Origin of the sequence: Stenotrophomonas sp. YAU14D1_LEIMI4_1 (genome assembly GCF_003086815.1) — a bacterium.
GTDB lineage: Bacteria > Pseudomonadota > Gammaproteobacteria > Xanthomonadales > Xanthomonadaceae > Stenotrophomonas.
The window spans coordinates 3,271,933-3,328,149 of sequence record NZ_CP025997.1 but is presented as its reverse complement, the minus strand read 5'-3'; the positions used below and the strand labels follow the sequence as shown (position 1 = coordinate 3,328,149).

Annotated in this window: 49 protein-coding genes and 1 tRNA gene (2 of these 50 cut by a window edge); 26 read left to right on the top strand and 24 right to left on the bottom strand. The window is 66.0% G+C overall.

All coding sequences use genetic code 11. The annotated features are described in order from the left end of the window. Together C1932_RS15410 and C1932_RS15405 are read left to right on the top strand one after the other, a co-directional pair. Positions 1 to 1,175, top strand: partial view of an autotransporter domain-containing protein gene (locus C1932_RS15410; protein WP_108762752.1) — the 3' portion only. The gene continues 658 nt to the left of window position 1, outside the view; only the last 1,175 of its 1,833 coding nucleotides appear in the window; its start codon lies off the left edge, out of view; it ends in the stop codon at positions 1,173 to 1,175. Positions 1,176 to 1,330: 155 nt separating this feature from the next. After that, positions 1,331 to 1,404, top strand: a tRNA-Gly gene (locus C1932_RS15405). Between the two features lie 46 nt (positions 1,405 to 1,450). Here the strand turns inward: C1932_RS15405 and C1932_RS15400 are convergent. The 6 genes from C1932_RS15400 to C1932_RS19860 all read right to left on the bottom strand — a co-directional run bounded on the left by C1932_RS15400 (position 1,451) and on the right by C1932_RS19860 (position 6,333). Further along, the gene (locus C1932_RS15400; RefSeq protein WP_108762751.1) at positions 1,451 to 2,140 is read right to left on the bottom strand and encodes an ABC transporter ATP-binding protein; all 690 of its coding nucleotides are present in this window, start codon (positions 2,138 to 2,140) and stop codon (positions 1,451 to 1,453) included. Positions 2,141 to 2,166: 26 nt separating this feature from the next. Then, positions 2,167 to 2,979 carry an efflux RND transporter periplasmic adaptor subunit gene (locus C1932_RS15395; protein WP_159094553.1) on the bottom strand — a complete coding sequence of 271 codons (813 nt, stop codon included), beginning with the start codon at positions 2,977 to 2,979 and terminating at the stop codon, positions 2,167 to 2,169. 295 nt (positions 2,980 to 3,274) lie between these two features. Then, entirely contained in the window at positions 3,275 to 4,453 is a 1,179-nt protein-coding gene (locus C1932_RS15390) for an FtsX-like permease family protein (protein WP_108762749.1), read from the bottom strand. A 21-nt stretch (positions 4,454 to 4,474) separates the two neighbouring features. Continuing rightward, a complete protein-coding gene (locus tag C1932_RS15385) occupies positions 4,475 to 5,632 on the bottom strand; it encodes an FtsX-like permease family protein (protein WP_108762748.1) in 1,158 nt (385 codons plus the stop codon). A gap of 3 nt (positions 5,633 to 5,635) precedes the next feature. After that, entirely contained in the window at positions 5,636 to 6,115 is a 480-nt protein-coding gene (locus tag C1932_RS15380) for a hypothetical protein (protein ID WP_108762747.1), read from the bottom strand. A gap of 65 nt (positions 6,116 to 6,180) precedes the next feature. Next, a complete protein-coding gene (locus C1932_RS19860) occupies positions 6,181 to 6,333 on the bottom strand; it encodes a hypothetical protein (protein ID WP_159094552.1) in 153 nt (50 codons plus the stop codon). Between the two features lie 350 nt (positions 6,334 to 6,683). Between C1932_RS19860 and rimK the strand changes: the two genes are divergently transcribed. The 6 genes from rimK to C1932_RS15350 all read left to right on the top strand — a co-directional run bounded on the left by rimK (position 6,684) and on the right by C1932_RS15350 (position 11,742). Continuing rightward, complete coding sequence (gene rimK / locus C1932_RS15375) at positions 6,684 to 7,562, top strand: 30S ribosomal protein S6--L-glutamate ligase (RefSeq protein WP_108750907.1); 879 nt, start codon at positions 6,684 to 6,686, stop codon at positions 7,560 to 7,562. A 256-nt stretch (positions 7,563 to 7,818) separates the two neighbouring features. Further along, a complete protein-coding gene (locus C1932_RS15370) occupies positions 7,819 to 8,295 on the top strand; it encodes a hypothetical protein (protein WP_108762746.1) in 477 nt (158 codons plus the stop codon). A gap of 88 nt (positions 8,296 to 8,383) precedes the next feature. Then, positions 8,384 to 8,851 carry a hypothetical protein gene (locus C1932_RS15365; RefSeq protein WP_108762745.1) on the top strand — a complete coding sequence of 156 codons (468 nt, stop codon included), beginning with the start codon at positions 8,384 to 8,386 and terminating at the stop codon, positions 8,849 to 8,851. A gap of 8 nt (positions 8,852 to 8,859) precedes the next feature. Continuing rightward, positions 8,860 to 9,537, top strand: coding sequence for a response regulator transcription factor (locus tag C1932_RS15360; RefSeq protein WP_005410804.1), 678 nt, complete (start codon positions 8,860 to 8,862; stop codon positions 9,535 to 9,537). Then, on the top strand, positions 9,500 to 10,870 hold the full coding sequence (locus tag C1932_RS15355) for a HAMP domain-containing sensor histidine kinase (protein WP_108750905.1): 1,371 nt from the start codon (positions 9,500 to 9,502) through the stop codon (positions 10,868 to 10,870). The genes C1932_RS15360 and C1932_RS15355 overlap by 38 nt, the downstream gene beginning before the upstream one ends. Before the next feature lie 485 nt (positions 10,871 to 11,355). Next, positions 11,356 to 11,742, top strand: coding sequence for a hypothetical protein (locus C1932_RS15350; protein WP_108753968.1), 387 nt, complete (start codon positions 11,356 to 11,358; stop codon positions 11,740 to 11,742). A gap of 317 nt (positions 11,743 to 12,059) precedes the next feature. Here C1932_RS15350 and coaE read toward each other — a convergent pair whose 3' ends face one another. From coaE to C1932_RS15335, 3 genes are read right to left on the bottom strand one after another with little or no spacing between them, the layout of a single operon-like run. Then, the gene (gene coaE / locus C1932_RS15345) at positions 12,060 to 12,668 is read right to left on the bottom strand and encodes a dephospho-CoA kinase (RefSeq protein ID WP_108762744.1); all 609 of its coding nucleotides are present in this window, start codon (positions 12,666 to 12,668) and stop codon (positions 12,060 to 12,062) included. A 10-nt stretch (positions 12,669 to 12,678) separates the two neighbouring features. After that, entirely contained in the window at positions 12,679 to 13,542 is an 864-nt protein-coding gene (locus C1932_RS15340) for an A24 family peptidase (RefSeq protein ID WP_108753966.1), read from the bottom strand. Positions 13,543 to 13,550: 8 nt separating this feature from the next. Further along, on the bottom strand, positions 13,551 to 14,810 hold the full coding sequence (locus C1932_RS15335; RefSeq protein WP_108762743.1) for a type II secretion system F family protein: 1,260 nt from the start codon (positions 14,808 to 14,810) through the stop codon (positions 13,551 to 13,553). 353 nt (positions 14,811 to 15,163) lie between these two features. Between C1932_RS15335 and C1932_RS15330 the strand changes: the two genes are divergently transcribed. The 3 genes from C1932_RS15330 (at position 15,164) to pilB (ending at position 17,977) form a co-directional block, all read left to right on the top strand. Then, the gene (locus C1932_RS15330) at positions 15,164 to 15,604 is read left to right on the top strand and encodes a pilin (protein ID WP_108762742.1); all 441 of its coding nucleotides are present in this window, start codon (positions 15,164 to 15,166) and stop codon (positions 15,602 to 15,604) included. A gap of 103 nt (positions 15,605 to 15,707) precedes the next feature. Continuing rightward, positions 15,708 to 16,157 (top strand): pilin, encoded by a 450-nt coding sequence (locus C1932_RS15325; protein WP_199911970.1) that lies wholly within the window; start codon positions 15,708 to 15,710, stop codon positions 16,155 to 16,157. A gap of 92 nt (positions 16,158 to 16,249) precedes the next feature. Next, on the top strand, positions 16,250 to 17,977 hold the full coding sequence (gene pilB, locus C1932_RS15320; protein WP_108762740.1) for a type IV-A pilus assembly ATPase PilB: 1,728 nt from the start codon (positions 16,250 to 16,252) through the stop codon (positions 17,975 to 17,977). A gap of 114 nt (positions 17,978 to 18,091) precedes the next feature. Here pilB and C1932_RS15315 read toward each other — a convergent pair whose 3' ends face one another. Both C1932_RS15315 and C1932_RS15310 read right to left on the bottom strand, forming a co-directional pair. Next, positions 18,092 to 19,474 (bottom strand): sigma-54 dependent transcriptional regulator, encoded by a 1,383-nt coding sequence (locus tag C1932_RS15315; protein ID WP_108753962.1) that lies wholly within the window; start codon positions 19,472 to 19,474, stop codon positions 18,092 to 18,094. Positions 19,475 to 19,527: 53 nt separating this feature from the next. Next, entirely contained in the window at positions 19,528 to 21,141 is a 1,614-nt protein-coding gene (locus C1932_RS15310; RefSeq protein ID WP_108762739.1) for an ATP-binding protein, read from the bottom strand. Between the two features lie 351 nt (positions 21,142 to 21,492). Between C1932_RS15310 and sucC the strand changes: the two genes are divergently transcribed. The 3 genes from sucC (at position 21,493) to C1932_RS15295 (ending at position 25,404) form a co-directional block, all read left to right on the top strand. Then, positions 21,493 to 22,662 carry an ADP-forming succinate--CoA ligase subunit beta gene (sucC, locus tag C1932_RS15305; RefSeq protein WP_108750894.1) on the top strand — a complete coding sequence of 390 codons (1,170 nt, stop codon included), beginning with the start codon at positions 21,493 to 21,495 and terminating at the stop codon, positions 22,660 to 22,662. Positions 22,663 to 22,683: 21 nt separating this feature from the next. Next, positions 22,684 to 23,559 carry a succinate--CoA ligase subunit alpha gene (gene sucD / locus C1932_RS15300; RefSeq protein ID WP_108762738.1) on the top strand — a complete coding sequence of 292 codons (876 nt, stop codon included), beginning with the start codon at positions 22,684 to 22,686 and terminating at the stop codon, positions 23,557 to 23,559. Between the two features lie 210 nt (positions 23,560 to 23,769). Beyond that, a complete protein-coding gene (locus C1932_RS15295) occupies positions 23,770 to 25,404 on the top strand; it encodes an NAD+ synthase (protein WP_108762737.1) in 1,635 nt (544 codons plus the stop codon). Positions 25,405 to 25,588: 184 nt separating this feature from the next. Here C1932_RS15295 and C1932_RS15290 read toward each other — a convergent pair whose 3' ends face one another. Further along, positions 25,589 to 26,476 (bottom strand): outer membrane protein assembly factor BamD, encoded by an 888-nt coding sequence (locus tag C1932_RS15290; RefSeq protein WP_108753959.1) that lies wholly within the window; start codon positions 26,474 to 26,476, stop codon positions 25,589 to 25,591. Between the two features lie 112 nt (positions 26,477 to 26,588). Here C1932_RS15290 and rluD point away from each other — a divergent pair, with 112 nt between their 5' ends. Genes rluD through C1932_RS15275 form a run of 3 tightly spaced genes read left to right on the top strand, consistent with a single transcriptional unit; the run spans position 26,589 to position 28,803 of the window. Beyond that, complete coding sequence (gene rluD / locus C1932_RS15285; RefSeq protein WP_108762736.1) at positions 26,589 to 27,578, top strand: 23S rRNA pseudouridine(1911/1915/1917) synthase RluD; 990 nt, start codon at positions 26,589 to 26,591, stop codon at positions 27,576 to 27,578. Continuing rightward, on the top strand, positions 27,578 to 28,345 hold the full coding sequence (gene pgeF, locus C1932_RS15280; RefSeq protein WP_108762735.1) for a peptidoglycan editing factor PgeF: 768 nt from the start codon (positions 27,578 to 27,580) through the stop codon (positions 28,343 to 28,345). The genes rluD and pgeF overlap by 1 nt, the downstream gene beginning before the upstream one ends. A gap of 17 nt (positions 28,346 to 28,362) precedes the next feature. Further along, positions 28,363 to 28,803 carry a thiol-disulfide oxidoreductase DCC family protein gene (locus tag C1932_RS15275; RefSeq protein ID WP_108762734.1) on the top strand — a complete coding sequence of 147 codons (441 nt, stop codon included), beginning with the start codon at positions 28,363 to 28,365 and terminating at the stop codon, positions 28,801 to 28,803. A 78-nt stretch (positions 28,804 to 28,881) separates the two neighbouring features. Here C1932_RS15275 and otsA read toward each other — a convergent pair whose 3' ends face one another. The 4 genes from otsA to C1932_RS15255 all read right to left on the bottom strand — a co-directional run bounded on the left by otsA (position 28,882) and on the right by C1932_RS15255 (position 35,649). Beyond that, complete coding sequence (gene otsA, locus C1932_RS15270) at positions 28,882 to 30,246, bottom strand: alpha,alpha-trehalose-phosphate synthase (UDP-forming) (RefSeq protein ID WP_108762733.1); 1,365 nt, start codon at positions 30,244 to 30,246, stop codon at positions 28,882 to 28,884. Continuing rightward, positions 30,243 to 32,024: a glycoside hydrolase family 15 protein gene (locus C1932_RS15265; RefSeq protein WP_108756999.1), complete on the bottom strand. Its 1,782-nt coding sequence runs from the start codon at positions 32,022 to 32,024 to the stop codon at positions 30,243 to 30,245. Before C1932_RS15265 ends, otsA begins: the two co-directional genes overlap by 4 nt. A 39-nt stretch (positions 32,025 to 32,063) precedes the next feature. Continuing rightward, on the bottom strand, positions 32,064 to 32,822 hold the full coding sequence (gene otsB / locus C1932_RS15260) for a trehalose-phosphatase (protein ID WP_108762732.1): 759 nt from the start codon (positions 32,820 to 32,822) through the stop codon (positions 32,064 to 32,066). Positions 32,823 to 33,216: 394 nt separating this feature from the next. After that, the gene (locus tag C1932_RS15255) at positions 33,217 to 35,649 is read right to left on the bottom strand and encodes a TonB-dependent receptor (protein WP_108762731.1); all 2,433 of its coding nucleotides are present in this window, start codon (positions 35,647 to 35,649) and stop codon (positions 33,217 to 33,219) included. A 240-nt stretch (positions 35,650 to 35,889) separates the two neighbouring features. Between C1932_RS15255 and C1932_RS15250 the strand changes: the two genes are divergently transcribed. The 4 genes from C1932_RS15250 (at position 35,890) to C1932_RS15235 (ending at position 41,357) form a co-directional block, all read left to right on the top strand. Next, positions 35,890 to 36,366: a DUF3574 domain-containing protein gene (locus C1932_RS15250; RefSeq protein ID WP_199911969.1), complete on the top strand. Its 477-nt coding sequence runs from the start codon at positions 35,890 to 35,892 to the stop codon at positions 36,364 to 36,366. Between the two features lie 36 nt (positions 36,367 to 36,402). Further along, positions 36,403 to 37,260: a hypothetical protein gene (locus tag C1932_RS15245; RefSeq protein WP_108763467.1), complete on the top strand. Its 858-nt coding sequence runs from the start codon at positions 36,403 to 36,405 to the stop codon at positions 37,258 to 37,260. 110 nt (positions 37,261 to 37,370) lie between these two features. Further along, on the top strand, positions 37,371 to 39,089 hold the full coding sequence (locus tag C1932_RS15240) for a thiamine pyrophosphate-dependent enzyme (RefSeq protein ID WP_108762730.1): 1,719 nt from the start codon (positions 37,371 to 37,373) through the stop codon (positions 39,087 to 39,089). A gap of 660 nt (positions 39,090 to 39,749) precedes the next feature. Continuing rightward, positions 39,750 to 41,357 (top strand): hypothetical protein, encoded by a 1,608-nt coding sequence (locus C1932_RS15235; protein ID WP_108762729.1) that lies wholly within the window; start codon positions 39,750 to 39,752, stop codon positions 41,355 to 41,357. A gap of 26 nt (positions 41,358 to 41,383) precedes the next feature. Here the strand turns inward: C1932_RS15235 and C1932_RS15230 are convergent, their stop codons facing one another. Continuing rightward, the gene (locus C1932_RS15230; RefSeq protein ID WP_108762728.1) at positions 41,384 to 42,094 is read right to left on the bottom strand and encodes a glutathione S-transferase; all 711 of its coding nucleotides are present in this window, start codon (positions 42,092 to 42,094) and stop codon (positions 41,384 to 41,386) included. Between the two features lie 164 nt (positions 42,095 to 42,258). On the opposite strand from C1932_RS15230, the gene C1932_RS15225 reads away from it, so the two are divergent. Continuing rightward, entirely contained in the window at positions 42,259 to 43,086 is an 828-nt protein-coding gene (locus C1932_RS15225; RefSeq protein WP_108762727.1) for a DUF3014 domain-containing protein, read from the top strand. Between the two features lie 66 nt (positions 43,087 to 43,152). After that, the gene (locus C1932_RS15220) at positions 43,153 to 44,472 is read left to right on the top strand and encodes a retroviral-like aspartic protease family protein (protein WP_108762726.1); all 1,320 of its coding nucleotides are present in this window, start codon (positions 43,153 to 43,155) and stop codon (positions 44,470 to 44,472) included. An 11-nt stretch (positions 44,473 to 44,483) separates the two neighbouring features. Here C1932_RS15220 and C1932_RS15215 read toward each other — a convergent pair whose 3' ends face one another. Genes C1932_RS15215 through C1932_RS15200 form a run of 4 tightly spaced genes read right to left on the bottom strand, consistent with a single transcriptional unit; the run spans position 44,484 to position 49,926 of the window. Then, positions 44,484 to 45,602 carry a cytochrome c peroxidase gene (locus tag C1932_RS15215; RefSeq protein ID WP_199911968.1) on the bottom strand — a complete coding sequence of 373 codons (1,119 nt, stop codon included), beginning with the start codon at positions 45,600 to 45,602 and terminating at the stop codon, positions 44,484 to 44,486. A gap of 44 nt (positions 45,603 to 45,646) precedes the next feature. Next, complete coding sequence (locus C1932_RS15210) at positions 45,647 to 48,412, bottom strand: TonB-dependent receptor plug domain-containing protein (RefSeq protein WP_108762724.1); 2,766 nt, start codon at positions 48,410 to 48,412, stop codon at positions 45,647 to 45,649. A 58-nt stretch (positions 48,413 to 48,470) separates the two neighbouring features. After that, complete coding sequence (locus C1932_RS15205; RefSeq protein WP_108762723.1) at positions 48,471 to 49,442, bottom strand: FecR domain-containing protein; 972 nt, start codon at positions 49,440 to 49,442, stop codon at positions 48,471 to 48,473. Continuing rightward, positions 49,432 to 49,926, bottom strand: coding sequence for a sigma-70 family RNA polymerase sigma factor (locus C1932_RS15200; RefSeq protein WP_108763466.1), 495 nt, complete (start codon positions 49,924 to 49,926; stop codon positions 49,432 to 49,434). Before C1932_RS15200 ends, C1932_RS15205 begins: the two co-directional genes overlap by 11 nt. A gap of 250 nt (positions 49,927 to 50,176) precedes the next feature. Here C1932_RS15200 and clpB point away from each other — a divergent pair, with 250 nt between their 5' ends. Beyond that, on the top strand, positions 50,177 to 52,762 hold the full coding sequence (gene clpB, locus C1932_RS15195) for an ATP-dependent chaperone ClpB (RefSeq protein ID WP_108762722.1): 2,586 nt from the start codon (positions 50,177 to 50,179) through the stop codon (positions 52,760 to 52,762). Between the two features lie 21 nt (positions 52,763 to 52,783). On the opposite strand, the gene C1932_RS15190 is transcribed toward clpB, so the two are convergent. From C1932_RS15190 to C1932_RS15180, 3 genes are read right to left on the bottom strand one after another with little or no spacing between them, the layout of a single operon-like run. After that, a complete protein-coding gene (locus tag C1932_RS15190) occupies positions 52,784 to 53,359 on the bottom strand; it encodes a hypothetical protein (RefSeq protein WP_108762721.1) in 576 nt (191 codons plus the stop codon). A gap of 18 nt (positions 53,360 to 53,377) precedes the next feature. Beyond that, positions 53,378 to 54,616 carry a hemolysin gene (locus tag C1932_RS15185; RefSeq protein WP_159094551.1) on the bottom strand — a complete coding sequence of 413 codons (1,239 nt, stop codon included), beginning with the start codon at positions 54,614 to 54,616 and terminating at the stop codon, positions 53,378 to 53,380. Then, the gene (locus C1932_RS15180; protein ID WP_108762719.1) at positions 54,613 to 55,272 is read right to left on the bottom strand and encodes a hypothetical protein; all 660 of its coding nucleotides are present in this window, start codon (positions 55,270 to 55,272) and stop codon (positions 54,613 to 54,615) included. The genes C1932_RS15185 and C1932_RS15180 overlap by 4 nt, the downstream gene beginning before the upstream one ends. A gap of 252 nt (positions 55,273 to 55,524) precedes the next feature. On the opposite strand from C1932_RS15180, the gene C1932_RS15175 reads away from it, so the two are divergent. After that, positions 55,525 to 56,085 (top strand): hypothetical protein, encoded by a 561-nt coding sequence (locus C1932_RS15175; RefSeq protein ID WP_234412166.1) that lies wholly within the window; start codon positions 55,525 to 55,527, stop codon positions 56,083 to 56,085. A gap of 90 nt (positions 56,086 to 56,175) precedes the next feature. Continuing rightward, positions 56,176 to 56,217: the beginning of an aminotransferase class V-fold PLP-dependent enzyme gene (locus tag C1932_RS15170; RefSeq protein ID WP_108762718.1), read on the top strand. It continues 1,245 nt past the right edge of the window; 42 of the gene's 1,287 nt are visible here — the first part of the coding sequence; the start codon lies at positions 56,176 to 56,178; its stop codon lies off the right edge, out of view.

Here is a 56,217-nt window from a genome sequence, read left to right as displayed (position 1 = left end):
GCGGCCTGAAGCAGGCCGGCATCGACTTCATCCCGCTGGATACCTATACCCTGCTGCGCGAAATCATCGCCACCCCGGGCATGTACGGCTTCAGCAACGTCACCGGCCGCGCCTGCACCGTGCCGTCGTCGCTGACCTGCAGCCCGCTGGCCTATGTTCGCCCGGACGCGGCCAGCACCTACCTGTTCGCCGATGACGTGCACCCGACCACGGCGGCGCACCAGATGCTGGGCCAGTACGCCATCTCCATCCTGGAAGCCCCGCGCCTGCAGCAGGTGCTGAGCCATTCGGCGCAGACCATCGGCCGTTCGCGTGCCGACCAGGTCAGCCTGCATCAGAGTGGTCGTCCGGCCGATGGCCTGTCGTGGTGGGGCGGCCTGCGTGGCGACATGCAGCGCTACGACCACGCCGACGTGTACGACGGCATGGCCCCGGCCGGCCTGGCCGGTATCGATTGGGCGCGTGACGGCATGGTGGTAGGCGGCTTCGCCGGCTTTGGCCGCATGGACGCCGACTTCGGTAACAACCGTGGCGACTTCACCCAGAAGGACACCACTGCCGGTCTGTTCGCCGGCTGGTACGGCGAGCGCGTGTGGGTGAACGGCCAGGTCAGCTACACCTGGTTGTCCTACGACGTGAACCGCAAGGTGCAGCTGGGCCCGGCCACCCGCGAACACGGCGGCTCGCCGGACGGCAGCAACCTGACCGCGGCGCTGAACGCCGGCTACGAGTTCGGCACCGAAGGCGGCTTCCGCCATGGCCCGATCGCTTCGGTCATCTGGCAGAAGGTGAAGATCGACGGTTACACCGAAAGCGCCACCGCCAACACCCTGGCCACCGGCCTGGGCTACGGCCAGCAGGATGTCGATTCCACCGTGGGCCGTATCGGCTGGCAGGCCCGCTTCGACGGCGGTGCCGTCAAGCCGTACGCGCAGCTGACCTACGACCACGAGTTCGAAGACACCAAGCAGGCCAGCGCCTGGGTGCAGAGCCTGCCGGACGTGGGCATGTACCGTGTGCCGGGCATGAACTTCGACAAGAACTATGCCACCGCCATCCTGGGCGCGCGCATGGAACTGTTCGGCCTGCAGAGCAACGTGGGCATCAGCGCCACCACGCTGCAGAAGCGTGCAATGGACGCCACGCTGTTCGCCAGCTTCAGCGGCAGCTTCTGATGCAACGCGGGGTCAGAGCCCTTTCCTGGCGGAAAGGGATCTGACCCCATTGCGCCGGGGTCGGATCCGTTTCCGCCCGGAAACGGCTCTGACCCCATCGCGGCGGCCACCATTGCGCAAGACAGGCCGCTGCGCATAAGATTCCCCCCTGCAATGCGGGCGTAGCTCAATGGTAGAGCTGTAGCTTCCCAAGCTACTGACGTGGGTTCGATTCCCATCGCCCGCTCCAGCATTCCAAACCCCGGTAACGGTCAGCCCGTTGCCGGGGTTTTTTTTCAGGGCTGGGCTGAAGATGCCATCAGCTCGCCTTTCTCCAGATGCAACACGCGCGAGGCATACTCGGCAGCCTTGGGGTCGTGGGTGACCATCACCAGCGTCTTGCCGTATTCATGATTCAGCTGCTGCAGCAGCTCCATGATCTCTACGGCTGACTGCCGGTCAAGATCACCGGTAGGCTCATCGCAGATCAGAAAGTTGGGGTCGGTCACAATCGCCCGCGCGATGGCCACACGCTGCTGCTGGCCCCCTGACAATTCTGATGGGTGATGGCGCGCACGGTCGGCAAGCCCGACCAGCTCCAGCGCAATCGCGGCGCGGCGACGCCGTTCCGCACCGGGAAGTGGAGTGAGCCGAAGCGGCAGCTCCACATTCTGCAAGGCGGTCAAGGTAGGCATCAGATTGTAGAACTGGAAAACGAAACCAACGCTGCGACTGCGCCACGCCGCCAACTGGCTGCTGCCCAGTTGGTCAACGCGCGTGCCATCAACAAGAATGCTTCCTGCGCTGGGTTCATCTATGCCGCTCATCAGGTTCAACAGCGTGGTCTTGCCTGATCCAGAGGGGCCCATCAGGGCCACGAACTCACCGGCGCCTACCACCAGGTCAATGGCCTGCAGTACCTGGATGTGTTGATCGCCACGCTGGTAGGACTTGCTGACGCCGGAAAGCGAAATGGTGCAGGACATGTTGGCTCCAGTGGCCTTGGGGGAAGTCACGAGGACGAGGGCGTGGCAGTGGCGGGAGGCGAGCGCAGTGCCCTGCCTTGGAAACTGACACGGGCGGCCATATCGGGCAGGATGCGCGGGTCGCGGGTGTCCAGGCCGATCCGGGCGCGCACGGTTGCCTTGCCCCGGTCAGCCGTGGGGATGATGGCGATGACGTTCCCCGCCAGGTCCAGTTCGGGGTAGGCGTTCAGCCGGATGAGGGCTGGCATTCCAGCTGCGATCCGGCTGATGTAGGCCTCGCCGACATCCACTTCGATTTCCAGCGAGTGCATGTCCACGATGGTTGCGATGCCCGTGCGGGTGAAGCCGCTGGCTGCGCTGGGCGAAATGATCTCGCCCACCTGTGCAGCCTTGGAGGTGACAACGCCAGCGAAGGGCGCGCGGATGACGGTCTGCTCCAGTAATACCTGCGCCGCCTCGACCTGTGCTTTGCTGGCCTCGGCCGTGCTCCGCTGGGCGGCAAGTTGCGCACGCAGGCTTGCCACCTTGGCCAGTGCCTGTTCGGCATCCTGATGGGCCAGCAGCTTGCGGTCTGCAAGCTCGGTGGCGCGTTGGGCATCGCGTCGAGCCTGATCGAGCTGCGTCTGGTACTGCTGCACGAGCTTCGTGGCCGCGGCGTACTGGCGTGCTGCTATGTCCCGCGATGCACGGGCGGACCGTCCATCCAATCGGGCCAGTATCTGGCCGGTCTCGACCTCCTCTCCCTCTTCGAAGAGTACTTCGGTCACCATGCCGATGGTCTGTGCCGACACGGTGGCGGTACGACGCGCCACGACATAGCCGCTGGCGTCCAGGCCCATGGAGGGCGGATCTGCGGCAGGGAGGGAAAGGGGCGTAGTGACCGCGGCGCGGTTGCGATCGAAGGAGGTTGAAGGGGGGCTGCCGTGTCTTGCCAGTACCCACGCACCGATGCCGAGCGCCAGTAGAACGAGCACAGTCCAGACTTGCCATCGCACCGACGGCCGTATGCCAGAGATGGGCCCAACGGCCCCGGCGGCCGTGCCGCGTCGGAGCTGGTGGAGCAGATCGCTGCGAGAAGGGGGCGTTTTCGGAGTCATGGGGTATGCCTTCAGCCAGCCTGTTGAAGTGTTCGGGTCAGTTCTTCAGTGCCTGCGCCAAGCCACGGCTGAGGGTGCGACGCAGCGGCAGTACGGAACCCAGCAGGGCGAGAAGCAGGGCATACGCCAGCACCGCGGAAATCACGCTGGAATCGACGACGAACGTTGCGTATACGGCTTGGCTTGCGCCCGATGTGCCAAAGTGGGTCCCGTCCAGGAGGGCATGGACCAGCGCAGCGGCCATCAGGGACGTCAGCACTCCGACGATTGCCACCTCGGTCAGGACGGCCAGCCAGATGGATGCTGGGCTGAAGCCCAGCGCCCACAGCGTGGCCAGCTGGCGGCGACGCTTGTCCAGGACCATGTCCAGCGCTGTTGTAATGGCAAGTGCGGCTCCTGCGCCCAGCAACAGGGATACACCCAGCGCAGCTGCAGTGACCAGGCGAGTCAGAAACCCCATCTGCTGCTGGTAGTAGTCCACCTGTCCTACGAACCGGACCCCTTCCAGCCGAGGATCAGCTTGGCCCGCTGCGATCAGCTCGCCCAGCTGATCGGGGCCAGTCAACTTGATCCATGCGGAGGAAACGCCGGACGGCCGATTCGATGCTGCCTGCAGCGCTGACTGTTCTACCCAGATCTCCGATTCCCATAAGTTCCCACCGGCCTCGAGCAGACCCACCCGTCGCCACGTCGCCCCCAGCAGCTCGGTGGTGGCCTGGTTCAGCGCTGGATACTGTCCCGCCAGCGTGGCGCTCCCCAGCCACTGCCGTTGACCAGGTTCAAAACCTCCGGTTGCATGAATCGGCGCATTGTCGAGGAGCACCCAGGTATTGCGATCAATCCCGCGAAGCTGCACGGTCCCTGGTGGGCCATCGGTGCGGGGCAGCCGGGCGGTGGCAAGGAACTGGAGCGCCACGTTCGGCCGGCCATCGGCATCACGCGCAACCTGTGGAAGCTGTGAGAGCTGGGCCACTTGCTCCTGTGACAGGCTGCTGCTGGATTCGTCCGTGGCGTTGGCGGCCATCGCGAGTGCGATGTCGGACTGCCCCGTCTGGCGCGTGATGCGGTCAATGCCCGCCGGAATGGACAGCATGACTGTCAATGTTGATGCGGCTATGGCGAATCCGGTGAAGATCATCAGCGCATCGTGGGGGCGGCTGCGATGCATCGATAGCAGAATGAAGAGCAGTTGACGGACGTGTCCGGTCGTACGCATGAACGGTTTCTCCGGGTGGCGTCACGGCTGCAGGTGATCGATTGGCCGCAGGCGTGCAATGCGGTAGGCGGGCAGGGCCAGCGCAGCCACGGCCAGTAGCCCCAGTGCTGCGGGTAGCCACAGCAGCGCCCAGTTGGGAACCCGCAGTTGGCCGATTAGCCACTCGACCTGCGGATTCACTGCCGACATGACGGCGATGCCACCCATCAGACCCAGCAACACTCCCAGTACAAGCTGGGTCCCGAGTTCGGCGCTCAGTGCTGCGAACTGCAGCCGGCGACCGAAGCCCAGTGCCAGCAACCCCGCCATGCTGGCGCGCCGCACCGCGACCAGATGGGCCAGGACCGTGACGAACACCAACAGAGCGCAGGCGGCCATGGCAAGCATGACGATGCCAAGCAGGTCCTGGACCTGACCGAATCGACCCAGCGCACTTTGGACAGCCGTACTGGGTTCAGCAAGCAACGGTGGGTCGCTGCTGGCGAACCTGTGGTTGATGGCATCGGCCAGGCTTTCGATGGTGGCAGCGTCTCGTGCCGTTACTGTGCCGCGCATGACCCGATTCTGCTGCACCGGGGGAAGCAGTCTGTTGATGTAGTCATAGTGCGCATAGGCAATGCGATTGCCCAGTTGTGCTTGGGTCAGTGGCAGCACATCGATAATCGTCACTGGCATCACGATGCCTGAGAGGAGCTCTGCGGGTTGCAGGCTCATTCCGGCCTTCAGGTTGCAGCGCTCGGCAAGTTCTGCGCCGATAAGTATTCCCTGTTCGGTGCCGCGCCAGCGTTCGATCATCTCCCCCGGCACCCCGCTGGAGCGGAGCCTGGCAACGGTGCCGGAGCCGCCAATGGCGTTGAGTGGTATGACGCTGCGGCCTGCGCCGCAGGGGAGTGCGGTGACACTGAGGTAGGTGATACCGGCGACCCCGCTATGCCGTTCCAGTTCGTGCATGTAGCGAAGCGGATAGGCGTCAGCCTGCGCCCGCGCGTTGGAGATGGCCAAGCCTGCATTGATGCCACCCCCCGCCCGTGATACCAGGAATGGATCGGTCAAGGCAGACAGAACGACCCACGCGAGCACAGTGACCGCCAGTGTCGCTACCAGATACAACCCCCTGAGCTGCTGTTCGCGCAGGCGCACCACAGCCAGGAAGAATGAAGCGCTGAGTGCGTTGGCCATGACTCAGCGGTTGAAGGCGAGGTCAATGGCCCTGACGGCGCCGGGCTGACTGGCTTGAAGCGACTCCATTGCCGCGTGGAATGGCTGGCACGGCTGGGCACAGGTTTCGCTCCTCATCAGCAGCAGGGTCCACGCGCCCTCTGGCACTGCTCCCGTGTCCACACCCAGGGTTTTCAGCAGGCCGGTCACCTGAGTGAGCCGCATGGTCGATAGTGGCGCTGCCTGCGGCGCTGCCAGGATGGCCTTGGCCGCGTCAAGGTCGTCGGCATTGTCGATCCGGGCGACCAGATGGCCTGCTGGCGAGTAAACCCAGATGGCCGGCAGTTGTACGTTTGGAACCGGTTCGTTGGCAGCCGCAAGATAGGCCTGGAAGAACGCACGTACATCCGCTTTCCCTGCCGTCGCGTTCTCAGAGCCGTAGGAGGCGAAGGGCAGGCCGCACATCAAGGCGAGACCAGCCGCCACCCCCATGGAGATCTTCATGGTGTTCCTTGCTTTCAATGGAGCGCGATGGCCCGGGCGCGCAGATCGCGCCCGGGTGATGAGAATCAGAGAACGACAATCACGCAGAGATTGGCGTCGCAGATGACGATGACATCGGTCGCGGGTGCGTTTTCAGCTGCGAGAGCGTTGCTGGAACCGAACACAGAAGCAGCAAGCAGTGCAGTGGCAAACATCGAAGTGCGGATCGTCGTGAACATGCAAAACTCCATTTCAGTAGATGAGTGTCGGCCTTCCATGCCCTCGGCGCCTTGGGCCAGTGCAATGTAGGAATGCGATCGATACGACTGCAAGGCGTCGGCCCGCTTTTCGTAAAATTCTCAGACATCGGCGGGACATCACGACATTTGACGGCCGAAGATGCCCCTCTGCGCGTCGCCGCTGGCCTGTCCGTGCGGGTGGACTCCGATGGGCGTGCCTTGCCAGGCAGGCACCAGCGTCAGGTTCTGCCCTCGGAAGGGAGAGCGGCTGTGAACGCAACCCACACCAGCATCATCCCGCCGCCACACGCCCGCGCTATGCTGCGCGCCTGCCGCCCGATGCCCCCGCGATGAAGCTCGCCATCCTGTCCCGCAACAGTTCCCTGTATTCCACCCGTCGGCTGGTCGAGGCCGCGCGCGCGCGCGGGCACACCGTGCGCGTGCTGGACCCGCTGCGCTGCTACATGCGCATTGCCGCCGATGGCTTTTCGATGCATTACAAGGGCCGGCCGATGACCGGCGTGGATGCGGTCATTCCGCGCATCGGCGCCTCCATCACCCGCTACGGCACCGCCGTGCTGCGCCAGTTCGAGCTGATGGGCGCGCGCACGCCCAACCCGTCAGACGCCATCCTGCGCTCGCGCGACAAACTGCGCGCGCACCAGTTGCTGGCGGCCAAGGGCATCGACATGCCGGTCACCGTGTTCGGCGACAACCCCGACGACACTGTGGACCTGCTGTCCATGCTGGGCCCGGCCCCGCATGTGGTGAAGCTCAACGAAGGCACCCAGGGGCGGGGCGTGATCCTGACCGAAAAGGCCAGCGCCTCGCGCGGCATCGTCGAGGCCCTGCGTGGCCTGTATGCCAACTTCCTCATGCAGGAATTCATTGGCGAGGCCAAGGGTGCCGACCTGCGCTGCTTCGTGGTGGGCGACCAGGTGGTAGCGTCCATGCAGCGCCAGGCCGCCGAAGGCGACTTCCGTTCCAACCTGCACGCCGGCGGCACCGCCCAGCCGGCCAAGGCCAGCCGCGCCGAGCAGCAGGTGGCCGTGCGCTCGGCCAAGGCGCTGGGCCTGTCGGTCTGCGGGGTGGACCTGATCCGCTCCCAGCGCGGGCCGCTGGTGCTGGAAGTGAACTCGACCCCGGGCCTGGAGGGCATCGAGGCGGCCTGCGGGGTGGACGTGGCCGAGCGCATCATTGTGCATGTGGAAAAGCTGAAAAAGCCTTGACTATCAATTGCTTGTAATATTGTTCAGGGAGCGGCCGGGGGTTTAACACGGCTTTAATCGGTCGGGGCGTAGGCTTCATCGAACCGCAGCTCTGCCTCTCAGCAGGATCGGTAATCGGGATACAACTTCAGGCCCAGGCGGTTTTCCGTCTGGGCCTTTTTTATGCGGCGGCCTGCACCAGCGGCCATCGCTTGTCCACGGCGGGGTTGGCTCGTACAGTGGGGCCTTCGTTCCAGGAAGGATCGGGAGGCTGGCGATGTACCGTATTTCGATGGTCGCACTGCTGCTGGGCCTGAGTGTGGCCGCACAGGCCCGACAGGAAAGCAGCGCCGTACAGATGGACCGCCAGGCCCCCGTGGCCGAGCAGGTGCGCCGGGTCGAAAAGGCCTTGGATAATGGCGATTACAGCGAGATTTCTGCCGACGATCGCGCCCAGGTGCGGCAGGCACTGGCGCGCATTACCCAGCGCATGGGCGACCACACCACCCTGCAGGAGCTGCCGCCGGCGGTCCAGAACGAGGTGTTCAACGACCAGGAGCGGGTGAATACCCTGCTGACTCGGGCCCACGCAGACAGTCGGATGATCTGCCAGCACACCCGCACCACCGGCAGCAACATGCCCAAGAGCCGGTGCCTGACCGTGGCCGAGCGCCGCCGCATGGAGGAAAAGGGCAAGGCACTGCTGAATGACCAGCGCTCATACAGCAACTTGAACCCGAACGACCGTCGTTGAAGGCGCTTAAAGCGTTGCCAATGGCACTTGAAGGGCTTGAGCGCATGCGCATACAGTCAGCGTTCACTTCAACAAGGACGGGTATCCCATGAAGCATCCATTGATGGTTGCGCTGCTGGTTTCTGGCTTGGCACTTGGGTTTTCAGCCTATGCCAAGGAGGCCGTACTGCAGGCCGGCCAGCCGCTGCTGCCGCAGCTGGACAAGATCGACAAAGACTTGAATGACGGCGAGACCTATTCCGAACTCAGCGCCCAGGACCGCGGTCGCGTGCGCGAAACGCTGGTGCGCCTGCGCAGGGTGGGCGAGGAGTACCGCGACGGTGCTTCCATGCCTGAATCGGTCCGAACCCAAGTCTTCAACGACCAGGAGACTGTGAACGTAGTTTTGACACAGGCTCGTGAAGATAGTCGTCTAATATGCCGACGTGAAAAGACCACCGGCTCCAACCGCGCGACCACGCAATGCCTGACGGCAGCCCAGCGCGAACGCATGCGTGACGACGCCGACCGCAACCTGACGCGTGCGCAGCGTGGCGGCCCGACCAAGAACAACTAGAGGTGACAGTGAGAATCCTGGTAATCGAAGACAACAGCGACATTGCAGCCAATCTGGGTGACTACCTGGAGGACCGGGGCCATACGGTGGATTTCGCCGCCGACGGCGTGACCGGCCTGCATCTGGCTGTGGTGCACGAGTTCGACGCGATTGTCCTGGATCTCAACCTGCCCGGCATGGATGGCATCGAGGTCTGCCGCAAGCTTCGCAATGAAGCGCGCAAGCAGACCCCGGTGCTCATGCTCACCGCCCGCGATTCGCTGGACAACAAGCTGGCCGGCTTCGATTCGGGTGCCGACGACTACCTGATCAAGCCGTTCGCGCTGCAGGAAGTGGAAGTGCGCTTGAACGCGCTGTCGCGCCGCGGCAAGGGCGTGCAGACCCGCGTGCTGGAAACCGGCGATCTGGAATACAACCTGGACACGTTGGAAGTACGCCGCCAGGGCAAGCTGCTGCAGCTCAACCCCACCGCCCTGAAGATCCTGCAGGCACTGATGGAAGCGGCCCCGGCCGTGGTGACCCGCCAGGAACTGGAAACCCGTGTGTGGGGCGAAGAGCTGCCCGATTCCGATTCGCTGCGCGTGCACATCCACGGCCTGCGTGCGGTGGTGGACAAGCCGTTTGAAGTGCCGCTGATCCAGACCCGCCATGGCATCGGATACCGCATCGCCACACCGGAAGCCTGATTCGGTGGCGGCGAAAGGGGAGCGCCGGCGCACGCCTTATCGGCGGCGCCTGCGCAGCCGCATCATCGTGTCATTCGTGTTGTTGGGCTTCTGCCTGACAACCCTGTTCGCGTTCGCCACCAACTGGGCCCGCATCCGCGTGGAAAACCAGCTGGTGGAAGACGTGATGAACCGCAACATCAACGAGTACGCGCGTCGCTTCTACGAACACCCCGGGCGCAACCCGGAAGTGCCGGTGCAGCAGATCAAGGCGTACGCGTACTCGCGCGACAAGTTCGACCGGGTGCGCGAGAACCAGCCGGACTGGGCCGCGCTGCCCAACGGCAACTACAACCTGAGCGGCACCGACGAGCAGGGCCAGCCGTACGCCTACAAGCTGGCGGTGCGCAAGGCCGACGACGCCTGGTTCTTCCTCGCCTATGACATGACCGACAGCGTGCGCGGCGGGCAGCAGCTCAGCCGCGCGCTGGTGCTGTCGGTGCTGGTGTTCAGCCTGCTGTCGCTGGTGCTGGGCTGGTGGTCGGCCTCGAAGGTGATGAAGCCGGTATCTGACCTGGCCGCACGCCTGCGCGCCTATCGCGGCGGCAGCAGCGACCCCGAACCGCTGGCCCCGCGCTTCCCCGACGACGAAGTGGGACAGTTGGCGCAGGCGCTGGACGACTATTCATCGCGGCTGACCGAAGTGGTGCAGCGCGACCGCGAATTCAATGCCGACGTGAGCCACGAGCTGCGCACGCCGCTGGCCGTGATTCGCGGCGCCACCGAACTGCTGCTGACCCGCCCGGGCCTGGACGACAAGGTGCTGCAGCGCCTGCAGCGCATCCAGCGTGCTGAACAGCAGTGCAGCGATCTGATTGGCGCCTTGCTGCTGCTGTCGCGCAACGAGCGCGGGCAGGGCACCAGCAACGTGGCCCGCGTGGCCGAGCAGCTGCTGGATGCACACCGCGCACAGCTGGGCGGCAAGCCGCTGGAGCTGGTGCTGGAAGGCGAGCGCGATCTGGTGATCGACGCGCCCGAGGCCGCGCTGTCGGTGGCGCTGGGCAACCTGATCGGCAATGCGGTGAAGTATTCGCAGGATGGCGACGTGCGCGTGCACGTGGGCGGCAATGCGGTGTCGGTGACTGACAGCGGACCCGGCCTGAGCGAGGAAGATGCCGCCAAGCTGTTCCAGCGCGGTTATCGCGGCACGCATGCTGGCCATTCGCAGGGCGGTGGTATTGGCCTGTCGATCGTCAGCCGCCTGTGTGATCTGTACGGCTGGCAGGTGAGCGTGCGGCCGGGCGGCCAGCGCGGCGTGATCGCCACGCTGACGTTCTCGCCGAAGCCGCTGTAATCGGGCACACGGAAACCCGGTAGGCGCCGACCTTGGTCGGCGCTGGTGCTGCGCGCGATGTGTCGTGACTGGCGTGTGGGTGGGGGATGTTGCGCCGTTTCGCGCAGTCTTTGCTGCGTGGTGATGTGATCGGTATCGCGCAGCGGCTGTGCGTGGCGGCACGAATGGGCTGCGGGGTAGGGGCGGTGGCGCTTTTGCCTCGTGATTGACGAAGCAAGCGATGGCCTGATGGCCTGGCCGGGGCAGGTGCCTTGGCCGGGATTGGCGTCCCGAACAAACCCGACAATTCAACAGCTCCTGATGTCCCTCGTGCATCGTGGAATATGCACTGCGCTGCCGCTACGGCGGGCGGTGCGTGGGGATTCGTCAGAGTCCGCTGGAGTCTTTTTCCTGCTGTTGAGTTGTTGGGCCTCCGGTACGCCAACCCGCACCGTCCGCCACCTTGCATCCGCGGGTGGCCCCGCCGTCTGCGGAGGAGCATCGCCATGTCACAGCGCACCGCCTATCCCAACCTGCATCGCCTGGTTGGCGATTCCATCGACCAGCTTCCGGCCGAGATTGCCGAACGCATTGAAGACGTCCTCTCTGAACCCACCGACCTGCTGCCGAACCTGCTGGCCCGCATGGATGGCCGCGACACCGCCGAAGGCCAGCCGCAGAAGGCCACCGGCCTGACGCCGGCCCAGGCCGTCACCCTGGCCAGCCTGAGCCGCACCCTGGCCGGCCTGAACGCCCTGATCCAGATGCTGCACGCCGCCGAAGCCGCCCGCGTGCAAGGCAGCGCCGGCCAACAGCTGCCGCCCGACGTGGTGGAAGGTCTGCTGCTGGCCGCCCGCGAACTGGCCCAGTACGCCCGCCGCCAACTCGGCTGAAGGGCAGGGCACCCGACGGGGTCGGATCCCTTTCCGCAGGAAAGGGCTTTGACCCCAGCTCAGTCAGCCGCCCAGGGTCGGATCCCTTTCCAGAGGAAAGGGCTCTGCCCCGATCAGGCGCGCGGAAAGGCAGTTCAGTCGAGCAAGCTCGACTCTACGTGGGTTCAGCGCGCTAGCTGCAGGTTACGCCCGCAGCCAGCAGGGCTGAAGGGCGGGGCACCCGACGGGGTCGAATCCCTTTCCGCAGGAAAGGGCTCTGACCCCGATCAGGCGCGCGGAAAGGCAGTTCAGTCGAGCAAGCTCGACGCTACGCGGGTTCAGCGCGCTAGCTGCAGGTACTGCTCATGCAGCGCTTCCACCTGCGCCTGCAGCGCATCCGGGTGCCCATCATTGACCACCACGTCATCGGCCAGCGCCAGCCGCTGTGCGCGGCTGGCCTGGGCGGCAATCATCTGGTCGGCCAGCGCGGCATCGATGCCGTCGCGCTGCATCAGCCGGGCATGCTGCACGGCTTCGGGGGCGTCCACCAGCAGTACGCGGTCCAGCCACGGGTAGGCGGTGCGCCCGCCCACTTCGGTCAGCAGGGGAATGGCGGCGATTGCATAGCGGCTGGGGGCCTGTTCGCACTGCTGCTGCATCAGCAGGCGGATGGCCGGATGGGTGATGGCTTCCAGTGCCGTGCGTTCGGCCGGGTCGGCGAAGATGTGGGCGCGCAACCGCGCCCGGTCCAGGGTGCCGTCGGCCAGCAGCATGTCGGCGCCGAAGCGTTCGGCAATGCGGGCCAAGGCGGGTGCGCCGGGGGCGACCACGGCGCGGGCGGCCAGATCGGCGTCGGCCACCACGATCCCCAGCGCCTCGAAGCGCCGGGTCACTTCGCTCTTGCCGGCGGCAATGCCGCCGGTCAGGCCCACCACGTAGCGGCTCATGGCGGTGCCGTCAGCGCAGCCCGCTCATCACCAGGTACTGGTTCAGCAGCGGCTCGCCCCACATGAAGAACAGCCAGCCGGCCAGCGCCAGGTAGGGGCCGAACGGGATGGGGGTGGCCTTGTCACGGCCCCGGCTGTACAGCCAGATCGAGCCGATGATGGCACCCAGCACCGAGGACATCAGGATGATGGGCAGCACGCCCTTCATGCCGCACCAGGCGCCCAGCGCCGCCAACAGCTTGAAATCGCCGTGGCCCATGCCTTCCTTGCCGGTCAGCTGCTTGAACAGCCACCAGACTGACCACAGCGACAGGTAGCCCAGCAGCGCGCCCAGCAGGGCGGGCTTGGCGGGCATGTACAGGTTGTCGATGCTGCCTATCAGGCCCAGCCACATCAACGGCAGGGTCAACTGGTCCGGTAGCAGCTGGGTGCGCAGGTCGATGCCCGACAGGGCAATCAGGAAGCAGGTCAGCACGATGGCGCCAAAGCCCTGCCAGCCGAAGCCGAACTGCCACACGCAGGCCAGCACCATCACCGCGGTCAGCGCTTCCACCAGCGGGTACTGGATGGAAATGGGGGCCTTGCAGTGGCGGCACTTGCCGCCCTGTATCAGCCAGCTGAACAGGGGGATGTTTTCGTACCAGGACAGCTTGTGCTTGCAGTGCGGGCAGTGCGAGGGCTCCACCACGATGCCCGGCGGGGCCGGCTCGTAGTAGTCCGGTTCTTCCAGAACCTCGCGCGCATCGCGCTTCCACTGCCATTCCAGCCGCTTGGGCAGGCGCAGGATGACGACGTTCAGGAAACTGCCCAGCAGCAGCCCCAGACCGGCCGCGGCGGGGTAGCCGAGGCCGGGATGCTGGTCGAGAAATGCCATTGTTACCTTTAGCCGATGACGGCGCCGAGTTTGAAGATGGGCAGGTACATGCCGATGACCATGCCGCCCACCACGACGCCGATGAAGACCATGATCATCGGTTCCAGCAGGCTGCTAAGCGCGTCTACGGCATTGTTGACTTCCTGCTCATAATACTCTGCAACCTTGAACAGCATGGCGTCCAGTGCGCCAGCCTCTTCGCCGATGCCGGTCATCTGGATGACCATGTGCGGGAACAGGTTGGTCTGTTTCATCGCCATGTTGACCGGATAGCCGACCGACACGTCGTCACGCATGCGCAGCACAGCTTCTTCGTAGACCTTATTGCCGGTGGCGCCGGCGACGATGCCCAGCGCTTCCACCAACGGTACGCCAGCCTTGAAGGTGACGGCCGTAGTGCGAGCGAAACGGGCAATCGAACTGTTGTTCATGATCTGCCCAATGACCGGCACCTTCAGGATCAGGCGGTCCATGGTGTGCTGCATCTTTGGGGAGCGGTTGTAAGACATGACTGCTCCAACCACGGATCCAACAATCACGATCAACATCAGCCACCACCACGACAGCATGAAGCGCGACGCAGCGACAATCATCTTGGTGAATGCGGGCAGGTCCGCGCCAAATCCCTTGAACACTTCTTCGAACTGCGGAACGACAAACATCAGCAGGATGGCTGAGACAACCAGCGCTACCACCACCACCATAGCCGGGTAGAACAGTGCCTTCTTGATCTTGCCCTTCAGCGCCTCGATGTTCTCTTTGTAATTGGCGATGGTGTCCAGGACGGTTTCCAGCACGCCAGCGCCTTCGCCAGCGCGTACCAGATTTCGATACAGCTCGTCGAACTGGACTGGATGCCTGCTGATGGCTTCGTGAAGTGAAGAACCGCCCTCGATATCGGTCCGGATCCCGTCAACCATCTTCTTCATGCGGGGGTTCTTGTGCCCGCTGCCGATGATGTCCAAGGCAGAAACGATGGGCACGCCCGACTTCATCATCGTCGCCATCTGCCGGCTGAAGAACGCAATGTCGGCCGATGACACGCGCTTGCCTGCCGCCCCGAACAGTGGCTTTGGCTTGAGCTTGACCTGGCCAGGATTGATCCCCTGCCGACGTAGTTCTGCGCGCAGCAGATTGGCGTTCTTCGCCATCTGCTCGCCCTTCATCTTTACTCCACGCTTGTCGGTCCCCTGCCAGACAAACGGTTGCAACTCCATGGTGCTACGCGCCACGGGTTCTTTCTTGATCGCACTGCGACTGACAGACATGTTGGCTCCCCAAGGCCCGCCATCCCCAGGCGGGCATTCATGCCGCTGATGTTAGCCGGTTCAAGGCCGTCTGGGCAGGTCGGACAGGGGGTAATGTGGCGATCCGTGGCAGCGGCCGACCAAAGGTGACGCACCACGTCACATTGCCGCCTCCGTCGCAGAATTCTCAATGGGGGGTTCCCATCGGCGAAATAGCTGCCATCATTGGCTCGGGGAAATTCAGGGGGAGGCGTGCCGGGGTTGGCACGCAACCTGCGATGATTCACCCGCGGGGCTCAGGACACGCTCACCCGGCCATCGGCTGGACCGATCCTGTGCACTGACTCAACCACAACTATCTTGGGGATGTACACATGAAGAACCAGAAGGGCTTCACCCTTATTGAACTGATGATCGTCGTCGCGATCATTGCCATCCTGGCCGCAATCGCTCTGCCGGCGTATCAGGACTACGTGGTCAAGTCGCGCGTCTCGGAAGCCATGGTGCTGGCCGATGGCCTGAAGGCCGTGGTCGCAGACAACGCGGCGCAAGGTGAGAATGACCTGGGCAAGGGCGCCACCTTGACTTCTGCCGCAGACAACTCCCCGAACGTGACTTCGACGGCGATCACCGCCGGCACGGGTGCCATTGTTGTGACCACCACCTCGAAGGCTGGTAACGGCACCGTTACCCTGACCCCGAACGCTGGCGGTGCTGCAATCGTGGCCGGCACCCCGCCGGAAGGTACCATTGTCTGGGTCTGCACCTCGACTCTGAAGCAGAAGTACCTGCCGAGCAGCTGCACGGGCACCTAATCGCACGCCAGTCGTACGATACGGAAGAAGCCCTCGCATCAACGAGGGCTTTTTTCGTTGAGTCGTTGGGGCGCAATGTAAAGCATCGGATAGGGGGTGTCTGGTGAAATCTGCAAAGAATTCTGGTTTTACGCTGATCGAACTGATGATCGTAATTGCGATCATCGCGATTCTCGCGGCGCTGGCAGTTCCGGCTTATCAAGCGTACGTGGTACGTGCGCGTATATCGGAAGCGTTGGTCTTGGCCAGCGGCCTTCGAGCAACCGTGGTCACCAATGCATCGACGAATGCGTCAGATCTCGGTCGTGGAGCGTCTCTAACGAGCGTTGCCGATAACTCGCCGAACGTCACGTCTTCGGCCGTTGATGCGGTTTCAGGGGCGGTCACGATTCGGACGACTTCCAAGGCGGGAAATGGGACCATTCTGCTGACCCCATTTGGTGCTGGCGGGCAACCCCTCGTTGCTGGACAGTCTCCTGAGGGGAACATCGTATGGCAATGCACTTCGGACATCCCTCAGCGGTATCTGCCGTCGGGTTGTACGAATAGGTAGTGCGCCCGGTCGTGTAGGATGCAGCCTATGCTCTGATTTTCGTGCGCACTGATAGTGGGAGCATTGCAACCAATTCTGGGGTCTGGATAAGTATGAACGCAGTCACCACCGCCAACCTCGTCGGCATCACCGGTCTGGCCCGTCGCCTTGTGCAGGACGGCGCCTTGGACGAAGCCGGCGCCCGCGATGCCATGGCCAAGGCGACGGCTGCAAAGCAGCCGCTGCCGACCTGGTTCGCGCAGAACAAGGTGGTAGGAGCCGCCCAGCTGGCAGCGGCCAACTCGGTTGAGTTCGGCATGCCGCTTTTCGACGTGTCCACGTTCGACAGCAGCCAGAACGCGATGAGCCTGGTCAGCGAAGAGCTGCTACGCAAACACAACGTGCTGCCCCTGTTCAAGCGCGGCGGCAAGCTGTTCGTCGGCACCAGTAACCCGACCCATTCGCTGGATGAGATCAAGTTCCACACCAACCTGGTGGTGGAGCCGATCCTGGTCGATGAGGACCAGATTCGCCGCACGCTGGAGCAGTGGCATTCCAGCCACGACACCCTGGGTGACACGCTGGGCGGCGACGACGATGCGTTGGCCAACCTGGACGTCTCCGGTGGCGACGACGACATGTCGTCCAGCGAAAGCGGCGTAGACGCCAAGGGCGACGACACCCCGGTGGTGAAGTTCGTCAACAAGGTGCTGGTCGATGCAATCCGCAAGGGCGCGTCGGACATCCACTTCGAACCCTACGAAGACGACTACCGCGTGCGCCTGCGCATCGATGGTCTGCTGAAGATGGTGGCGCGCGCGCCGGTGAAGTTGAACCAGCGCATTGCCGCACGCCTGAAGGTGATGGCGCAGCTGGATATCGCCGAAAAGCGCGTACCGCAGGATGGTCGCATCAAGCTGAACCTGTCCAAGAGCAAGCAGATCGACTTCCGCGTCAGCACCCTGCCGACCCTGTTCGGCGAAAAGGTGGTGCTGCGTATCCTGGACGGCAGCGCGGCCAAGCTGGGTATCGACAAGCTGGGTTACGAGCCGGACCAGCAGAAGCTGTTCCTGGAAGCCATCCACAAGCCCTACGGCATGGTGCTGGTGACCGGCCCGACCGGTTCGGGCAAGACGGTTTCGCTGTATACCGCGCTGGGCATCCTGAACGATGAAACGCGCAATATTTCCACTGCCGAAGACCCGGTGGAAATCCGTCTGCCCGGCGTGAACCAGGTGCAGCAGAACAACAAGCGCGGCATGACCTTTGCGGCGGCGCTGCGCTCGTTCCTGCGACAGGATCCGGACATCATCATGGTGGGTGAAATCCGCGATCTGGAAACGGCGGAAATCGCGATCAAGGCGGCGCAGACCGGTCACATGGTGCTGTCCACGCTGCATACCAACGATGCGCCGCAGACCATCGCGCGTCTGATGAACATGGGCATTGCGCCGTACAACATCACCAGCTCGGTCACCCTGGTGATCGCGCAGCGTCTGGCGCGCCGGCTGTGTAACAACTGCAAGCGCCCGGCTGATCTGCCAGCGCATGCACTGCTGGCTGAAGGCTTCACCCAGGCACAGTTGGATGCGGGCATCCAGCTGCACGAAGCGGTGGGCTGCGATGAATGCACCGAGGGCTACAAGGGCCGTACCGGCCTGTACCAGGTGATGCCGATGACCGACGAGATTTCCACCATCGTGCTGGCCGGCGGCAACGCACTGCAGATTGCCGAAGCCGCGCAGGCGATCGGCGTGAATGATCTGCGCCAGTCGGCGCTGAAGAAGGTGGCGGCGGGTGTGACCAGCCTGGCCGAGATCAACCGCGTTACCAAGGATTGATGCGGTTGGCCCGGTAGATCCACGCCATGCGTGGATAACGCTGGCCCCATGGGGTCCCGATGGGGTCAGAGCCCTTTCCTGCGGAAAGGGATCCGACCCCGGGTCTTCCGGCCCTTATTCCATGCCCAGCTTTTTCAGCTTGTAGCGCAGCGCGCGGAAGGTAATGCCCAGCTGCGCGGCGGTGCGGGTCTTGTTCCAGCGGTTCTCTTCCAGCGCACGCTGGATGGCGCTGCGTTCCAGCTGCTCGATGTACGAGGGCAGGGCGGCATTGCCGGGCTGCAGGTCGGCCACGGCTTCGGCCACTACGGCCGGTTGGCCGCCCGCGGCCGTGCGCGGGGCGTGCTGCGGCAGGCGCAGGTCGTCGGCGCCAATGCGGTCTTCTTCGGCCAGCGCCAGGGCGCGTTCCAGGATGTTTTCCAGTTCGCGCACGTTGCCGGGGAAGCCGTACTGGGCCAGTGCGTCCAGCGCTGACGGTGCGAGCAGCGGGGTGCCACGGCCGTGGCTGCGGGCCAGCCGGGCCAGGATGGACCCGGCCAGGTCGGGCAGGTCCTGGCGGCGCTCGCGCAGCGGCGGCACCTTCAGTTCGATCACGTTGATGCGGTAATACAGGTCGTGGCGGAAGCGGCCGTCTTCGACCAGCTCGGCCAGGTCCTTGTGGGTGGCCGACAGGATGCGCACGTCCACCGGTTCTTCGTTGGACGCGCCCACCGCGCGCACCGATTTTTCCTGGATCGCGCGCAGCAGCTTCACCTGCATCTGCAGCGGCAGTTCGGCCACTTCATCCAGGAACAGGGTGCCGCCATGGGCGGCCTGGAACAGGCCCGGCTTGTCGGCGTGGGCGCCGCTGAAGCTGCCCTTGCGGTGGCCGAAGAACTCGCTTTCCATCAGCTCGCTGGGAATGGCGCCGCAGTTCACCGGCACGAACGGGCCGGCCGCGCGGGCGCCCTGGGCGTGGATGGTGCGGGCCACCAGTTCCTTGCCCACGCCCGATTCGCCCAGGATGTAGACCGGGGCCTGGCTGCGGGCCACTTTGCCAATGGTGGTGCGCAGCACGTCCATGGCCGGCGAACTGCCCAGCAGGCGCGCGGCCTGTTCGGCGGCGGGGCCGGTGGCGGGGCGCTCGGCGTTGTTCAGTTCGAGTGCGTGCTTCACCAGCCCGCGCAGCACCGAAATATCCACCGGCTTGCTGACGAAATCGAAGGCGCCGGCCTTCAGCGCTTCCACCGCCAGGTCCATGCTGCCGAAGGCGGTGATCATCGCCACCGGGGTGCGCGGGTAGTGGTGGGCGATTTCGCTGACCAGTTCAATGCCGTTGCCATCGGGCAGGCGCATGTCGGTAATGCACAGATCGTAGGGATTGCTGGCCAGCAGCTCGCGCGCTTCGGCAAGGTTGGCGGCGGTGCTGATGCGCAGGCCCATGCGGCCAAGGGTCAGCACCAGCAGTTCGCGGATGTCGCGTTCATCGTCGACGATGAGAGCGCTGCGGGTTTCGTTCATGGGCGGAAAGATAGCCGAGGGGGGCGGAAGCGACAAATACTTGACGCGCTGGATCAGGTCGGAAGCAGGGTGTGCGGGCCCGGCAGGACCAGGCGGAAGCACGAGCCGCCGGCCGGCACCGGGATGTAATCCAGGCGTGCCTGGTTGGCGCGGCACAGCTCACGGGCGATATACAGGCCCAGGCCGGTGCCGTGCTCGGACGTGGTGAAGAACGGGCGGAACAACTGCGCGGCCACCGCTTCGGGAATGCCGGGGCCGCGGTCCATCACGTCGATCACCGCGTTGCGCTCGTGCAGGGCCACGCGCAGGCGCACGCGCGCCGGCTGCTGGCCCACGCGGCCATACTTCAGCGCGTTGTGTACCAGCACGGTCAGCACCTGGTACAGGTGGCGGGTGTCCACCTGCGCCGGCACCGAGGTGTCGGTGATGATCGGTTCGATGCTGTCCGTTTCCAGCGTCTGGCCCTGCTTGTACTCCAGCACGAAGCGGCGCACGAAGGCGGCCAGATCGACGTTTTCCGGGGTGGCGCGTTCGCGCCGGGCCAGGCCCAGCACGCTTTCCACGATACTGTTGGTGCGCTGGCACTGCTGGTGGATGATCTGCAGCAGGCGGCGGTCGCTTTCGTTGAAGCCGGTGCCTTCTTCCAACAGCTGCACCGCGTAGTTGATGGCGGCCAGCGGGTTCCGGATCTCATGGGCCAGGCTGGCCGAGAAGCGACCCATGGCCGACAGCGTGAGCGATTCGGCGCGGCGCGAGACCACGCTGGAATCGTCCAGGAACACCAGGGCCAGATCGCTGCCGGCCAGCAGGCGGGCGAAGCGTGGCTGCACTTCCGGCTGGTCGGGGGTGAGCTGCAGCGGCAGTTCATCCTGGGTCCAGCCGTTGCGCCAGCGGTTGAGGCGGCGTGCCAGTTCCGGGGCGATGCTGGCCAGGTCCAGGCGGCCGGTTTCGCCCACGCCATCGTTGTCGCCCAGCAGCAGCGATGCCGCTTCGTTGGCCAGGGTGATGCGGTTTTCGCCATCGACCACCAGCACGCCGGTGCGCATGCGGCGGATGATCAGTTCGTTGATCTGGAACAGGTTGGCCACTTCGTCGCCGCGCTGGTTGGCCAGCTGCTGGTTGCGGCGCGCGCGGTTGCCCACCTGGTAGCTGATGAAGGCCAGCGCCAGGTAGCTGGTGGCGAACATGGCCAGTTCGGCCAGGGTACGGGTGGGGTCGCCGCCTTCCAGCACCTTCCACAGGTATTCGGCGGCGGTGGCCACGCTGGCGGCCAGCGCCAGACACAGACCCCAGCTGAGCGGCAGCAGGGTGGCGGCGGCGGCGACGTTGAACAGCAGCGACATCGAAATGCCGGCGCTGGCGCCGGGCAGGGCGTGCGCAAGCAGGCTGGCGGCGACGATGTCCAGCAGCACGCCGCCGACCACGGTGGGACGCAGCCAGCGCTCGCTGCGGCCGATCAGCAGCCACAGCAGCGACAGGCCCAGGTAGGTGCCGCCCACGGCATAGGCCAGGCGCGGGTGGTGGGCTTCGCCGACCATGGCCGACAACGGGCTGTAGAGCAGGGCGGCGATGACCGACGCGATCAGCACCCGGTACAGGGCGAAGAAGTACAGCTCACGCCGCGGTATCGATTCGATGCGGTCGATCAATGAAGCACTGGGTGACACGCCGGAACTCCCCTTCTGGCTGCCTGGAACTGGGTTTGACGGCGGTGGCCTGCAGCGTAGCCGATGTTCCCCCGATCATCGGAACCGCTTTGGCACGGCCGCCCCAAGTATAGGCCTGTGGAAGCGATTTCCTGCGCAATCGGGCCCGGGCGGGCGCGTGGCCGGGCCGGCCCCGCGCCCGCAACTGCCTGAATGACGGCGGAAAACTGCCCGGGTCTGGCCATTTGTCCATACTTCTTTGCGCCCCGGCGCCGGCTCGGCCACAATAGTGGGCCCGCCGCGGTCCATGCCGGCGCCCCGCCGGGGCCCCTGAGGAATTGCGTGCGGTCGTTCCTATTCCCACGGTGACGCATGAATTTCCACGAATACCAGTCAAAACAACTGCTTGCCGAATACGGCATCCCGGTCCCGGCCGGCAAGGTCGCTGCGACCCCGGACGAGGCGGTTGCCGCTGCCAACGCTCTGGGCCAGGGCCCCTGGATGGTCAAGGCGCAGATCCACGCTGGCGGCCGCGGTAAGGCTGGCGGCGTCAAGTTCTGCAAGACCACCGACGATGTGAAGGCCGCTGCCGCCAAGATGCTCGGCACCAAGATGGCCACCTACCAGACCGCTGGCGTTGAACTGCCGGTCAACCTGGTGCTGGTGACCACCGCCGGCGAGATCGTCAAGGAACTGTACCTGTCGGTGCTGGTTGACCGTGGCACCAAGACCATCACCTACATCGCTTCTTCGGAAGGCGGCGTGGAGATCGAGCAGGTTGCCGCTGAAACCCCGGAACTGATCCACTCGCTGAACGTCGACTTCGTCGAAGGCGTGCAGGGTTACCACGGCCGCGATTTCGGCTTCAAGCTGGGCCTGACCGCCAAGCAGGCCGGCCAGTTCGCCAGCATCATGGTGAACCTGTACCGCCTGTTCAACGAAAAGGATCTGGCCCTGGTTGAAATCAACCCGCTGGCCATCCTGGACGACGGCAACCTGTATGCGCTGGACGGCAAGTTCGACAGCGACGACAACGCCGCGTTCCGCCAGAAGGCCTTGGTCGCCATGCGCGACAAGACCCAGGAAGATCCGACCGAAGTGATCGCTTCGGAACTGGACATCAACTACGTCACCATGGACGGCAACATCGGCTGCATGGTGAACGGCGCCGGCCTGGCCATGGCCACCATGGACGTCATCAAGCTCAACGGCGGCGAGCCGGCGAACTTCCTGGACGTGGGCGGCGGTGCCAACAAGCAGCGCGTCATTGAAGCCTTCAAGCTGATCCTGTCCTCGGACAAGGTCGAAGGCATCTTCGTCAACATCTTCGGCGGCATCGTCCGCTGCGACATGATTGCCGAAGGCATCATCGCCGCCGTGAAGGAAGTGGGCGTCAAGGTTCCGGTCGTGGTGCGCCTGGAAGGCACCAACGTGGAAGAAGGCAAGCAGCTGCTGCGTGACAGCGGCATGGCCATCATCCCGGCTGACAACATCAACGATGGCGCCAAGAAGATCGTTGAAGCTGTCAAGAACGCCGCCTGATACCGACACCAAGGAATTACCATGTCTGTTTTGATCAACAAGAACACCAAGGTGATCGTGCAGGGCTTCACCGGCCAGCAGGGCACCTTCCACGCCACTCAGATGATCGAGTACGGCACCCAGGTTGTGGGCGGCGTGACCCCGGGCAAGGGTGGCACCACCCATATCGACCTGCCGGTCTTCAACACCGTTGCCGACGCCGTGCTGAGCACCGGCGCCAACGCGTCGGTCATCTACGTGCCGCCGCCGTACGCAGCTGACGCGATCCTGGAAGCCGCTGCTGCCGGCATCAAGGTCATCGTCTGCATTACTGAAGGCATTCCGGTGCTGGACATGCTGCGCGTGAAGAACGTGCTGACCCGTTCGCATCCGGACACCGTGCTGATCGGGCCGAACTGCCCGGGCGTCATCACCCCGGGTGAGTGCAAGATCGGCATCATGCCGGGCCACATCCACCAGCCGGGCAAGATCGGCATCGTGTCGCGTTCGGGCACCCTGACCTATGAAGCGGTCAAGCAGACCACCGAAGTCGGTCTGGGCCAGTCCACCTGCATCGGCATCGGTGGTGACCCGATCAACGGCCTGAACTTCGTCGACTGCCTGAAGCTGTTCAACGAAGACCCGCAGACCGAAGGCATCATCATGGTCGGCGAAATCGGCGGTGACGCTGAAGAAGCCGGCGCCGAGTACATCAAGAACCACGTGAAGAAGCCGGTTGTCGGTTTCATCGCCGGTGCGTCGGCTCCGGCCGGCAAGCGCATGGGCCACGCCGGTGCGATCGCTTCGGGCGGCAAGGGCACGGCCGAAGGCAAGTTCGCCGCCATGGAAGCTGCCGGTGTCGTCACCGTCCGCTCGCCGGGCGACCTGGGCGCCGCCATCGCCAAGCTGGTGAAATAAGATCGTCGCCGGCCTCTGGCCGGCACGATTTTGTAGAGTCGAGCCATGCTCGACTTGCTTGATACAAAGGCCGCCTCCGGGCGGCCTTTGTGCGTCTGGCGATAGACCGGTCAGCCCCATCCACGCATGGCGTGGATCTACTGGGGATGGCCCGGCGCGGGCATGGCCCGGCGTTACAATGGGCGCATTGCAACCACAGGCTGGACCCCCATGGCTTCGATCCGTATCGCGATGGCGCAGTTCGATTTCCCGGTCGGCGATGTTGCCGGCAATACCGAACGCATCATCGAGATGATCGGCCAGGCGCGCGATGAGTACGGCGCCGAGCTGGTGATGTTCCCCGAGCTGGCCGTCAGCGGCTACCCGCCGGAAGACCTGCTGCTGCGCCCGGGCTTCCTGTACGAATGCGAGCAGGCCATGGCCCGCATCGCCGCCGCCTGCCGTGGCATCACCGCCGTGGTGGGCTGGCCGCAGGCCGCCGGCGCGGTGGTCTACAACGCCGCCAGCGTGCTGCGCGATGGCCTGGTGGAACAGACCTACCGCAAGCGCGAGCTGCCCAACTACGCCGTATTCGACGAGCGCCGCTACTTCGATGTCGACCCCGATGGCGGCAGCTGCGTGTTCGAAGTGAACGGCATTGCGGTGGGCCTGCTGATCTGCGAAGACCTGTGGTTTGCCGAGCCGATGGCCGACACCGTGCAGGCCGGCGCGCAGCTGGTGGTAGTGCCCAACGCGTCGCCTTACGAGCGCGGCAAGCATGCCCAGCGCGACGCCGTGCTGGCCGCGCGCACCCGCGAGAGCGGGGCGGCCATTGCCTACCTGAACGTGGTGGGCGGCCAGGACGCCCTGGTGTTCGACGGTGCGTCGGTGGTGGCCGATGGCGATGGCACGGTGCACCCGGCCGCGGCGGCCTTCATGGACCAGTGGCTGGTGGTGGACTACGACGGCGCCAGCCGCCGCTTCCTGCCGCATGTGTGGATGGACGATGGCGACGAGAGCATGGACGCGCTGGCCTGGCGCGCGGTGACCCGCGGTATCCAGGATTACTGCCGCAAGAACGGCTTCAAGAAGGTGTGGCTGGGCCTGTCCGGCGGCATCGATTCGGCGCTGGTGCTGGCCCTGGCCGTGGATGCGCTGGGCGCGGACAACGTGACCGCCGTGCGCCTGCCCTCGCGCTACACCGCCGGCATGTCCAACGATCTGGCGGCCGAGCAGTGCCAGGCGCTGGGCGTGAAGCTGGAAGCGGTCTCGATCGAGCCGGCCTTCAAGGGCCTGATGGAATCGCTGGCGCCGATGTTCGAAGGCACCACGCCGGATGTGACCGAAGAGAACCTGCAGTCGCGCAGCCGCGGCGTGATCCTGATGGCGCTGGCCAACAAGTTCGGCGGCCTGCTGCTGACCACCGGCAACAAGAGCGAATACGCGGTGGGCTACGCCACGATCTATGGCGACATGTGCGGGGGCTATGCGCCGCTGAAGGACCTGTACAAGACCGAGGTGTTCGGGCTGTCGAAGTGGCGCAACACCGTGGGCGGCGCGCCGGTCATTCCGCCGGCGGTGATCAGCCGCCCGCCGTCGGCCGAGCTGCGCGAGAACCAGCTGGACCAGGATTCGCTGCCGGCCTACGACGTGCTGGACGGCATCCTGTACCGCTACGTGGACCAAGAGCAGTCGCGCGCGGAGATCGTGGCGGCCGGTTACGACGCGGCCGTGGTGGACCGGGTGCTGCGCCTGGTGCGCATCAGCGAGTGGAAGCGCCACCAGGCCGCGCCGGGGCCGAAGGTGTCGCGCCGGGCATTTGGCCGCGAGCGCCGGTACCCGATCAGCAACGGGTTCAAGGGGTAAGGGCGGCCCGCGCCACCCCCTCCCCGGTAGGTTCGGACCTTGGTCCGCACGGTGTTCGACGAGGCTCTCCGGTAGATCCACGCCATGCGTGGATGGGGCATTCCCGGCGTCCATATGCCAAGCGCCGTCGAACATGGCTCGACGCGACAAAAGGAAAGGGCCCCTTGCGGGGCCCTTTGCGCTCTTATTTCTTTTCCAGCCGTGCGTTGCGCTGGCCGGTGCTGGCGGACTTCTCGCCGGCGAACGGGTTCAGCTTGCGGATCATCCACGGGTACTTGGGCCACTTGCCTTCCAGCCACGGGTGGGTGGGCTGGTTCAGGGTCAGCACGCGGCGGGCATCGTCGGCCAGCGTCTTGTTGCCCAGGTGGGTGTAGGCTTCGCCCAGCACGGCCACGGCGTCGTACTGGTACGCGCTCTGCGGGTAGGTTTCCAGCAGGTAGTTGGCGCGGCCGGCGGCGGAAACATAGGCTTCGCGGCGCAGGTAGTACAGGGCGTTGTCCAGCTCGTGCTGGGCGAACACGTCACGCAGCACGATCATGCGCTGGCGCGCATCGGCGGCGTAGCGGCTGTTCGGGTAACGGTCCACCACGATGTTGAAGTCGGCATAGGCCTGGTGCGGGGTGGACAGATCGCGGCGGCTGGGGTCCAGCGACCATACGCGTCGCAGAAAAACCGTATTGCGATTGGAGTTGGCCAGACCGCGCAGGTAGTACAGGTAGGCGATGTTGCGGTGGGTCGGGTAGGTGCGGATGAAGCGGTCGATGCTGGACACCGCGTCATCGTGCTTGCCGGCCTTGTACTGGGCGTAGGCGGTCTCGATCATCGCCTGTTCGGTGTACGGGCCGTACGGGTACTGGGCCACCAGACGGCGGAAGCTGGCTTCGGCGCCGCTCCAGTTGCCGCCCTTCATGAGCGCGTGGCTCTTGTCGTACAGCTGTTCGACAGGCGTGCCTTCATCGGGGCGATCCCCCTTCTTGGCACCGCGGTGGCAACCGGTGGCGGCGATGACCAGCACCAGCAGCAGGGCGGTGAGGCGGACGGGCGCGGAGAGCATGGCGGAGCGTCGGATCATGGGGTCAAGGCGGGACGCGTCTGGAATACGAAGGGTCGATGATAGCCTAGTGTCCTGTCCTGCGACTGAAACCGGCCGTCCGGACCCCAAAATTTCAAAGATCCCCCTTGCCATGTCTGAACAAACTTCCGAATCGGCCCGCCAGGCCATCGTTCCCGATACCGCCGCCGGCCGGCGTTTCGACGCCGTTGTGGCCGAACTGTTCCCCGAATATTCCCGCTCGCGCCTGACCGAGTGGATCAAATCCGGCGATGTGCTGCTGGACGGCGCCCAGGCCCGCCCGCGCGACCCGCTGCGCGGCGGCGAGCTGGTGAGCCTGGCCGTGGTGCTGGACACCCAGACCGACGCCCAGCCCGAAGACATCCCGCTGGACGTGCTGTTCGAGGATGAGCACCTGCTGGTGATCAACAAGCCGGTGGGCCTGGTGGTGCACCCCGGTGCCGGCAACCACAGCGGCACCCTGGTGAACGCCCTGCTGTACCGCGACCCGTCGGTGGCCGTGCTGCCGCGCGCCGGCATCGTGCACCGCCTGGACAAGGACACCAGCGGCGTGATGGTGGTGGCCCGTACCCTGGAAGCGCAGACCGCGCTGGTGGAACAGCTGGCCGCGCGCGATGTGCACCGCCAGTACCTGGCCGTAGTGATGGGCGCGCTGGTGGCCGGCGGTACCGCCGATGCCCCGATCGACCGCCACCCGCGCGACCGCCTGAAGATGGGCGTGCGCGAAGATGGCAAGGAAGCGGTGACCCATTACCGCCTGCGCGAGCGCTTCCGCGCCCACACCGCGCTGGAATGCCGCCTGGAAACCGGCCGCACCCACCAGATCCGCGTGCACATGGCGCACCTGCGCCACCCGATCGTGGGTGACCCGCTGTACGGCGGCGCGCTGAAGCTGCCCAAGGGCGCCAGCGACGAACTGGTGGCCGCGCTGCGCGGCTTCAAGCGCCAGGCGCTGCACGCTGAAACCCTGGAGTTCGTGCACCCGATCACCGGCCAGCCGGTGCGCAACAGTGCGCCGGTGCCGGCCGACATGCTGCACCTGATGAAGGTGCTGCGCGAAGACAGCGAAGCGTTTGCTGCGCGCGAACGGGACCGCTGGTAATGGCCGCCGCACTGCCGCTGCTGCAGGCTGACTGGCCGGCACCGCCGGGAGTGCGGGCGCTGACCACCCGTCGCCACGGCGCAGGTATTTCGCCGGCGCCGTTCGACCAGTTCAACCTGGGCAACCGGCATGCTGCCGATGGCGATACGCCGGCCAACGTGGAGCACAACCGCCAGCTGCTGCAGCAGGGCCTGGCCCTGCCGTCGGCGCCGCACTGGCTGCGCCAGGTACACAGCAGCACGGTGCTGCGCTTAAACGCGCCGCCGCAGGCAGGCGCCAGCGAGCCGGTGGCCGATGCGTCGGTCACCTCGGAGCGTGGCGTGGTGCTGGCCATCCTGACCGCCGATTGCCTGCCGGTGGTGTTTGCCGCCGCCGATGGCAGCGAAGTGGGCGCTGCCCATGCCGGGTGGCGCGGGCTGGCCGACGGCATGCTGGAACACACGGTGGCGGCGATGACCACCACCCCGGCGCAGCTGCGCGCCTGGCTGGGCCCGGCGGCCGGACCGCAGGACTACGAGATCGGCGAGGAGGTGTACCACGCCTTCGTCGGCCACGACCCGGCGGCCGCGTCGGCATTCGTGGCCACCCGCCAAGGGCACTGGAAGGTGGACCTGTTCGCGTTGGCGCGCCAGCGCCTGCAGAGCGCGGGCATGGATCCGGCCAACATCCATGGTGGCACGGTGTCGACCATGGCCGCCCCGGATCTGTATTCGCACCGCCGCGATCGCCGTACCGGGCGCATGGCCACGCTGGTGTGGATGGCATGAGCCGGGGCGAACCCGGGATGGGGTCAGATCCCTTTTCAGCAGAAAAGGGCTCTGACCCAACCCCGAACGCCGTGATTGTCTTCGATGGCGTCTGCGCGCTGTGCAGTCGCTGGGTGCGCTTCCTGCTGCGCTTCGACCGCCACCGCCGCTACCGCTTCGCCGCCATGCAGGGCGCGCACGGCAGTGGCCTGCTGCGCGCGCACGGGCTGGACCCGAACGACCCGCTGTCTTTCCTGCTGGTGGACGCGCAGGGCGCCTGGACCGACACCAACGCGATCCTGCGGGTGCTGGCCGGCCTGGGCGGGCCGTGGCGGCTGGCCGGCGCGCTGCGCGTGCTGCCGCAGGCGTGGCGCGACCGCGCATACCGCGTGCTGGCGCGCAACCGCTACCGCTGGTTCGGGCGCCACGATGCCTGCTTCCTGCCCAGCGCGGAACAGGCCGCGCGCTTCCTGGATTGACCGCGCATTCCCGTAGAGTCGAGCTTGCTCGACTGGTTGTGCAGCAGTCGAGCAAGCTCGACTCTACCAACGGCGCGGTCACCCCTCCAGCGCTTCCAGATAGCTGCGCCGCCAGTGGTTGATGTCGTAGGTGCGCAGGTGCTCCATCATGGCGTGCCAGCGTTCCTTGCGGCGGCGCAGCGACATGGTGGCGGCGGTGGCGATGGCGTCGGCCATGCCATCCAGATCGTAGGGGTTCACCAGTAGTGCCTGCTTCATTTCGTCGGCGGCGCCGGCCAGCAGTGACAGCACCAGCACGCCAGGATCTTCCGGGTCCTGCGAGGCCACGTATTCCTTGGCCACCAGGTTCATGCCATCGCGCAGCGGGGTGACCAGGCCGACCGCAGCGGCGCGGTAGAAGCCGGTCAGGGTGGCATGGGTGAAGTTCTGGTTGACGTAGCGCAGTGGGGTCCAGTCCGGCGCGGCGTGGCCACCGTTGATGTGGCCGGCAATCTGTTCCAGCGTGCTGCGCAGATGGCGGTACTCGCTCACATCGCCGCGCGATACCGGGGCGATCTGCAGGTAGGTCAGCGAGCCGCGCTGGTCGGGGTGGCGTTCCAGGTAGCGTTCGAAACCGCGGAAGCGCTCGGGCAGGCCCTTGGAATAATCCAGGCGGTCCACGCCGATGGCCAGCTGGCGGTCGCGCAGGCTGCTGCGCAGGTCCTTCACTGCGGCCTTGCTGGCGGCGGCGCCGGCCTGTCGGGCAATCAACGCGGTATCGATGCCAATGGGGAAGGCGGCCGCGCGGAAACGTCGGCCGCCGGGGGCTTCAAGCCGCCCATCGTCCAATACGCGGCCACCGCCGAACAGGCGCAGGTAGGTCTGGAAGCGGTCGGCATCGCGCTGGGTCTGGAAGCCGACCAGATCGTAGGCGTAAAGCGCCGAGAACAGTCGCAGGTGGTCGGGCATGGCCTGCAGCAGGTCGGCCGATGGCATCGGGATGTGCAGGAAGAAGCCGATCCTGCAGCCGATGCCGCGCTCGCGCAGCATCGCGCCCAGTGGGATCAGGTGGTAATCGTGGATCCAGACGATGTCGTCCTCGCGCAGCAGCGGCGCGAGCTTGTCGGCGAACAGCGCATTGACCTTGTGGTAGGTCTCGCGGGTGCCACGATCGTAGTCCACCAGATCCAGGCGGAAGTGCAGCAGCGGCCACAACGTGCGATTGGAGAATCCGTTGTAGTAGCCATCCACATCGCGCTTGGCCAGATCCATGGTGACGTACTCGATGTCACCTTCCTTCTGCTGGTGCAGCGTGCCGCTGGCATCCTTGGCGCTCTTGCCGCTCCAGCCGAACCACATGCCGCCACGCTCCTTCAGCGCGGCCAACAGGCCGACAGCGAGGCCGCCGGCGCGGCTTTCACCGGGCACGGCGACCCGGTTCGAAACAACGACCAGACGACTCACGAGGCCTCCTGCCAGGACCGCGACAGGCGCATGGCGGCGGTGATCAGCCCCACGTGCGAGTACGTCTGCGGGAAGTTGCCCCAGGCTTCGCCGCCATCGAAGGCCAGGTCTTCGGACAGCAGGCCCAGGTGGTTGCGCTGCTTCAGCAGCAGCTCGAACATCTCGCGTGCTTCGTCCATGCGGCCGATCGCAGCCAGCGCGTCGATGTACCAGAAGGTGCAGATGGTGAAGCTGGTTTCCGGTTCGCCGAAGTCATCCGGCGCCACGTAGCGGTACAACGAATTGCCGTGCTTCAGATCACGGCCGATGGCTTCCACCGTGGCGATGAAGCGCGCGTCCATTGCATCGATGAAGCCGATATCGGCCAGCAGCAGCAGCGAGGCGTCCAGGCGGTGGCCGCCGAAGGTGTCGGTGAAGTGGCCGTGTTCATCACTCCAGGCCTCGGCCATGATGCGCGCATGGATGGTGTCGGCGCGCTCGCGCCAGTACTGCGCGCGGTCATCGCGCTTCAGGCGCACGGCGATCTTGCACAGGCGGTCGCAGGCGGCCCAGCACATGGCGCTGGTGTAGGTGTGTACTTCGGTGCGGCCGCGGAATTCCCACAGGCCGGCATCGGGCACGTCGTGCAGGGCGAAGGCCTGTTCGCCCAGCGGTTCCAGCCGAGCGAAGGTGTGGGCATCGCCCGGGTCCTGCAGGCGGCGGTCGAAGAACAGCTGGGTGGAGGCCAGTACCACGCTGCCGTAGACATCGTGCTGGCGCTGCACCCAGGCCAAATTGCCGCGCCGCACCGGGCCCATGCCGCGGTAGCCGGACAGCGTAGGCACTTCGTCTTCGTCCAGCTTCGCCTCGAAGCCGATGCCGTACAGCGGCTGCAGCGTGCCGTCGGTGGTGGCCAGGTTGAAGATGTAGCCCAGGAACTGTTCCATGGTGCGGGTGGCGCCCAGGCGGTTCAACGCGCGCACCACGAAGGCCGCATCGCGCAGCCAGCAGTAGCGGTAATCCCAGTTGCGTACGCTGCCGGGCGCTTCGGGAATGGAGGTGGTCATGGCCGCGATGATCGCGCCGCTGTCTTCGTACTGGCACAGCTTCAGGGTGATCGCGCTGCGGATGACCGCGTCCTGCCATTCCAGCGGAATGGACAGGTAGCGCACCCATTCGCGCCAGTAGTCGCGCGTGCGCTGGAAGGCTTCCTGCACGTAACCGCTGATCGAGCGGTTCAGTGATTCATCCACGCCCAGCACCAGGTGGATGGGATGGTTGAGCACGAACGGCAGGCCGTCGCGCACGAAGCGCACCGGCACGTCGGTGGTCAGGCGCAGCACGTGGTCGGGCAGGATCCAGCGCACGTGGTTGCTGCCCCAGGTCGATTCGGGCACGCGCGCGCCCCAGTCGGCCAGCGGCCGTGCACGTACCACGATGCGCGGGCTGCCCGCCAGCGGGCGCACCTGGCGGATGAGGCTGACCGGTCGGTAGAAGCGGTCGTTCTGGCGCCAGCGCGGGGCGAAATCGAGGATTTCCAGCGCGCCGCCGTGGTGGTCGTGCAGCACGGTGCGCAGGATCGCCGTGTTGGTCAGGTAGCTCTGCTCGCTGCTGGCGAAATCCTCCAGTTCGATGGCGAAATCGCCGCCTTCCTGTTGGTTCGGCGACAGCAGGGCACAGAACGTGGGGTCGCCATCGAAGGTGGGCAGGCAGCTCCACACCACGCGGGCATGCTTGTCGACCAGGGCGCCGAAGCTGCCGTTGCCGACCACGCCCAGATCAAGATCGGGTTGGGTCATCACGCAGAAATATCCGGTTATGGCCGTGGGGGCCGGGGGTCAATAGGCATTCTCACGCAGCCAGGCGTGCACGCTGCGTATGTCGGGCAGGGCAAACACCGCAGCACTGGGCTCGCGTTCGCCAATCAGCACGCTCCAGCCGTGTTGGCCGTTGGCGGCTTCGAAGCCGTATTCGTCGGTCAGGTCATCGCCCAGGAACACCGGCAGGCGGCCGCGGAAGGGCAGGTACTGCATCATGCGGCGAAGGGCGCGGCCCTTGTCGGTGCCCACCGGTACGAACTCGACCACATGATCGCCGGGTTGCAGGCGGTAGCTGGGCCGGCCGCGCGCATGGCGTTCGGCGAACGCACGCACGTCGTCGCCGGCATGCGGTGCGCCACGCCAGTGAAGGGCCAGGCCCACACCTTTTTCCTCCACCAGCACGCCGGGGTAGCCGTGGGCGAAGCGCATGGCCTGCTGGTGCAGGGCATGCAGCCATTCGCCGGTGTCATCGTCGTGGTCATCGCGCAGCACGCGGCCATCGGCGCCGCGCATCTCATGGCCATGCAGGCCGGCGGCGGGCAGTTGCAGGGGGGCGAACAGCTGGTCCAGCTGTTCCAGCGGGCGCCCGCTGACCAAGGCCACGGCACCCTCCAGGCGGTCGCTGATGCGGCCGATGGCCTCACGCACGTCGGGCAGCAGGTGCACGGCATCGGGCCGTGCGGCAAATTCGATAAGCGTGCCATCCACGTCGAGGAACAGCGCGCAGGCGTCGTCCAGCAACGGCGGTGGCGGACGCAGGGGGAGCGGTTCAGCCATGTCCCGCAGGGTGCCAGCGGCGGCGTGTAGGCCAGGTCGAGGGCAGGCTACGGCCCTGCCATGGTGGGTGCCGACGGTTGTAGCGGGGGACGGGGGGGCGATGGGGGAATGATTACGGGGGAGCCGCGGTGGGGGAACGACGGCGGGGAAACGAGGGCGGGGAAACGAAGGCGGGGAAACGACGGCGGGGTAGAGTCGACTGTCAGTCGACTATCGCGCGTAGCGCGGGATTTTCGCGGGGTGCCAAGAGCAGTCGACTAACAGTCGACTCTACCCGGTCGTTTTTCCCGGTCGATTTGAGCCGGTCGATTCGAGCCGGTCGTTTTCCCAGTCGATTCAAACCAGCCGATTCCACCGGGGCGGCCCATCATTTCGACGGGCCGCCTGCGCGGCATCAGAACGTGTAACGCACGCGACCGTAGTAGTACGCGCCGTTGCTGCCGATCGGCGACAGCACGTCGTACGGCAGGTTGCCGTAGTAGTAGATATCGTCGTTGGACTTGTCCGGATAGTTGTCGGTCAGGTTCTGCCCGCCGATGGCCACGCTCCACTGCTTGTTGAAGCGGTATTCCACTTCCGCATCCAGCTGCCATTCGGCCTGGTAGGTCTGGCGCGGAATGTAGCCGTCGCCGAAGTTGAATACGCGGGTGGCGCTGCCGTAGCGGTTCACCCGGCTGCTCAGCGACCAGTGGTCGTTGCTCCAGGCGGCCGAGAAGCCGGCGCGGCTGCGCGGGGTGGCATCGGTCAGGGTGTTGGTTTCTTCGATGCCGAACAGCACGTAGTCTGCATCCAGCGCCTGCAGCTGGGCCGGGGTGGCCAGCACGTTCTTCAGCGTGGTCTTGGTGTAGGCGTAGGTGCCGGTCAGCAGCAGCTGGCCATCGCCCAGCGCCTGGCGCCAGTTGGTCACCAGTTCGGCACCACGGGTGCGGGTATCGGCGGCGTTGACGAAGAAGCTGGCACTCTGCAGGCCGGTGACGCCGTAGTTGGCGGCCACGTAGTCGGTCAGCGCATCACCGGTGATGCTTTCAGACAAGGCAATGCGGTCGTCGATGTCGATCTGGAAGAAATCCAGCGACAGGTCGAAATGCTCGCCGATGCGGCTGGTGAAGCCCAGCGAGGTGTTCAGCGACTTTTCCGGCTTCAGGTCCTGTGCGCCCAGGCCGCGGGCGATCGGGTTGTTCACCGACAGCAGGCGGCCCTGCACCAGCTGGCCGGCGGCGTTGTAGCCGGTGGACGTGGACTCGTAGCCGATCTGTGCCAGCGACGGCGCACGGAAGTTGTTGGAGATCGCGCCACGCAGCGCGAAGGCCGGGGTGAATTCGTAGCGCAGGCCGAGCTTGCCGGTCAGTTCGCCGCCGAAATCATCGTTGTGCTCGTAGCGCGCGGCCAGGTCGGTGGAGAAGTGATCGCCGAACTGGCTGGACAGGCTGGCATAGGCGCTGGCCACATCGCGGGCCAGCGAGGCCGCATCCTGCGGGGTCAGGCCACCGCCGGCCTGCGAGCCGGTCGGGCGGTCGGTGTACGGGCCCGCGGCATAGCTGGACGGATCACCGGGGCGGGTTTCATAGCGCTCGTGGCGCACTTCCGCGCCCAGCCCCAGGGTGTGGGTGATGCTGTCGCTCTGGCTGAACACACGGCTCAGATCCAGGTTGCCCACGGTCTGCGCGTACTGATAATCGGCGGTCTTGAAGCGGGTCGGGCTGGTCGGGCCCAGCGAGGCGTTGATCGAATCGCGCAGGCGGTAGGTGAAGTCGTTCTGGCCGTAATCCACGCTGCCGTCATAGCTCCACTGGCCCCACTGCCCGCGTACGCCGGCCACGGCCTGCACGTCGCGGTTCTCGCCCTCGGAAATCGGGCGGTAGCCGTTCGGGTAGACCTCCTTCCAGTTGGCATCGCTGTCGGGGTAGCGGAAGTAGTTGGCGCCTTCGGTGTCGCGCTGGTTGAAGGTGCCGAACGCATAGAACGTGGCGGTCTTGCCCACCGGGATTTCAGTGTTCAGCCACAGGTTGATGTCCTTGCTGGCACCGTCGCCGAGCACGTAGTTGCGCTTGCCCTGCAGTGCCAGGTTGGCCTCGGTCTGGTCCCACGGCGGAATCAGGTCGTAGCCGGCGCGGTTGGTGCCGTTGCGCTTCTTGTATTCCAGGCCCACGCGCAGGAAGCCGCCGTCTTCGCCCAGCGAGGTGCCGACCTTGGCGCTGATGTTGCCGGTCTGGCCATCGGTGAGGGTGCGGCCGATCGGCTTCAGGTCGGTGTGGTTGGCGCCGTAGCTGGCTTCGATCTCGCCACCGTCGCCGCCGTTGTCCAGGATCACGTTGATCACGCCGGCCACCGCATCGGAGCCGTACAGCGCACCGGCGCCGTCGCGCAGCACTTCGATGCGCTTGATGGCGCTGACCGGAATCGAGTTGAAATCGACCGGGGTGGTGCCCTTGCCGATCTTGCTGTCGGTGTTCACCAGCGCGGTGTGGTGGCGGCGCTTGCCGTTCACCAGCACCAGCACCTGGTCTGGCGACAGGCCGCGCAGCTGTGCGGCGCGCACGTGGTCGGCGCCACCGGAATTGGACTGGCGCGGGAAGTTGAACGAGGGCAGCAGGGCCTGCAGCGCGCTGCCCAGTTCGCCGTTGACCACGCCGGCCTTGCGGATGTCCTCGGCGGTCAGCACGTCCACCGGCGCGGTGGATTCGAGCACGGTGCGGTCGGCGGCGCGGGTGCCGGTCACGATCACCGTGTCCAGGTTGGTGGCGGCATCCTGGGCCAGGGCAAGGGTGGGGGACAGCGCAAGCGCGATGGCGAGGCCAAGCGGCGACGCGGACAGGCGGGGGGACATGCAGACTCCAGCAGCGACAACGTGGGGAAGGGGGGAGGTGATGGTTTCACTTACATCCATCCGGATGAAGCGATATATTATCTTCGCGTGAGCAGCCGGTGTGATGCAAGCCCCGGTTGTCTTTGCATCAGTTCATGCCTGCAGGGCATGAGTTATTGGTTGCAGTTGCAACCATGGCACGGGTGTACCCTCCGTGCCCTTTCACCGCGTTTGTTCCCCTTCCCCGGAGTGTTGTTCCCGATGAAACGCCTTGGCCTGATCTTCGCCGTACTGCTGGCCACCAGCGGCTGCGCCAGCCTGTCTTCGCAGGCGCCCAGCGCCTACACCACCACCGCCGCGCTGGAAGGCGATGCGGCCCGCCCGGCAAGCGGCCACGGCTGGGTGCGCAGCGAGCTGTACTTCGGCGTGGGTGAAGAGCAGGGCAGCGGCAACCGCCCGCAGGCCGATACCATCAGCGAGGCGCAGTGGCGCGCATTCTTGGACAAGGAAGTGACCCCGCGCTTCCCCGATGGCCTGACCGTGTTCGATGCGTACGGCCAGTGGCTGTTCCGTGGCGACGCAGCGCCCAACCGCCTGCGCACCAAGGTGCTGGTGGTGCTGCACGAAGACAGCCCGCAGCGCCGTGCAGACATCGAGGCGATCCGCCTGGCCTGGAAGCAGCAGACCCAGCACCAGTCGGTACTGTGGTCGCGGCAGGCAGTTGACGTATCGTTCTGACCTGAAGGCGCCAAGGCGGCGCCACGGGCGGCAATGATGAAACACAGGGATGCGGTGTTGGGCCTGCTGCTGGCAGGCGTGCTGGTGCCGGCCGCGCAGGCGGCCGGACAGGACGGCGGCTCGCTGCGCTTCGCCCCGGCACCGGGCGTACAGGTGCAGGCCGAAGTGATGGAGGGCGGCAGCATCGCCGTGCGAGTTTCGCCGTCGGGAAAGCGCCTGGAACTGGCGGGCGCTGCAGATGCCGATGGCAATTCGCGGCTGTCAGCCGAAGACATCGATTTCGATGGACGCCCCGAACTGGTCGCACGTGCATCGGTGGGCATGGTCAATGAAGCGGTGGCGGTCTACCGCTTCGATCCGGCCAGCGGCGGATTCCACGCGCTGGAGGCGGACACCCACGGCCGTGACAGCTGCGGCAACCTGATGGGCCTGACCGTCGACGCTGCCACGCGCACGCTGAGCAGCAGCTGCCGCAGCGGCCCGATGTGGTACACCGATCTGTATCGGTTCGCGGGCACGAAGCTCTATCTCTACCGCGCAGAGGACCTGCTGCAGCTGGGCGATGCCTTCGATGCCGCACTGGAGGTCGATCACACTGGCGAACAAGGTCCGCTGGCGGTGTGGCGCACCTTTGACGCGCAGGGCCGCGTGCTCGACAGCGCCATCGGCGATGGCTTGGTCGCGCCCACCGGGCCCTCGCCCGTGCCGGGCATCCAGGCCACGGTGCGGCCGGCACGCCTGTTCCTGTTCGATGGGCCAGGCGCAACCAGCACCCAGCGCTACCTGGTGCAGGGCGATCGGGTGGAACTGCGCGATGCCGCCGATGGCTGGGTGCAGGTGCGCTATCAGAATGCAAAGCGCGGCGCCGTCGTGGGCTGGATCAACGTGAACTGAACACCGCGTGCGCCCTATACCGATGTATGGGGCGCAACGCGCCGATGCCCACGGAAGCGTCACCGTGCGGGGTCTAGCCTCGGGGTCCTCCCCCAAGCAAGGCTTTTCCCATGAGCAAGCGCGTTGCCGAGATCGTTGTTGAAACCCTGCAGCAGGCGGGCGTGCGCCGCTGTTACGGGATCGTGGGCGACACGCTGAACCACGTGACCGATGCCATGCACCGCAGCGAGATCGACTGGGTGCATGTACGGCACGAGGAGGTGGCCGCCTTCGCTGCCGGTGCCGATTCGCTGGTGAGCGGTCAGCTGACCGCCTGCGCCGGCTCCTGCGGCCCAGGGGGCCTGCATTTCATCAACGGCATCTTCGAAAGCAACCGCAACCGCGCGCCGCTGGTGCTGATCGCCAGCCAGATCGTGACCAGTGAACTGGGCATGGAATTTCCGCAGGAAGTGGATTTCAAATCGGTCTATGCCAGCTGCACGGTGTTCTGCGAGCAGGTGCACAGCCCCGAGCAGGCACGCCGCGTGGTGGCGCTGGCGTGCCAGGCGGCGATCAGCCGCCGCGGCGTGGCCGTGGTGATCCTGCCGGCCGATATCAGCGAGGCCGAGGTGAAGCACGATGTGCCGTTCTCGGTGCATTACACCCAGCCGGTGCTGCGCCCGGCCGACGCCGAGCTGCAGCGCATCGCCGAGCTGCTGGGGCAGGGCAAGCGCATCGGCATCTATGCCGGTGCCGGTTGCCAGGGCGCGCATGCGCAGCTGATCGAACTGGCGCGCCGGCTGCAGGCGCCGGTGGCGCACACCTCGCGCGCGAAGGATTTCGTCGAACCGGACAACCCGTACAACATGGGCATGACCGGCATCTTCGGCATTGAATCGGGCTTCCACACGCTGATGGCCTGCGACACGCTGCTGCTGCTCGGCGCCGATTTCGCCTGGGGCCAGTTCTACCCGGACAAGGCCACGATCATCCAGGTGGACCGTGATGGCAGCCACCTGGGCCGCCGTCATCCGGTGGATCTGGGCGTGGTGGGCGATATCGCGCCGACGCTGGACGCGCTGCTGCCGCTGTTGCCGCCGCGCGAAGACAGCAGCTTCCTGGACGAATGCATCGCCCGCCGTGACAAGGCGCTGCACACGCGCGAACAGGAAGAACAGCCGGGCAAGGGTGAACTGATCCACCCGCAGCACCTGACCGCGCTGCTGTCCCGGCATGCGGCCGATGATGCGCTGTTCACTGCCGATGGCGGCTCACCGATGGTGTGGATCCTGCGCCACATCCGGGTGAACGGCCGCCGCCGCACGCTGACCAGCCTGCTGCACGGCACGATGGCCAATGCCATGCCGCAGGCGCTGGGCCTGCAGAAGGCCTTCCCCGGCCGGCAGGTGATCTCGCTGTCCGGCGATGGTGGCCTGGCCATGCTGCTGGGCGATCTGCTGACCGCGGTGCAGGAAGACCTGCCGATCAAGGTGGTGGTGTTCAACAACGGCTCGCTGAACTTCGTGGAGCTGGAACAGAAGGTGGAAGGCCTGCTGGACAATTACACCGACCTGAAGAACCCCGATTTCGGCCGCCTGGCCGAGGTGATCGGTTTCCACGGCCGCACCGTGACCCGCAGCGAGGATCTGGAAGAGGCGGTGCTGGATTTCCTGTCCCAGCGCGGTCCGGCGCTGCTGGACGTGCATACCAGCCGCGCCGAGCTGGTGATGCCGCCGCAGATCGAAGCCAAGCAGGTGGCCGGCACGGCGCTGTATGCGGCTAAGGCGGTGTTGAATGGCCGCTTCGACGACGTGAAGCATCTGCTGGTGGACAACTTCCTGAAGAAGTGAGGGCAGGGCTGCGCCCTGCACCCGCAGAGGCCAGAGCCAAAGCTGAAGCTGGTTTCCTGAGCGATGGCGGGGTGGGTCCGGTTGCGGGGACGGCGCAAGTACATCCTTGTAGCCTTGGCCGCGGCATCCATGCCGCGGACACCCCCGCAACCGGATCCACCCCGCCTTCGACAGTTGGCCGCGGTCCGTTGGAACAGCATTCCGCTCTGGTAGGTGTCGACCTTGGTCGACACGTTGGATCCACGGATGGCGTGGATATCAAAAGAATGATCGGAAAGATCTTCTGTAGAGCCGAGCCATGCTCGGCTGAGGACTCGCGCGTACGGCAGCCGAGCATGGGCTCGGCTCTACAACGGGAGCCTGCTTTTGATCTTTTGATTATCTTCCGTGGCTGCCGCGCGCAGGAAACCACGAGAGGCCGGGCGGGTAGGTTGCGCAGGGGCGTGAGCCGCATGGATGCGGCGACCGAGCTTACAGGGACGTACTTGCAGCGTCCCCTGCGCGGCCTACCCGCCCGGCCCAGCCGCGGATCCCGCTCCGACGACCAACCCAGCCACGAGGGGCTCCGCCGTTGGCTGGAACCCATCATTCCACCCGGGAATTGGCGCCCGGGCCCCGCTGGGCCTACCATCGGCGGTCCCCACCCCCACCGCCCCTTCCATGTCCGCTCCCGCTTCCGCCGCCCCGCGCCGCTGGTTCGTCGCTGGCGACTTCAATGGCTTCTTCGGCCTGGTCGTCGACAACCTGTCCATCCTCGGCTTCATCGCCATGGCCCTGGTCGGCATGTTCCAGTTCCCCGCCGACGTGGTGTTCGGCCGCATGTTCCCCGGTACCGCCTTCGGCGTGCTGGTCGGCAACCTGCTGTACACCCTGATGGCGCGCCGCCTGGCCGCGCGCACCGGCCGCGACGATGTCACCGCCATGCCGCTGGGCCTGGACGCGCCCACCAGCATCGGCATGGCCCTGCTGGTGCTGGGCCCGGCGTTCCTGGCCTTCAAGCAGCAGGGAATGGATCCGCACGCCGCCGCCATCGCCACCTGGCAGCTGGGCATGGCCTCGCTGGTCATCATGGGCGTGCTGAAGCTGATCCTGTCCTTCTTCGGTGAAGCGGTGACCCGCGCGCTGCCGCGTGCGGCGCTGCTGGGCTCCATCGCCGGCATCGCGCTGGTGCTGATGGGCCTGCTGCCGCTGCTGGAAACCCTGCGTTCGCCGCTGGTGGGCTTCACCACGCTGGGCCTGCTGCTGTACGTGCTGATCGCCAAGGGCAAGCTGCCGGTGCGCGGCCCGGGCGTACTGCTGGCCTTCGTGTTCGGCACCGTGCTGTATTACGGGCTGGGCCTGGCCGGGCTGGGTGTGCCGGGCTTTGCCATTCCGGCCTGGGTACCGCCGCAGGTGGTGCTGCCGCTGCCCACGCTGGGCTTCATCGACGGCCTGCCGACGGCCATGACCTACCTGCCGCTGCTGCTGCCGTTCGGCCTGCTGATGGTGGTGGGCGGCATCAACGTGTCCGAGAGCGCGCGCGCGGCCGGCGATGACTACCGCACCCGCGACATCCTGCTGGTGGAAGCCTTTGCCACCCTGGTGGCCGGCGTCTGCGGCGGCGTGGCGCAGACCACGCCGTACATCGGCCAGCCGGCGTACAAGCACATGGGCGCGCGCAGCGGCTACACCCTGCTGACCGGCCTGTTCGTCGGCATCGGCGGTATGCTGGGCATCATCTCCGGGCTGGTGCAGTGGCTGCCGCTGGCCGTGCTGGCGCCGATCATCGTGTACGTGTCGATCGACATCACCACCCAGGCCTTCCAGGCCACCCCGCGCCAGCATGCCGGTGCGATGGTGCTCGGCTTCCTGCCGTCGGCGGCCTATCTGCTGGCGATCAAGGCACCGGGTTGGATTCCGGCCGAAACGCTGGGTGCCATGCTCACCACTGTCGATGGCCACGGTCTGCCGGAACTGGCGGTGATCTTCACTCTGGGCAATGGCTTCATCATCACCTCCATGCTGTGGATCGCCACCGTCGCGGCCATGGTCGATGGGCGCCTGCGCCGTGCCTGCGGCTTCCTGCTGGTGGCGGCAGCGCTGACCCTGTTCGGCCTGATCCATTCGGTGGATCCGCGCGGTGGCATCTACCTGCCCTGGAACCTGGAGGGTCTGGCCCGCGTGATCAGCTGGCAGTTCGCCGGGGCCTACGTGGCGCTGGCCCTGCTGCTGGGCCTGTTGTCGCTGCAGAAGCAGCCGGTGAAGCCGTTGGCTGACGCCCGACATTGAATGCGGACGCCGGGCTACGCCCGGCGTCAGGTGGCCCCGTCCAGCTCGGGGTAATGGCGGAAGATGCCGTTGGTGTTGAACGCCAGCCGTCGCTCCGAGGCCAGATAGGCGGCGATGTTCGACCGCTTCGCCACTCGCTCCTGCAGCGCCCGCAGCAGGGGCAGGGTGGGCGCCAGGGCCTGCATGCGCTTTGGGAACATGTAGTCCAGCCCGCTGAGCAACTGGAACAGCGAGAGATCCACATACGAGTGCTCGCGCAGCGGGTGGCGGCCACCGTTGGCTTCGATCACCTGTTCGAAGTAGCCGAGGAATTTCGGTAGGCGCTCGCTTCGCGTTGCCTTCGCGCGCGCCTTGGCTTCCGCTTTCTGGTCTTCGTAATACTTTGATGCAGCGATTGGATGATGGGTGTCGTGCACTTCGGCGACGAGGTCGGCAATCGTCAACTGCAGCTGCAGGGCCTGCATCCGTCGCGAAGCGGACTGCGGTACCAGATCCAAGGTGGGGCCGAGAAAGTCCAGAATCGCCGAGACCTGCGCGATCACTTGCCGGCCCGCCTTCAGGAACGGTGGGGCAAATGGCTGGCCGCCCTCGGCTTGGCCGTGCAGGAAAGGTTCCATCACCGCATCGCCGTGGGTGCGTGCCATGTCCTCGTACGCGGCACCGGCATCTTCCAATACCAGCCGCACGAACTCGCCCCGGCCCTGGATGCCGGTCCAGTAATACAACGCGTAGTGCATGTCCATCTCCGCGAAGAATTGTCAGCAGACTCGCGCGTTGCACGCAAAGCAGGCGTGAGCATGGCGTTCATGCCAAGCACAACACAGGCCAAACAGCGTGGGAACCGCGTGTAGTGAAGCGGGTCATACTCGGGTCGTGCACGTGAAAAGCGAGGTACTGCATCATGCAGAAGAGTGGGAAGGCCGTTTGGCCCTGGGTACTGGGCGTAGTAGTGGTGGGTGGCGCGGGCGCTTGGTTGTTCCGCGACCAGTGGCAGGGGCTGGCAGACCAGGTGCATGTGCCTGCGCAGCCAACGCCCGCTGCAACCGCGGCGCCGCCGCCGATGGCGGCCAAGGAAACCGCGCCTTCCACGCCGAAGATCCAGCACCCGCTGGATACCGATGCTGCTGCAGATCCGGCACTGCCGAAGATGGACGACAGCGATACGGCGGCATGGTCCGCGCTGCGCGGTCTCTTCCAGAGCGAAGACACACTGGCGCTGTTGCTGCGTGATCACGTGATCCAGCGTCTGGTGAGCCATGTCGACAATCTGGACAAGGCCAGTGCTCCGCCATCGGCACTGGCGACGCGCCCGCTGGCCGGTGCCCTGCAGGTGGAAGCGGGCGAGGGCGGCGAGCACATCGCGGCCGCCAATGCCGCCCGCTACGCCCCCTACGTGCAGGCCTTTACCGCCGTAGATCCCGCAGCAGCAGCGAAGGCCTACGTGCGCTTCTATCCGCTCATCCAGCAGGCATATGTTGAATCGGGCCATCCGCAGGGGTACTTCAATGACCGCCTGGTGGCGGTGATCGATCACCTGCTGGACACGCCCGAGCCTGCGCGTCCGTTGGCCGTGCAGCGCGACGAGCGTGGCCGGTATCGCTTCGTCGATCCCGCGCTGCAGTCGCGCTCGGTGGGGCAGAAGCTGCTGCTGCGCATGAGTGCCGAGCAAGCACAGGCGGTGAAGCAGACGTTGCGGCAGATCCGCGCGGCGATCACCCGCGGTGTGTAGCGCACGCAGTCACGTGCAACGGTCGACGTGCTAGGGTTATGCACTGGGTAGACAGGAGTAACCTTGATGCGCACCACCGTGCTGGCGCTCGGCGCCATCCTCGCATCGTTCACGGCGGCGGCTGCCGACGTGGCCAATGGCGATGTGAACGATCCCTATGGCTACACGGCCAACGTGCAGCATGCGCGCCTTGCGGCCCTGCAGGCCATGGGCCAGGGAAAGGGTGCCAAGGGGCGCTTGGGCGCCGCAGGCTACTACCGTGTACGTGGTGAGCTGGACAATTCCAGTCGCGCGGCTCGTCAATGCCTGGAGGGCGTGGCCAGCGAACCTGCCGATTCGGTGAAGGGCGTGGCCTATCTGTGTTCGGCCACCCTGGCTGGCAATGCGCTGCTGCAGGGTGATATTGCCGGTTGGGCCCGGCAGATGCAGGACGTTCGTACCCGCCTGGACAGCGATATCCTGCCCATGCTGAAAGATGCGCCGAGCACGGTGCGCGTGGCCAGCGTGAGCGAACCGACGTTCGACCGCTTCCTGCAGTGGCCGCGCAGCGCCGAACCGATTGCCGCGCCTGCAGCCGACGTGAGCGTGCCGATCCAGCTGCAGAACGAGCTGCCGACGATCACCCTGAAAGTGAAGACCGCTGCCGGCGAACGCGACCTGCGCGTGCACGTGGACACCGGCGCGGCACGCTCGCGCATCGGCCGCACCCTGGCCGCGGAACTGGGTCTGGCCTTGACCGAGGGCTTCACCGTCGCCGACGCCACTGGCGATGCGCTGTTTGCGTTGGCCGCGCCGATGGATCTGGACATTGGAGGACTGGCGGTGCGCCAGGTGTCCTTCGTGGTGCTGGGGCAGGACGATCTGCCGCGCATCGGCCTGGACGTACTGCGCGCGCTGGGCCGGGTGCGCATCGACAAGGACGCGCTGGTGGTGCAGGCCGCGTCCAGCAAGGTGCCCTGCACGCGGCGCATGGCCACTGTCTCATCGCTCACCGGCGATGATTACCAGCTGCGCTATCCGATCCGCGCCGGCAAGGACAGCATCCTGGTGCAGCTGGATACCGGCTTCAACGGTGCATTCATGGCCAGCGGCATTCCGCCAACGGCGCCGCCGCCGGCGGCCGTGCAGCGCAGGAACATCATCACCACCAATGGCGCGCGCGATCTGAAGTACGCCGGTGCCACCACGCCGGTGATGATTGGCGATGAAGTGTTGAACCTGCCAGTGGACCTGGCCCTGGAGCCGGGGCGCCTGTTCAATCCGGACTGGCAGGCAGGCTTTGCGACCACCCAGCGCTACAGCCTGTATCTGGACGTGGCCGGTACCTTTGGCTGCCCGGTACCGGTGCCGCAGGCGGCGCCGCTGCTGCCGCCGCGCGGCTCCTGATTGGGCCGTCTTTACAGCGCCTGCAGGAAGGTTTCCAGATCCTGCAGGTCCTGCCGGCTCAGCCCACGCGGGCGCAGCAGCGGGTCCGGCTGCGGAAACGGTGGCGCATCATCGGCCAGATCGGTTGGCGCGCGTGGCCGGCCACCGCCCACGTTGTAGAACGCCAGCACGCCGGAAAGGCGCGGGATCAACCCGTTGTGCATGTACGGCGCGGTGTTTGCCACGCCCCGCAGCGATGGCGTGCGGAAGCGACCGCTGTCGGCCGGAACACCGGTGACCTCGTAGCGCCCCAGATCCTGCCGCGGGCGACCGTGGAAGTGCAGGCCAAGATTGTGGAAACCGTTGTCGGTCAGCGCCGCGCCGCTGTGGCAGTTCATGCAGCCTGCCTGGGTGCGGAACAGGTGCAGGCCGCGCAGCTGCGCATCGTCCAATGCACGCGCATTGCCGCGCAGGAAGCGATCAAAGCGGCTGTTGCGCGGTGACAGACTGCGCTGGAACGCAGCAATGGCCTGGCCCAGCTGCTGCGCGTCGATGCGCGGCTGTTCGAACACCGCGGCGAACTCGCTGCGATAGCGGGCATCGCGGCGCAGGCGGCGCACCGCTCCATTCACGCTGAAGCCCATTTCCACCGGGTCGGCAATCGGGCCCAGTGCCTGCGCTTCCAGCGTGGCGGCGCGCCCATCCCAGAACAACGGCGCCACGTGCGCACTGGCCAGCACGCTGGGGGCGTTGCGGCGTCCGGCCTGGCGGTCGTGGCCGAACGAGACGCGGCGGCCATCGGCCCAGCCCAGGTCCGGATCGTGGCAACTGGCGCAGGCCAACTGCCGGGAACGTGACAACACCGGATCGAAGAACAGGCGCCGGCCCAGTTCCACCTTGGCCGGCGTGGACGGGTTGTCTGCCGGGTCCACCGGCACCGGCAGCGGCGCCAGTTCCTGCCAGGTGACGCCCGGTTCGACATCCGGCGCTGGCCATTGCGCTGCCGGGCCGCCGTAGAGCGCGCGCAGGCAGGCCGCGTCCGGGCGTGCGGGCAGCGGGTCGGGGCAGGGTGTGTCGCGCGCGGGCGCAGGCCCGCCCGGGCCGCCCAGCAACAGGGCGGCGACGGGCAGGATCACGCGCAGATAGTGCATGCGTTGCATCGGCAGTGGCCCGGCACGGGGGCCGGGTCGTCACTTCAGAACGAATAGCCCATTTCCAGCCAGAAGCTGCGGCCGGGTTCGAAGTACATGGTGCCGGCGGCCGCACCGCTGGCCGTGGTCAGGTTGCTGCGGTTGAGTACGTTCTGCACTTCCACCCGCACATAGGCTTCCTGCTCGCGCGGCAGGGCCCGGCGGTATTCCAGGTTGGCATCCCAGGTCCAGCTGCCGGAGAAGCGGCGCGTGGTGAGGTTGCGTACGCTTTCGCCGTCGATGATCTCCAGAGCCCCCTGCGTAGTACCTTCGAAGCCCGCGCGGTAGCGGAAGAAGTTGTTCCAGCTCAGGCCCCAGGCCGGAATGTCGGTGCGGGTGCTCAGGCGTGCGCTCCACGGCCGCAGGTACTGGGTGGCGGGCAGTTCATAGCGGTACATCAGCTTGCCATCCAAGCGCACGCGTTCGAACAGGTCCAGGGTGTCTTCGTAGCTGTTGTAGTTGCGGTTCACATCGGTGTGGTCGGCCGAAAGCTGGAAGCTGTTGCGGGTGCCGGCAAACTCCCACGGGCGCTGCGGGCTGACCGACAGCGTCCAGGTCTGCGAATCGCTGCGGCCTTCGTTGGTGTACTCGAAGGTATTGAGGTTGTAGAGGTCGCGGTCCGGGCTGTCGACCTTGCGGCGCAGGATGTCCTTGCGGCTGCTGCGGTCCACGTACTTCAGGTGGAACTGCAGGCCGAACGCCTGCTGGTCCACGCCCAGGGTCCATTCGTCGGTGTAGGGTGAATCGACATCGCTCAGGCGGTTGGTGGCCACGTTGCGGGTGCTCTTGGCATCCTCCCAGCGGGTGCTCGCGCTGGTGCGGTCCAGCGTGTCGCGCAGGCGCTCGCGGCCATCGCGCAGCAGGTAGCTGTAGAAGCTGCGCCCGAAGTAGCGGTTCACGCCGGCGTTGATGACCGTACGCTGGTCACCCAGCACGTCCCACGACGCGGCCAGTCGTGGTGACATGTTGGTCTGCTTCCATAGGTTGTTGCGGTCCAGGCGCAGGCCGGGACGGATGTTCCAGTTGCCGATGCGGATCTCGTCCTGCAGCCAGGCTTCGTACTCTTCGCCGCTCACTTCGAACTGGCCGGCATGGAACAGGAACATGCGCTTGAAGTACTGGCCGGTGCCGCCGCTGCGGGTCGGCGACAGTGAGCAGCTGAAGTCATCCACGGTGCCGTCGGACAGCGTGCAGCTGCGAGTGGTGGCGGTGTTCAGCAGAACCTGGTGGTCGTTCAGGCGCTGGTAGTCGCCATCGCGGCGCTGCACGCCGGCACCGAACTGCAGGGTGTGTTCACTGCTGCCCAGCTGCAGCGGTTCGCGGTGTGCCACGAAACGATAGCCGATGCGGCGGTCGTGCTGGTCGATGTTGCCCCAGCTGCCTTCGGTGCTGATGCCCGACGTGCCCCAGTCGAAGTCGTCGGAGATCAGCCAGTTGCGCATGTAGTCCAGGTCGCCACGGCGGCTGGTTTCCACGTCGCTGTAGTTCAGGGTGTTGCGCAGGGTCCAGGCCGTGCCGGTCCAGTTCGCACGCAGGCTGGCGGTGGGGCCGCCGGACTTGATGCTGAAGTACGAATCGCGCGAGTTGGAAATGAAGTAGACATCGTCGGTGGGCGCGTAGGACAGGTTGGCGCCAAGCTGCAGGCCTTCGCCATTGCTCCAGTCCAGGGCCACCGTGGCACTGGTGTTCTCACGCGTCTGGGTGCGGGTGTTGACGTCCGCGCCGGTGGTTTCGCGGCCGCCGGCGTAAGCACGCAGCGGGATCTCCGAGCGCGTGCGGGTGAAGGTGCCGATGATGCCCAGACCACCGCGCGTGCGTCCTTCCAGCCGCGCGCCGACGCGGTACTTGTCGTACTGCGGCTGGTATTTGTAGGTGTCCGATTCCTCGAACTCCTCCTGCTGCGCGTCGTTGGCGATGATGCTGTCCCAGGCCGAACGGGCCATGCGGAACCAGACCTTGCCGTGCAGGCCGTCGGTTGCAGAGCGGCTGCGCGCATCCACGACGCCGCCCAGGAAGTGGCCGAACGAGGCCGGCACGTTGGCGTCGTAGACGGTCAGCGATTCCAGCAGGTCCACATCCACGGCGATGCCCTGCGCGCCGCCGGGCACATCGAAGTTGTGGGCGGGGTTGCCGTTGTCAGGCGTGTCGGCCGGATCGATATCGTTGTTGATCGTGGCGCCATCGAGCAGGAACAGGTTCTGGTAGTACGGCGCGCCATTGATGCTGAAATCATCGGGGCGGATCTCGCCCATGTTGCGGCTGCTGCGGTTGGTATCGCTGAACTGCACCGCCGGGTTGCTGCGCAGGGCCGTGGCGATGTCCCCGTTGCCCTTCACCTGCGCATCCAGCGCATCGGCATCCAGGGTGACGCCCTGGCCGAAGGGCAGCGCCTGTGGCAGCGCGACCTTGCCATCGGACGCCCCCACGCGCAGCGGCTGCGTCTGCCGCGTGGTCTGCGCGCCCTGCAGCGTGTAGCTGCCATCGGCGCGGCGCACTGCACGCAGGCCGGTACCCTGCAGCAGCGTACTGAAGCCTGCATCCACGCCCGCGGCCGGATCGACCACGGGCGCGGTGCGGCCCTGGGTCAGCGCCGGATCGAAGGACAGGGCAACGCCATGCTGGGCGGCAAAGGCGCTCAGCGCACTGCCCAGCGATGCCGTGGCCGGCGCGTTGGCGGGTTGCCCGGCGGGCGCGGTCTGGGCGAAGGCGGGCGTGGCAGCCAAGGCGATGGCCAGCAGGCTGTAGCGGAAACGGGTCGGGATCACAGGCATGGAGGGAGCCGGCAGAAGAAGGATTCACTTCCTCTGCCACGCAGGATCGAAAAAAGTGTCACCGCGGCGTGGCAGCCGCGCGCACGCGCACCGTCAGGCCCTGATCGATGCGCAGCGGATAGGTGGCGGCCAGCATCGACAGGCTGCGCGGCAGGTCGTCCAGCGGGAACGCGCCGGAGACTGGCAGGCGCGCCACATCGTCATCCACCCGCAGCCAACGCCGGTGGTAGCGGCCCAGTTCCTGCAGCAGCGCCTGCAGCGGCAGGCTGTCGGCCACCAGCATGCCGTGCAGCCACGCGTCGCTGCCGGGCGCAGCGGCCTGTGGTGCGCCCGGGCCGGCGTCCCCCCAGCGCAGCTGCTGGCCGGCGGCAACGCGCTGGCTGGCACCGGCGGCGGTGGTCACCTGCACCGCGCCTTCCTGCACCACCAGCAGGGTGGCATCGTCGAACAGGCGCACGTTGAAGCGGGTGCCCAGCGCCTGCAGCATTCCCTGCGCGGTGGCGACGCGGAACGGCCGCGCGGGGCGGTGTGGATCGGGTGCGGTGTCGACATGGATCTCGCCACGGCGCAGCCGCAGCAGGCGCTGCTGGCCGTCGAAGGCGATATCGACGGCGCTGGCCGTGGCCAGGTGCAGCACGCTGCCGTCGTCCAGCACGCGGCGCAGGCGTTCGCCCACGGCGGTGCGCACGCTGGCATCCCAGGCGGCTTCGTCATACAACCGCCAGGCCAACCAGCCGCCCAGCGGCGCCACCAGCAGCGCGGCCACGCTGCGCAGCACCGCGCGACGGCCAGCCGAAGCCGGGCGCTGCAACGCCTCGTGGGCCAGCGTGGGCGGTACCTGTGCGCTGAGCGCCAGCAGGCGTTCGGCGCGTTGCCAGGCGCGTGCATGCTCGGGGGCGGCATCGTGCCAGCGTTGCCATTGCGCGCGTTGTGCCGCGCTGCCGTCGTCGTGCAGGCGCATCAGCCAGTCGGCAGCCTGTTCCAGCACCCGTGGGGACAGCGCCGCGCCGTCGCCCGGCTCAGGGCGCATGCGCCAGGCAGCCCAGCAGGGCCCGCTTCATATGGCGCTTCACCGTGGACAGTGACAGCCCGAGACGTTCGGCGATGGCGTCGTAGCGCAGGCCATCGAACTGCGCCAGCAGGAACACGCGCCGCGCCATCGCCGGCAGGCCGTCCAGCATGGCGTCGATCTGCTGCAGCGCTTCGCGTACCAGCGCCTGTTCCTCCAGCGAGGGCAGGGCGGGTTCGGGGAACTGTGCCAGGTACTCCAGATAGGCGCGCTCCAGCGCCTGCCGGCGGAACCAGTTGGCGGCCAGCCCGCGCGCCACCGTGGTGAGGAAGGCGCGCGGTTCGCGCAGTGCGGCCAGATCGCGATCCAGCAGCAGGCGCGCGAACGTATCCTGGGCCAGATCATCGGCCACATCGCGGTTGCCCACGCGCCCGCTCAGCCAGCCGCGCAGCCACCGGTGGTGGTCGCGGTACAGCGTGGCCAGGTGCGGGTGGGAAGCGTGCATGCGTAGGGCGCCGATGCGCACGAATCGAAATGAGAATGATTCGCAAGTATGGCATCGGCGGGCCAGCCTTGCCAGTCCCTGCCCGCTGATTGCGCTGGATCAACGCGCCGCCCACGGGCACGGGCGCATGCTTGCCGCAGCCTGACCGACCCCCCGGTGCAGTCGCAGCCACCCTTGAAACGCGTTGGCGCAACCGCATCTTCCCTGCATCGCCGGCGCGGGCCGGCTCTGTAACCGATGAGGATTCGCAATGCGGATGGACAAGCTCACCTCGCGTTTCCAGCAGGCGCTGGCAGACGCACAGTCGCTGGCCGTGGGCCGCGACAACAGCATCATCGAACCGGTTCACCTGTTCAGCGCGCTGCTGGACCAGCAGGGCGGCAGCACGCGGCCGTTGCTGGCCCAGGCCGGCGTGAACGTGCCGGTGCTGCGCGAGCGCCTGACCGAGGCGCTGGATGCACTGCCGAAGGTATCCGGGCAGGCCGGCAACGTGTCGCTGGGCAATGACCTGGGGCGCCTGCTCAACCACACCGACAAGCTGGCCCAGCAGAATGGCGATGCCTTCATCGCCAGCGAATGGTTCGTGCTGGCCGCGCTGGAAGACGGCGGCACGCTGGGCATGGCGCTGCGCGCCGCCGGCGCCGACAAGCCCCGCCTGCAGGCGGCCATCGACAAGCTGCGTGGCGGCGAGAACGTGCAGTCGGAAAACGCCGAAGAGCAGCGCCAGGCGCTGGAGAAGTACACCATCGACCTGACCGCGCGCGCCGAGAGTGGCAAGCTGGACCCGGTGATCGGCCGCGATGAAGAAATCCGCCGCACCATCCAGGTGCTGCAGCGCCGGACCAAGAACAACCCGGTGCTGATCGGCGAACCCGGCGTGGGCAAGACCGCGATTGTCGAAGGCTTGGCCCAGCGCATCGTCAACGACGAAGTGCCCGAGGGCCTGCGCGGCAAGCGCGTGCTGTCGCTGGACATGGGCGCGCTGATTGCCGGCGCCAAGTTCCGCGGTGAGTTCGAGGAACGCCTGAAGGGCGTGCTGAACGACCTGGCCAAGAGCGAAGGCCAGATCATCCTGTTCATCGACGAACTGCACACCATGGTCGGCGCCGGCAAGGCCGACGGTGCGATGGATGCCGGCAACATGCTGAAGCCGGCGCTGGCGCGTGGCGAACTGCATTGCGTGGGTGCCACCACGCTGGACGAGTACCGCAAGTACATCGAGAAGGACGCCGCGCTGGAGCGCCGTTTCCAGAAGGTGTTCGTGGGCGAGCCGACGGTGGAGGACACGATCGCGATCCTGCGTGGCCTGAAGGAAAAGTACGCCGTACACCATGGCGTGGAGATCACCGATCCGGCCATCGTCGCCGCGGCCACCCTGTCCAACCGCTACATCACCGACCGCCAGCTGCCCGACAAGGCCATCGACCTGATGGACGAGGCTGCTTCGCGCCTGCGCATGGAGATTGATTCCAAGCCGGAAGAACTGGATCGTCTGGAACGTCGCTTGATCCAGCTGAAGATCCAGCGCGAGATGCTGAAGAAGGAAAAAGACGATGCTTCGCGGCAGCGCCTGGCCGATCTGGAGAATGACATTGATGGCCTGGAGCGCGAGTTCTCCGATCTGAACGAAATCTGGAAGTCGGAAAAGGCCGCCCTGCAGGGCGCGACCAAGATCAAGGAACAGGTGGAGCAGGCCAAGCTGGACCTGGAAGCTGCCCAGCGCCGCCAGGATTTCGCGCGCATGAGCGAGATCCAGTACGGCCTGCTGCCGCAGTTGGAAAAGCAGCTGGCCGCTGCCCAGGAAGCCGAGAGCAACGACTTCAAGCTGGTGCAGGACCGGGTGACCGACGAGGAAATCGCCGAGGTGGTTTCGCGCTGGACCGGCATTCCGGTGAACAAGATGCTGGAAGGCGAGCGCGACAAGCTGCTGCGCATGGAAGAGGTGCTGCACAACCGCGTGGTCGGCCAGGAAGAAGCGATCAAGGTCGTTTCCGATGCCGTGCGCCGCTCGCGTGCCGGGCTGTCCGACCCGAACCGGCCGGCCGGCTCGTTCCTGTTCCTGGGCCCGACCGGCGTGGGCAAGACCGAGCTGTGCAAGTCGCTGGCCGAGTTCCTGTTCGACAGTGCCGACGCGATGATCCGCATCGACATGAGCGAGTTCATGGAAAAGCACAGCGTGGCGCGGCTGATCGGTGCGCCCCCGGGCTACGTGGGCTATGAAGAGGGTGGCTATCTGACCGAGGCCGTGCGCCGTCGCCCGTACTCGCTGATCCTGCTGGACGAGGTGGAAAAGGCACACACCGATGTCTTCAACATCCTGCTGCAGGTGCTGGACGATGGTCGCCTGACCGACGGCCAAGGCCGCACCGTGGACTTCCGCAACACCGTCATCGTGATGACCTCGAACCTGGGCTCGCACCAGATCCAGGACATGAGCGGTGACGACAGCCCGGAGACCTATACGCAGATGAAGGCCGCGGTGATGGGCGTGGTGCAGGCGCACTTCCGTCCGGAGTTCATCAACCGCCTGGACGACATCGTGGTGTTCCACCCGCTGGACAAGCAGCAGATCAAGCAGATCGCGCGCATCCAGATGCGTGGCCTGGAAAAGCGCTTGGCCGAGCGCGGGCTGAAGCTGGTGGTGTCCGATGCGGCGTTCGACCTGCTGGGCAACGTGGGCTTCGACCCGGTGTATGGTGCGCGGCCGTTGAAGCGTGCCATCCAGTCGCAGCTGGAGAATCCGCTGGCGCAGAAGATCCTGTCCGGTGCGTTCGCCAACGGCGATACCATCGAGGTAGGCAACGATGGCGGCCAGCTGGTGTTTGCCAAGGCCTGATGCAGTCGTGTGCGTCCCCGCCTACCGGCGGGGGCGTACCGGGCGGTAACGCCCGTTGTCGCCGACACCGCTGCTGCGGGTGTCTACGTTGGCGCAGAGTTGTTCTTTGCCACACAGCACCACGTCGGCGCGGTTATAGGCGCGCAGCAGCTGGGCCTCGACCTGGTTGCGCTTGATCTCTGTCGTGTAGCGATCGCCCAGCCACACCGCTCCGGCCAACAAGGTGGTGCCGCTGGCCAAGGCGATGGTCACACTTTTCCACAAAACACCGCGCGAGGTGAGTTGCAGGCGCTTAACCTCCGCAGCCAGCGCGTCGGTGCTGCGGCCAAGATGCTCTGCTGAGGCGGTCAGTTGCTGCTCGTAAGCGCCCATGGGGGCGAGCAGGGCGTGCTTGACGGCGGCGCTGCCCTCGCGGGTCAATCCAGCAATGGCGTTGTCCGCGCTGCGGCGGAACTGCTGTGGCAACGACTGCGTGAGGCCATTCAGTGCGGCCGATAGATGTGACTGCTGCTGGGCCATTTCCGTGCAGATCCGCTGGTAGCGTTCCATCAGCACGGCGGTCTTGCTGATCAGTTCCTCAAGCTCACGCTCATCCATGGTCCTGTCTCCATTGCATCAACGACGCATGGCGGCCGTCTGCGTTTCCTGTTGCAGGCTGTGCTGGCGTGCCTGTTCCTGGGCGTGCTCGCGCGCTGCGTCTTCCGCGTTCACCTGATTGCGCGCCTGCTGGTTCAGTGCCTGGCCGCCCTCACCGGTGGAGATCTGCTGGTTGAGGATCTTGAAGCGCTCAGGGTCTGCGTTGAGCAGCTCGTCCAGGCGTTGGCCCAAGGGGGATGCCGTCTGGAACGCGGGACGCTCGCGCTGCGGCCCGCCGTGGGAGCCGGGCGCATTGCGGTGTTCGGCTGGGTTGAAAGGATGCGCGGCGCGCCTTGCCGCCTCAGCCTGGCGCTCTGCGTAGGCGCCGGGTTCGTCCGGGCCACGAAGCGTGTCCACGGCGTCCAGCACCAGACCGGGCGTGCCACGGGCAATCACGGTTGCGATGGCGCGTAGCTGGTGAATGCTGGTGCGGTAGGCGTCGACCCGGCGCTGATCCTCGGGATCTGTGATCCGCGCTGAAGGGTCATCCAGCACGGACTTGATTTCCACCCCATTCTCGACGCGATCGACAAAGTGCTTCATGCGGTGCGAATCGGACAGCGCGATGGCAGGCAGCGGAGCTCGGGTTGCGGCGGTGAGTACTCCAGGCAGGCGGGAAGCGAGCTCTGCGCCGCGCAGGGTGGCCAGTTCGCCCGGCAAGGCATACATCTCGACGCTGCCGTAGTGCTTGCCGGCCGCGCTGACGAAGTCGCCGGCCGTGACATGGTTGACGAAGGTGGCCGCATGCGCCGGCTGGCCGCTGGGAATGCGATAGCCCAGGCTGGCCGCGCCGTACGGGTTGAATGCTTCGCCCGGTAGATTGTGGTGATGGGCAGTGACCTGCGCCATGCCGCCACCGAGCGAATGCCCAGTGACCGAAAGCTGGGTGCCATCGCGCTCGGCCATGACCTTGCCCTGTCGGGTCAGTTCCAATGCGTCCTTGAGCTGCGCATTGAAGCGCGTGGTGACCATGCCGAGGTCTACGACACCATCCTTCAGCAGCTCGCGGTCGAATTCGGTGCCGCGGTGGGCTACGACGTAGTCGCCTGTCCTCACGCTTCTGTAGATGGAGCCTTGGTAACCACTTGGCGTGTCGAGGTGACCAACAATTTCGAATTTCTCACCTCCGGCCTCAACCCGAGGCGGGCTGCCGTCCGGAGTGGGAGCTGGCGCGCTGTAGGTATGCAATGAGAGATCAGCCGCAGCGTTCCTGCTCATGGTTGGGGTTTCCCTGAGCTAGTCGCTATGCTGTACGAGAAGAACTTGTCATGTTCCAGTGGAGATACTTTTTCGTCGAACATCTCTTGTGACCAATCCCTTGCTCGATAGACCTGACCGTCGTTCTTCCAGGGGCGGATGTCCTTCAGTGCGTACCTTGTAGCGGCTTCCTTCTTGTCGAGGGATGTAAGTATGGTGAAGTACGTGTAGGCCTTGGAAGCAGGGGTCTTGAGAACAGCTCCTACTGTCTGTACGGACCATCGGCACTTTCCACGTCCGTAGTAGTCCTCTTCCAGCATGCCGTCGTTGAAGAGAACTCCCGAGTACTCGCGCTTTCCCGTCCGCTTGATTGGAATCTCCAAGGTGTGCGTGTCCGGTTCATAGCGGACGCCTTCGAAATTCTCGATGGGCGGAAGGCAGTCCTCATTCTCAATCGCGTAGGTCACTGATGCCGAGGATGCGTACATGTCCTCCGGCGCATCATGCGTAGTAACCACCACCTCATACGCCTCTTTCGGCGAAGGATTGGCTTCATACGGTGGCGGCGCGCGTTCCTTGCTCCCGCATGCGCCCAGCAGCATCAGCAGGCTCAACAGCAGCAGGCGCCCAAATGAAACCCGGCACGTGCCGTCGGGGTGATCTTTGATCTCATCCATGCGACGCTCCATCACCGGGGGTTGTCCCAACGATAAGGCTGCGCAGGTGCACACTTCCGTTCTGCGCGCCGGCTGTCCCTGTTATGTGGCATCGATCTCAGTTCCATCGCAGGAATTCACGGGCTGCTGGACCATGGCCCTGCCGATTGCGTCACCCGCTGCTGCTGGCCTGCCGAAGCGCGTAATGCTATGGATGCCACTGGCGCTCGCCGGCCACTAGGTTTCCAAACCCCTGGAGAAGGAGTTCCACCCATGACATCCCGACTTGCCCTGTTGCGTCTCACCCTCGGCGCACTGCTGGCGCCTGCAGTGGCGCTGGCGGCCAACACCGAGCAGGCCCGCTTGCCAGCCATGCCCGGTTACGCACAGGCGCACCAGGACACCGATCCGCAGGGCAACCGGCTGGTCGAATACGTGCCGCAGGGCCAGACGGTGCAGGACTGGACCGACATGATCACCGTCAACACCGCCCCCCGCGCCGCCAACGCCACCCCGCGCGAGTTCCTGGGCATCATCGAAGCCGGCTGGAAGCTGGCCTGCCCCGATGCTCAGGCCAACTGGGTAAGCGAGGGCGAGGAGGAGGGCCGCCCCTTCGCGGTGCTAATGCTCGGTTGCCCGCGCAATCCCGGTACCGGCAAGCCGGAGTTCACCTGGATCAAGGGCATCCAGGGGCTGCAGGGCTTCCACACCGTGCAGAAGGCATTCCGCGCCGAACCCGAACCGACGGATGTGGTGACCTGGATGGGCTGGCTGCGCGACGTCGCCCTGTGCGGCAATGGCCAGGCCCCCGCCTGCGCACCCGACGCGCGCTGATAGCCAGCGGTACGGGCGTTATCACCATGCGGTCTCAGGAAGGTGCGCGCGCTGCCCTATGGTGGCGGTTTCCCGCCTGGAGGGTGTGCAATGAGCGATCCGCAGTGGCAACTGGAAACCCTGGCCGTGCAT

What these genes read in the sequence shown, in the direction of transcription:
- C1932_RS15255 (WP_108762731.1), bottom strand. Translation starts at nt 35,649, where the DNA reads ATGTCCCCCCGCCTGTCCGCGTCGCCGCTTGGCCTCGCCATCGCGCTT.
- C1932_RS15175 (WP_234412166.1), top strand. Translation starts at nt 55,525, where the DNA reads ATGACATCCCGACTTGCCCTGTTGCGTCTCACCCTCGGCGCACTGCTG.
- C1932_RS15275 (WP_108762734.1), top strand. Translation starts at nt 28,363, where the DNA reads ATGGGGTCAGATCCCTTTTCAGCAGAAAAGGGCTCTGACCCAACCCCG.
- otsB (WP_108762732.1), bottom strand. Translation starts at nt 32,822, where the DNA reads ATGGCTGAACCGCTCCCCCTGCGTCCGCCACCGCCGTTGCTGGACGAC.
- C1932_RS15245 (WP_108763467.1), top strand. Translation starts at nt 36,403, where the DNA reads ATGAAACACAGGGATGCGGTGTTGGGCCTGCTGCTGGCAGGCGTGCTG.
- C1932_RS15335 (WP_108762743.1), bottom strand. Translation starts at nt 14,810, where the DNA reads ATGTCTGTCAGTCGCAGTGCGATCAAGAAAGAACCCGTGGCGCGTAGC.
- C1932_RS15395 (WP_159094553.1), bottom strand. Translation starts at nt 2,979, where the DNA reads ATGGGCCTGGACGCCAGCGGCTATGTCGTGGCGCGTCGTACCGCCACC.
- C1932_RS15215 (WP_199911968.1), bottom strand. Translation starts at nt 45,602, where the DNA reads ATGCACTATCTGCGCGTGATCCTGCCCGTCGCCGCCCTGTTGCTGGGC.
- pgeF (WP_108762735.1), top strand. Translation starts at nt 27,578, where the DNA reads ATGGCCGCCGCACTGCCGCTGCTGCAGGCTGACTGGCCGGCACCGCCG.
- C1932_RS15185 (WP_159094551.1), bottom strand. Translation starts at nt 54,616, where the DNA reads ATGAGCAGGAACGCTGCGGCTGATCTCTCATTGCATACCTACAGCGCG.
- C1932_RS15265 (WP_108756999.1), bottom strand. Translation starts at nt 32,024, where the DNA reads ATGACCCAACCCGATCTTGATCTGGGCGTGGTCGGCAACGGCAGCTTC.
- C1932_RS15210 (WP_108762724.1), bottom strand. Translation starts at nt 48,412, where the DNA reads ATGCCTGTGATCCCGACCCGTTTCCGCTACAGCCTGCTGGCCATCGCC.
- C1932_RS15190 (WP_108762721.1), bottom strand. Translation starts at nt 53,359, where the DNA reads ATGGATGAGCGTGAGCTTGAGGAACTGATCAGCAAGACCGCCGTGCTG.
- clpB (WP_108762722.1), top strand. Translation starts at nt 50,177, where the DNA reads ATGCGGATGGACAAGCTCACCTCGCGTTTCCAGCAGGCGCTGGCAGAC.
- C1932_RS15350 (WP_108753968.1), top strand. Translation starts at nt 11,356, where the DNA reads ATGTCACAGCGCACCGCCTATCCCAACCTGCATCGCCTGGTTGGCGAT.
- C1932_RS15225 (WP_108762727.1), top strand. Translation starts at nt 42,259, where the DNA reads ATGCAGAAGAGTGGGAAGGCCGTTTGGCCCTGGGTACTGGGCGTAGTA.
- C1932_RS15290 (WP_108753959.1), bottom strand. Translation starts at nt 26,476, where the DNA reads ATGATCCGACGCTCCGCCATGCTCTCCGCGCCCGTCCGCCTCACCGCC.
- C1932_RS15220 (WP_108762726.1), top strand. Translation starts at nt 43,153, where the DNA reads ATGCGCACCACCGTGCTGGCGCTCGGCGCCATCCTCGCATCGTTCACG.
- C1932_RS15340 (WP_108753966.1), bottom strand. Translation starts at nt 13,542, where the DNA reads ATGGCATTTCTCGACCAGCATCCCGGCCTCGGCTACCCCGCCGCGGCC.
- C1932_RS15385 (WP_108762748.1), bottom strand. Translation starts at nt 5,632, where the DNA reads ATGGCCAACGCACTCAGCGCTTCATTCTTCCTGGCTGTGGTGCGCCTG.
- C1932_RS15200 (WP_108763466.1), bottom strand. Translation starts at nt 49,926, where the DNA reads ATGCACGCTTCCCACCCGCACCTGGCCACGCTGTACCGCGACCACCAC.
- C1932_RS15400 (WP_108762751.1), bottom strand. Translation starts at nt 2,140, where the DNA reads ATGTCCTGCACCATTTCGCTTTCCGGCGTCAGCAAGTCCTACCAGCGT.
- pilB (WP_108762740.1), top strand. Translation starts at nt 16,250, where the DNA reads ATGAACGCAGTCACCACCGCCAACCTCGTCGGCATCACCGGTCTGGCC.
- C1932_RS15295 (WP_108762737.1), top strand. Translation starts at nt 23,770, where the DNA reads ATGGCTTCGATCCGTATCGCGATGGCGCAGTTCGATTTCCCGGTCGGC.
- C1932_RS15240 (WP_108762730.1), top strand. Translation starts at nt 37,371, where the DNA reads ATGAGCAAGCGCGTTGCCGAGATCGTTGTTGAAACCCTGCAGCAGGCG.
- C1932_RS15370 (WP_108762746.1), top strand. Translation starts at nt 7,819, where the DNA reads ATGTACCGTATTTCGATGGTCGCACTGCTGCTGGGCCTGAGTGTGGCC.
- C1932_RS15205 (WP_108762723.1), bottom strand. Translation starts at nt 49,442, where the DNA reads ATGCGCCCTGAGCCGGGCGACGGCGCGGCGCTGTCCCCACGGGTGCTG.
- C1932_RS15235 (WP_108762729.1), top strand. Translation starts at nt 39,750, where the DNA reads ATGTCCGCTCCCGCTTCCGCCGCCCCGCGCCGCTGGTTCGTCGCTGGC.
- sucD (WP_108762738.1), top strand. Translation starts at nt 22,684, where the DNA reads ATGTCTGTTTTGATCAACAAGAACACCAAGGTGATCGTGCAGGGCTTC.
- C1932_RS15330 (WP_108762742.1), top strand. Translation starts at nt 15,164, where the DNA reads ATGAAGAACCAGAAGGGCTTCACCCTTATTGAACTGATGATCGTCGTC.
- rimK (WP_108750907.1), top strand. Translation starts at nt 6,684, where the DNA reads ATGAAGCTCGCCATCCTGTCCCGCAACAGTTCCCTGTATTCCACCCGT.
- sucC (WP_108750894.1), top strand. Translation starts at nt 21,493, where the DNA reads ATGAATTTCCACGAATACCAGTCAAAACAACTGCTTGCCGAATACGGC.
- coaE (WP_108762744.1), bottom strand. Translation starts at nt 12,668, where the DNA reads ATGAGCCGCTACGTGGTGGGCCTGACCGGCGGCATTGCCGCCGGCAAG.
- C1932_RS15390 (WP_108762749.1), bottom strand. Translation starts at nt 4,453, where the DNA reads ATGCGTACGACCGGACACGTCCGTCAACTGCTCTTCATTCTGCTATCG.
- C1932_RS15365 (WP_108762745.1), top strand. Translation starts at nt 8,384, where the DNA reads ATGAAGCATCCATTGATGGTTGCGCTGCTGGTTTCTGGCTTGGCACTT.
- rluD (WP_108762736.1), top strand. Translation starts at nt 26,589, where the DNA reads ATGTCTGAACAAACTTCCGAATCGGCCCGCCAGGCCATCGTTCCCGAT.
- C1932_RS15180 (WP_108762719.1), bottom strand. Translation starts at nt 55,272, where the DNA reads ATGGATGAGATCAAAGATCACCCCGACGGCACGTGCCGGGTTTCATTT.
- C1932_RS15250 (WP_199911969.1), top strand. Translation starts at nt 35,890, where the DNA reads ATGAAACGCCTTGGCCTGATCTTCGCCGTACTGCTGGCCACCAGCGGC.
- C1932_RS15380 (WP_108762747.1), bottom strand. Translation starts at nt 6,115, where the DNA reads ATGAAGATCTCCATGGGGGTGGCGGCTGGTCTCGCCTTGATGTGCGGC.
- C1932_RS15315 (WP_108753962.1), bottom strand. Translation starts at nt 19,474, where the DNA reads ATGAACGAAACCCGCAGCGCTCTCATCGTCGACGATGAACGCGACATC.
- C1932_RS15230 (WP_108762728.1), bottom strand. Translation starts at nt 42,094, where the DNA reads ATGCACTACGCGTTGTATTACTGGACCGGCATCCAGGGCCGGGGCGAG.
- C1932_RS15355 (WP_108750905.1), top strand. Translation starts at nt 9,500, where the DNA reads ATGGCATCGGATACCGCATCGCCACACCGGAAGCCTGATTCGGTGGCG.
- C1932_RS19860 (WP_159094552.1), bottom strand. Translation starts at nt 6,333, where the DNA reads ATGTTCACGACGATCCGCACTTCGATGTTTGCCACTGCACTGCTTGCT.